This is a genomic window from Streptomyces longisporoflavus (assembly GCF_014649775.1).
In the GTDB taxonomy this organism is placed as follows: Bacteria; Actinomycetota; Actinomycetes; order Streptomycetales; family Streptomycetaceae; genus Streptomyces; species Streptomyces longisporoflavus.
In genome coordinates this window covers 169297-224534 of sequence record NZ_BMTR01000016.1, presented here as the reverse complement: position 1 = coordinate 224534, position 55238 = coordinate 169297, and the positions used below count along the sequence as shown (strand labels likewise).

The following is a 55238-nucleotide window of genomic DNA, read 5'->3' as shown; positions in this document are numbered from 1 at the left end:
CGCGGCCCTGGACTGCATCCCGGGCATGAAGGGCCTCACCAGCCTCCGCGGCCTCGCCAAGGGCATGAAGGGCCTCAAGGCCGGGCTCAAGGGTTTCAAGTCGGCCCGGACTGCGCTAACAAAGGGCGCGAAGGGGGCATTCAATCGACTCAAGGGCAAGATCAAGGGTTGCGGCGACCCAGTGGATGCTGCCACGGGGCAGATGTTCCTGGAGGAGATCGACGTCACTCTGCCCGGTACACTGCCGCTGGTCTTCACCCGTCGTGTCGCCTCCGGTTACCGCACCGGTGGCTGGTTCGGGCCGAGCTGGACCTCCACCATCGATCAGCGCCTGGAGATCGACCAGCAAGGAATCGTGTTCGTCACCGAGGACGGCATGCTTCTCGACTACCCTCACCCGACAGGCCCAGACGCCCCTGTACTACCGGAGTCCGGGCCGCGCTGGCCACTTGAACGTCTGGACGACGGCGCCTACTCCATCACGGATCCGGTGACCGGCCACCGACGTCGTTTCGCTCCCCCCGTCGACGGGGAGGCGCTCCTGGCACGGATATCCGACCGCAACCACAACGCTATAGACATCGACTACGACGCCGCTGGCGTCCCATTGGGGATCCGTCACTGCGGCGGCTATCACCTCAAACTGACCGTCGAGGATGAGCGCGTCATCGTGCTTAGTCTGGCGGGCGCGGGCGAAGGTGGCGTGGATGCAGTAATCAAGCAATACGGCTACACCGACGGCAATCTTACTGACGTCACCAACTCCTCGGGGCTCCCGCTGAAGTTCACGTACGACGAACAACTGCGTATCACCTCGTGGGAGGACACCAACCAAAGCTGCTACGGCTACGTCTATGACGAGCACGACCGGTGCATCGCTCAAGGAGGTACAGCGGGGCACGTGGCCAACACCTTCACTTACGACGTCCGCGATCCCGCTTGGCCCGACTGCCTCGTCACTGAGATCGCTACCTCGGAGGGCGCCACCACCCGCGTAGTCATAGATGAAAACTGTCTGGTCGTAGCCGAAATCGATCCGCTCGGCGGCACGGTCACCACCGCATACGACTCCTACCAGCACGTCGCGGCGCGGACGGATCAGCTCGGGCACACCACAACTCTCGTGAACAATGAGTTGGGGCAACCTGTTGAGGTGATCCAACCAGATGGCGCCGTCGTACGGGTCGCCTACAACGAGTTGAACCTCCCCACGGTCATCGAATTGCCGGATGGCACTTCCTTGCGGCATAGCTATGACGCTCGTGGAAACTGCACCAGCACCATCGATCCCGCCGGAGCGGTTACGTTCAGCACATTTACCACAACAGGACAACCTGCCACGTTCACCAATGAGCTAGGTCACACCACGAGTGTGCGTTGGAATCCGGCGGGATTGCCTCTCGATGCCGTGGACCCCATGAGCCATGCCACAGCCTGGCGGTGGGACGCCTGGGGTCGGCCTGTCGGTCTCACCGATGCCACGGGGCACACGATGCGGCTGATGTGGTCGACTGAAGGGCGACTCCTCAGCCGCATCTCGGCGGACGGAACAACGGAATCATGGACTTACGACGGCGAAGGAAACTGCACAAGTTATACAGATCAGCTGGGCCAGGTATCACGAACCGAGTACACCCATTTCGATCTGGTGGCGGCCCGCACGACAGCGGATGGGGCTCGTCATGAGTTCGCGTACGATGCCTCCCTGAAACTCACGCAGGTGACTAACCCCCTCGGCCTGACCTGGAACTACGGGTATGACATCGCTGGACGCCGGATTTCGGAGACGGACTTCGACGAGCGCACGATCACGTACACACACGATGCCGCAGGGCGCCTCACCTCGTGCACCAATGCTCTCGGTCAAACCATCGCTTACAAGCACGACGCCGTAGGCAGGCTCATTCGTAAGGAAGCGGCTGAAGCGGTCACGACTTACGGCTACGACTTGGTTGGCCGCCTCATGCATGCAACCGGGCCGGACTGCGACATCGTTTTGGTTCGGGATCAATGCGGTCGAGTACTCTCCGAGACTACCGACGGCCGAACGGTCACCTATGGTTTCGACGAAACAGGCCGCCGCATAAGCCGCACAACCCCCACTGGAGCAACCAGTACCCGGAGCTACGATGCGGCCGATCAGCTCACCAGGCTCACCGCTTCCGGCCGCGTCATTGACTTCGACCGCGATCTGACGGGCCGAGAAGTCGTCAGGCGTTTTGGCGCGCACATTGCTCTGGCTCAGGGCTTCGATGAGTTGGGGCGCCTCATCAGCCAGACCGTCACCGCTGAGGAACGCTCCATCCAGCACCGCACCTATACCTACCGTGCCGACGGCAACCTGCTTGGCATGGACGATCAGCTGTCCGGGCCCCGAGGTTACGACCTGGACATGGCAGACCGCGTGACGGCAGTCCACGGAAACGATTGGACGGAGACGTACGCCTACGACGGTGCTGGTAATCAGACTGAGGCTCACTGGCCTTCTCTGCATCCGGGCCACGAAGCCACAGGAACGCGCCACTATGCCGGGACCCGTGTCACCCGTGCAGGACAGGTCCGATACGAGCATGACGAGCTCGGCCGCGTCACTCTGCGCCAGAAGCCTCGGTTGTCCCGCAAGCCGGACACCTGGCGCTACAGCTGGGATGCGGAGGACCGCCTCACATCCGTCACCACTCCAGACGGCACCCGATGGCTCTATCGCTACGATCCCCTTGGCCGGCGCGTGGCCAAGCAACGCTTCGCTCCCGATGGTGAGACAGTCGTCGAACAAACGGTCTTCACCTGGGACGGCACCATTCTGTGCGAACAGACCACCATCGCAGATGAATTGCCGGCACTCGTCACTCTCACATGGGAACACCAGGGATTGACCCCTATCCTCCAGACCGAAAGCATATCCGCGACCGAGGCCCCTCAGGAGGAGATTGATTCCAGATTCTTCTCCATTATCACCGACCTTGTCGGTTCTCCCAGTGAATTGATTGACGAAAACGGCGAAATCGCCTGGCGGGCCCGTAGCTCACTCTGGGGCACAACGGCTTGGGCCGCCAGAAGCATCACGTATACACCGCTGCGTTTCCCAGGCCAGTATTTCGACCCCGAAACGGAGCTACACTACAATTACTTTCGCCACTATGATCCCGAAACCGGTCGCTACGCCAGCCCCGACCCACTCGGACTGGAGCCTGCCCCCAACCCAGTTGCATACGTCAACAACCCGCACATGTGGGTGGACCCGCATGGACTCACTCCCTGCAGGCCGTGGGTTACAGGCAAGGGCGACGACCCTCTCGTCCCAGAGCTCGCGGATGAGATCCACGCACGCTACCCAGGGCACATGAAGGCCCAAGGTGTGGATATCGTGGGAGCCGACGGAAAGCCCCTCACTGACTTCGATATCGTGACCGGAAACGCAGTAATTCAAGTCAAGGACGGATCCGGAAAGGGCGCCCTAAAGCAGGCGCTTAACACCCAGAGCCTTACGGATTATCCAGTCATCGTATATCTACCGAAGGGGCGCGGGTCAGTGATCAAATCGCTAGAGGAGGCAGGCATAATGGTCACCCGGGATAAAGAGACCCTCATGCAGGTGATTGCACCATGAGGGATACGATGATTCTATTCACAGCCTCCTCGGACTGGGATCGATTCCTGAGTCGAATTCAGGAATTGCGAAGACTTGAAGACCTTTCAGACTTTCAACGATTTGAGGTAGGAGGCGGCATTGTTGGACTAGATACGTCAGAGGAAGCTGTTATCGATTTCGAACCCGAGGAACTTTCATCCATCGAAGAAACGATCGGCGAATTCAAGGCTGCGCTGATCGAATACGAGAACGTTTCATGCAGAGACGCCTTCCTTCAGCACACCATCCCCGGCCTCCTGGGTGTCGTGGACACTAACTACGATTCCATCGTCCTGTACTCCGAGATGCTGCAGTGGATTCTCGACCATCCGGGTACCCACTTTCGTGAGCACGTGCAATAGGTTTGTCACCAGGCAGCACAGATCCGGCGATACGCCCGGAGATGCCGTGGATCAGCCGCTGAGCACCCCAGCGGGGTGATGCCAGCGTCCATTTGGCGGTCAAATGTTGAGAGTGCGGCTGAATACGTGACAACCGCCCTATTCTGACGGTATGTCAGACAACCAGTCGGTCGGCCTGTCCGTTGAGCAGTCCGTTCGTCAATCCGGTGACCCGTCGACCGAAGATCCGTCGACCGTACTGCTCGGCTTCGACAACGTCCTCTTCCCCGTCGGTGATCTCGAAGAAGCCGTCAGCTTCTACGAGCGCGCCGGGTTCCCCGTGACGCATCGGATCGACGAGATCGGGCTCGCCATCCTGAAGGTGGGCAAGGAGACGCCCGGGATTCTGCTGCGGGTGGAGGACGGGGTCGAGCACCGGCCGGTGGCGTGGACCGCGCCGCGGGTGTGGCTAGAGGTGGGGGACGCGCGGGCTGCCGGGCGGGCCCTTGAGGCCGCCGGGATCCAGCCGCTCGCGCCCGCCGCCTCCGTGGCCACCGGGTGGACCGTCGAGGTCGCCGATCCGTGGGGGAACGTCATCGGGTTCACCGACTATCGCAAGCGGCCCGAGCTGGCTCGGAGCTAGCCGTCGGCCACGAGGGTCGGCGACACCTCCCTCTCGAAGAACGTCTCCAGCGACACCGTCGCCTGAGTACCGCTCACCCCGTCGATCGCGTACAGCCGCCGCAGCACGTCCTGGAGTTGCTCCGTCGTCCCCGTGCGGACCTTCACCAGGACGCTTGCCGCGCCCGCGATGACGTGCGCCTCCTGGATCTCGGGGATCGCGGCGAAGTCCGCCGCCCGGTCCCCCATCCACGCCGTCGAGTCGACCATGACGAAGGCCAGCACCCCGCGGCCCACCGCCGCCGGGTCCACGTCGATCGTCGTGCGGCGGATCACTCCGCGCTCGCGCAGTTTGCGCACCCGTTCATGAGCCGCGCCCGCCGACAGGCCTACCGCCTTGCCCAGGTTCGCGTACGACTGGGCGGCGTCCTGTTGCAGCAGCGCCAGCAGCTCTCGGTCGGTGTCGTCCATCGGTCGTGCTCCTGTCTTCCGCACCCGATCACTCTTGACGTACACCATATCTCGTACTGCAATATCCTCGTACTACAGAATGTGATTCAGTCATACCCTCACTCCGTCAGACAGGGGTCGTCATGCCTTCCCAGAAAGTCCCGACGTCGTACGAGATCCTGGACGACCGCTTCCGCACCGGACGGTGTGCCAACGGGGACGCCAAACTCGAAGTGCTTTACGACGACTGCCGGTGGGCCGAAGGGCCGCTCTACCTCCCCGCCTGGCGCCAGCTCGTCTGGAGCGACATCCCCAACGACCGGCTGCTGCGCTGGGACGAGACGACCGGCGCCGTCGGCGTCTTCCGCACGCCCGCCGGGTACGTCAACGGCAACACCCTCGACCGCGAGGGGCGCCTGATCTGCTGCGAGCAGGGCAACCGGCGCGTCACCCGCACCGAGCACGACGGCCGCGTCACCGTCCTCGCCGACCGTTTCGAGGGCAAGCGGTTCAACAGCCCGAACGACGCCGTGGTCCGCTCCGACGGTTCGGTGTGGTTCTCCGACCCCGACTTCGGTATCACCAGTGACTACGAGGGTCATCGTGCGGCCGCCGAGATCGGTGGCTGCCACGTCTACCGGATCGATCCCGTCACCGGTGCCGTGCGGATCGTCGCGGACGGCTTCGACGGGCCGAACGGGCTCGTCTTCTCGCCGGACGAGCGGCAGTTGTACGTGTCCGACTCCCGTGCCGCCCGGATCCGCGTCTTCGACGTGCGCGACGACGGGACTCTGTCGGACGGCGTCGTCTTCGCCGAGTCCAAGGACTCCGGCTTCGACAACATCCGCTTCGACGACGGCGGACGGTTGTGGGCCGCCGCCCTTGAGGACGGCGTGCACTGCTACGACCCCGACGGCACCCTCATCGGGCGGATCACGGTCCCCGAGGCCGTCTCCAACATCGCCTTCGGCGGGCCGAAGAACAACCGGCTCTTCATCACGGCGACGACCTCGCTGTACTCCCTGGTGATGGCCGTGACGGGGCTGCCGAGGGTCCGGACCGTCCGGCCCGGACCCACAGGCCAGTCGTCCGCCGGCTAGTTCACCGCGTCCATCTCACCCTGCGCCAGCTCCACGTCGTACACCAGCGGCCCGTCCGCGACCGTGATGTGCCGCGCGCGGGCCTCGTAGCCGGGAGCCGTCGCGGCAAGGAGGTACGCGCCCGCCGACGGAGCCGCGACGATGTACGAGCCGTCCGCGAGGGAAGTGACGCGGTCAAGGCGACTGCCACCCCTGGAGAGGAGGGTCAGGACCGCGCCCTCCACCGGCTCACCCTCCGTCGTACGGATGAAACCGTGCACTACGGAGGCGCCGCCTTCGTCGTGGGACTCCGGCACGCGCGCGTGGGGGACGTATTCCGGCTCCGGGACGGCCGGCTCGGGCTCCCGCGGCTCCACCGCCAGGTGCGGAAGGCGCTTCTCCAGGCCCGCGGGGAGCCACCAGTTGGCGCGGCCGAGCAGATGCATGGCGGCCGGGACCAGGGCCGTGCGCAGGATGAACGCGTCCAGGGCGACCGCCGCCGCGAGGCCGATGCCCGCCATCGCGCCCTCCATGTCGCCGCTCAGGACGAACGCGGAGAAGACGCAGATCATGATCAGGGCCGCGCAGTTGATGACCCTGCTCGTCTCGGCGAGCCCCACCCGTACGGCGCGGGCGTTGTCCTTCGTGTGCACCCATTCCTCGTGCATGCGGCTCACCAGGAACACCTGGTAGTCCATCGAGAGCCCGAAGAGCAGCGACAGCATGATGACGGGCAGGAAGGCGGTGATCGGCCCCTCCTTGCCGACGCCGAGCAGCTCCGTCCCCCAGCCCCACTGGAAGACCGCCACCAGGACACCGAAGGACGCCGCCGCCGCGATCAGGTTCATCAGGGCGGCCGTCAGCGGCACCACGAGGGAGCGGAACGCGATGAGGAGCAGGAGGAAGCCGAGCGCGATGATCGCACCCACGAAGTAGGGCAGCCGGTCGCCCGTCACCGCGGCGAAGTCCTTGAAGACGGCGGTGACGCCGCCTACGTGGGCCTCGACTCCGGCTTCGGGGATCACGTCGTCCCGTAGCCGGTCGATGAGTCGGTCCGTCTCCTCGGACTGGGGGGAAGTGGTCGGGACGACGTTGATGACCGAGATGCCGTCCGCGGGCGGAGCCGCCGCCACCGTGGCGACGCCCTCCGTCTCGCGGATGGTCGCCACCAGGTTTCCGGTGTCGGCCTCTTCGGCCACTACTTGGAGCGGACCGTTGAAGCCCGGACCGAATCCGTCGGCCAGCATGTCGTACGCCTGCCGGGTCGTCGTCGACTCCTGGTGGTTGCCCTGGTCGGTCGCGCCGAGCCGCAGGGAGAGCAGCGGGAGCGCCAGGAAGGCCATCACCACGAAGGCGAGTGCCGCTATCGAGCGAGGTCGCTTCTGGACGTACGAGGACCATCGCGCCGCGAGGCCGCTCGCCTCGGCGGGCTCCGGTCCCGTCACGGCGAGGCGGCGCCGCTGCCTGCGGCTGAGCACCTTGGGGCCGAGGAGGCCGAGGAGCGAGGGCAGCAGGGTGATGGCCGCGAGGACGCTCAGGACCACCGTCAGGGAGGCCGCGATGACCACACCGTCCAGGAAGCGCATGTTCATCACCAGCATTCCGGCGAGCGCGATGCACACCGTGCCGCCCGCGAAGAGCACCGCCCGGCCCGCGGTGTTCAGGGCCTGCACTGCGGACGCCTCGGGCTCCATGCCGCGCAGGATGCCGCGCCGGTGCCGGGTGACGATGAAGAGGGCGTAGTCGATGCCGACGCCGAGGCCGATGAGCGAGCCGAGCAGCGGGGCCACTTCGGGGATGTCCGTGACATGACTGAGCAGCATCGTCGAGAGCATGCCGAGGCCCACTCCGAAGACCGCGATGACGATCGGCAGGAGCATCGCGAAGAGCGAGCCGAAGGCCAGGAAGAGGACGACGGCGGCGGCCGCGATGCCGACCGTCTCGGCGATGCCGGTGGGCGGCTCCTGGATGCGGGTGATCGCCTGGCCGCCCAGTTCGACCTGGAGGCCGGAGCGTTCGGCGCGCTGGGCCGTGTCCACGACGTCCTGGACGAGTTCCTTGGGGACCGAGTTCGCCTCCTCGGCGAAGGTCACGCGCGCGTAGGCGATGCGCCCGTTCTCGCTGATCTGCGCCGCGCCCGCCTCCTTGGACGCGTACGGGCTCACGACCTCGCCGACGCCCTTCATGCCGGCGATCTCCTCTAGCGCGGGGCCGACGCGGGACCGTACGTCCGCGTCACGGGCCGACGCGCCCTCGTCGACGCGCCAGACCACCGTGTCGGTGTCCCCGGAGCTCTCCGGGAAGGCCTTCGTCATCAGGTCGTACGCGCGCTTGGAATCCGTGTCCGGCAGGGAAAACACATTCGAGTAGTCGGTGCCCGCCGAGGTTCCGGCGGCCCCCAGACCGAACAAAGCTCCGACCCACAGCACAAGGACCACCAGGCGGTGCCGATAACACCACCGCGCCAATGCCGCCACGATCCACTCCTCCTTCGCGTCGTCAGGTCCCCCGGGCCCATGCGTTCAGGAGCCTCAGCATCGGCAACGCCGCGCTTCGGCGGCGGGGCGCGCCCATGATTCTCAAGCAACTCCAAGGCACGGCCCGAGACTTCGTACAACGAGCGCGCCGATACTGGGGGCATGAGCCACGCCGAAGGCCAGCAGGGAACAGATGTCGGAGGACCGGGCGCCCCGGGCGCCGCGGCCACCGTCCTGGTCGTCGAGGACGAGCCGAGCATCGCCGACGTGCTCGCCATCGCCCTGCGCTATCACCGCTTCGACGTCATGGTGGCGGGCACCGTGCGCGAGGCCCTCGCGCTCGCCGGACGCACCCGGCCCGATGTGGCGCTCCTCGACGTGATGCTGCCGGACGGCGACGGCCGCGCGCTGGCCGGGGAACTCCGCGACCGGCACCCCGGAACGGCCCTGCTCTTCCTGACCGCGCGGGACGCGCCCGCGGAGGTCGTGGGCGCCCTCGGCCTCGGCGACGACTACATCACCAAGCCGTTCAACATCGACGAGGTCATCGCCCGCGTCGGCGCGGTCCTGCGCCGCACCAGGTCCTTCGACGTGCTGCCGCAGCGCCCGCCGCTGCGCCACGGCGACCTGGAGCTGGACGAGACGACGTACGTGGTGCGCAGGCAGGGCCGCTCCGCGCAGCTCACGCCCACCGAGTACGCCCTGCTGCGCTTCCTGGTCCGCAACGGCGGGCGTGTGGTGCCCAAGGAGCAGCTCCTGCGCCATGTGTGGCAGTACGAACACCCGGCCGAGTCGACCGTCGTGGAGACCTACATCAGCTATCTGCGGCGCAAGCTGAACGCGCTGGGTCCTCCGGTGATCACCACCCGGCGGGGTGTCGGGTACGGCCTGGCATGAGGCGTGCGCGCACCGGCATGAAGCCTGCGCACCGCGGGATGAGTTCGCTGCGCGCCAAGCTGACGTGGGTGAACGTCGTCCTGCTCGCGCTCGGCGTCATCGTGGCGACCGGCGTCAGTGTCATGGGCATGCGCCACTATCTGCTCGACAACGTGGACGCCGAGTTGCAGCAGTCCCGCAGTTCGCTGCTGAGCACCGGGCTCACCATGAAGGACGTCGAGCAGCTCAGCGAGCTCGGCATCGCGCTCGACAAGCTCTCGCCGGGCGGCAGGGAGCGGGCGAGCGCGCTCCCGCGCGGGGACACGCTGTTCGTGGCGGTGGACGAGCGGGGCGACCCCATCGCCATCGGCACACTCGCCCCGACCTCGCGCCAGCGCACCCTGGCCGCCGCCGTGGACGACCCCGAGGCGGTCGCCGCCGGCTCCGAGCCGCAGGACGTCACGCTGGACGGCGACGCGCACCGCATGGTGGGCGCGGAGCTCGCCGACGGTACGACGGTCCTCATGGCGGCCGACACGCAGGACGTGGAGTCGGGCGTCAAGAAGGCGCTCAAGCTCGACGCCGCCTTCGGAGTGGTCCTCCTCGGGCTGCTCGCCGTCCTGACGATGATCTCCGCGCACCACCGGCTCCGCCCCCTGGAGGACATGGTCGAGACCGCGTCGGCCATCGCCGACGGGGATCTGACCAGGCGCGTTCCGTCGAGCCGCGCCCCGGCCACGGAGACCGAGCAGCTGCGCGTCGCCCTCAACTCCATGCTTCATCAGGTCGAGTCCGCCTTCGAGACCCGCGAACGCAGCTCGGCACAGCTGCGCCGCTTCGTCGCCGACGCCTCGCACGAACTGCGTACGCCTTTGTCGGCGATCCGCGGCTATCTCCAGCTGTACGACAAGGGGATGCTCCGCGATCCGGCGGAACGCACGCGCGCGTGGAGCCGCGTCATCGCCGAGACCGACCGGATGGGCCGCCTCGTGGACGAGCTGCTCATCCTGGCCCGCCTGGACCAGCAGCCGGAGCTTCGCTTCCGGAACGTCGACCTGAGCCGTCTCGTACGGGATGCCGCCGACGATCTGCGGGTGCAGGAGCCGGAGCGCCCGCTCGCGGTCCGCGCCGAGGGTGCGGTCCTTGTCCGCGCCGACGAGTCCGGGCTGCGCCAGGTGCTCGGCAATCTCCTTGCCAACGTACGCGTCCACACGCCCGCCGACACCCCGGTCACGCTGGGCGTGGAGCGGCGGGACGGGGTGGTGCGGCTGCGCGTCGCCGACCGGGGTCCGGGCCTCGCCGAGGAGGACGCGGCGCGCGTGTTCGACCGGTTCTTCCGCGCGGGCGGAGGTGCGGGCAGCGGCCTCGGGATGGCGATCGTGCAGGGGGTGGTCGCGGCGCACGGCGGCGAGGTGGGGGTGGAGACGGCGCCGGGGGCGGGGCTTACGGTCACGGTCACTCTGCCCGCGAGGTGATCGGGTGGGCGGGAAGCCCGGTAGTCAGGGGGCGGGGCGCCGGGCTGCTGCGTCGAAAGACCCTCAGACCCTCAGGCCCTCAGGCACTCAGGCACTCAGGCACTCAGACCCTCAGGCCCTGACCAGCGCCCACACCGTCTTCCCGTGCCGCCCCCGCTGCCAGACGCCCCACGCCTCCGCGATGTTGTCCAGCAGGCGCAGGCCGCGGCCGCTCTCCTCCAAGGGGCCCATTTCCCGCAGCTGCGGGCTGGCCGGGCTCTCGTCGGACACCTCTATGAAGCAGTCGCCGTCGGAAAGCACCGTGACGGCGACCTCGAACTCCCGTTCCTGGACGCGCCCGTGGCAGACGGCGTTCGTCACCAGCTCCGACACGAGGAGCACCGCGTCGTCCAGTGCCGCGCTCTCCTCCTTGTGCCCCCAGGCGGCCAGATGGTCGTGCACACGGAGCCGGGCGAGCGAGACGGATGCCGGATGCGGTGGCAGCCGGAAAGCCTGACGTCTCAACAACGTTCCCCCTAGGGCACACCAAAGCGCCAAGAACCGTACACACTTCCGACACTTAATGCTGCGCAGAGGTAGTGCTCGATGTCACACCGTCACCCTCTGGCCCGACTGTATCCAGCCAGGCCCGTGCCCCATCGAACCAATGCGCGATTACGCCTGGCGGGAGGCCAGTTCGACGACCGTGACGTCGGACGGCGCCCCAACCCGCACAGGCGGCCCCCACGCACCGGCGCCCCGCGTGACATACAGCTGCGTATCGCCGTACCGCTCAAGGCCGGCGAGCGTCGGGTTGGCCAGATCGGCGATGAAATTGCCCGGCCACAGCTGCCCGCCGTGGGTGTGCCCGGAGAGCTGGAGGTCAACGCCGTGCTTGACGGCGTCATGGATGACGACCGGCTGATGGGCCAGCAGGACGGAGGCCCGCGAGCGGTCACGGTCGCCGAGCGCCTTGGCGAAGTCGGGCCCGCGCCCCTCGCTCTCGCCCGCCACGTCGTCCACGCCCGCGAGGTCGAAGCCGGGCAGTTCGGTGCGGGCGTTCTCCAGGGGGCGCAGACCCAGTTCGCGTACGTGATCGACCCACTGCGCGGCTCCCGAGAAGTACTCGTGGTTGCCGATGACGAAGTACGTTCCGTGCCGGGCGCGCAGCTGGGCGAGCGGCGCGGCGGCGGGCCCCAGGTCCTCGACGCTGCCGTCGACCAGGTCACCGACGACCGCGATCAGGTCGGGCTGGGTGCCGTTGATCGTGTCGACCACACGCTGGGTGAAGCCGCGCCCCAGGATCGGCCCCAGGTGGATGTCGCTGACCACCGCGATCCGGAACCCGTGCGCACCGCGCGGCAGCTTGGCCAGCGGCACGGTGACGCGCTTCACCCGCGGGCCGCTCAGGACGCCGTACGTTCCGTGGCCCACCGTTCCGACGGCGACGGCCGCGGCGGTACCGCCGACGATCCGGGAGACGAAGAGGCGACGCGAGGGGGCGGGCCCCGGCCGCGCCTCCGCCGGTGCGGGAGCGCCGTCCTGTACGGATTCCGCGGAACCGGCGCTCTCCGTAGAAGCGGGTTTCGAACGGCGGCGCAAGAAGAAGGGCCGTACGAGCTCGCCCACAAGGAGCGCGAGCACGAGGTAGATGGACAGCGCCATCCACATGAAGCCCGGCCAGGCAAGCACCTGCTGGAGCCAGAACGGCGCCCCGGCCCGCTCGCTCGCGACCGCCGCGAACATCAGCAGCGGCCCCGCGACGAAGACCACGATGCCCGCGCGCCGGGCGAACCCCGGCCGTGCCGTGGTGTCCCGCACCAGGCGACGCCACGCGTACCACTGCATTCCGGCAAGGGCCGCGAGCGCGGCGATACCGGCCAACACGAACAGGATGACCACGGAGCGCGCCCCTCGAAGAATGACCGATCAGTTATGACGTACGGCGCAGAGCACGGACTCCGCGCAACCCGATGGCCCCTACCACCGTCCCCAAGACAAAGGAGGCGACGGCGAGCGTCAGGTGGACCCAGAAGTACGCGGTCGGGTCGCCTGCGTCATCGAAGGCGAGCCCACTGCCGTCCTTCCACAGGTTCTTGACGAAAGTGATCCAGATGAACCAGCTCCACACACCGAAGGCGAGCAGGAACCAGGAGACCGGGCGGCTGAGCTTCATGCGTTCAGTATCGCGAGCCTCCATTCCGCGGCGCCGCCGGGGTGGGGAGCCGGGCGGCGCGCCGGACGGGGAGTCCGTGACGCAGCCCACCTTCGCGGCTACCTCGGCGGCGACTTCCACAGCGGCGCCATGTACGTTCTCGTCCGTGCCTGCCGTAAAAAAGACCGCCTTGTTGGTCACTTCCGCCGCATTGCTGACCATGTCGACCACAGCTCCCGCATGGGCGGACGACAAGCCGGGAGGTGAGGACAAGCCCAAGCCGCCCGCGTCGATGTCGACCGTCGGCGGCACCAAGCTCGGCGAGCCCGGCACCCAGGTGAGCCTCAAGGCGGGCGCGCCCGTGCTCCCCAAGGAGCTTTCGGCGCGCTCCTGGATGGTCTCGGACGCCGAGACGGGCGAGGTGCTCGCCTCGCACAACTCGCACTGGCGGCTGGCCCCGGCGAGCACCCTGAAGATGCTCTTCGCGGACACGGTCCTGCCGAAGTTCCCCAAGTCGCAGAAGCACAAGGTCGAGCCATCCGACCTGGCGGGCATCGGCGCGGGCAGCAGCATGGTCGGCGTCAAGGAGAACGAGACGTACACGGTCCACGACCTGTGGCTCGGCGTCTTCCTGCAGTCGGGCAACGACGCCGTGCACGTTCTTTCGGCGATGAACGGCGGCGTCCCGCAGACCGTCAAGGACATGCAGTCGCACGCCGAGGAGTTGCAGGCGCTGGACACGCACGTGGTCAGCCCGGACGGCTACGACGAGAAGGGGCAGGTCTCCTCCGCGTACGACCTGACGCTCTTCGCCCGCTCCGGGCTGCAGAAGGCGGACTTCCGCGAGTACTGCTCGACGGCCACCGCCAAGTTCCCCGGCGAGACCAAGAAGGTCACGAAGGGCAAGGACAAGGGCAAGAAGAAGCGCGGGTCCTTCGCGATCAAGAACACCAACCGACTTCTTACGGGTGACATCGGTCTCGATCCCTACAAGGGCATCGCGGGCGTCAAGAACGGCAGCACCACGAACGCGGGCAACACCTTCACCGGTGTCGCCGAGCGCGACGGCAAGGTGCTCCTGGTGACCGTCATGAACCCCGACTCCGGGGAGCAGCACGCGGTCTACAAGGAGACCGCGCGCCTCCTGGACTGGGGCTTCAAGGCCTCGGGCAAGGTCGAGCCGGTCGGCGAACTGGTCGCCCCGAAGAGTGCGGCCACGGGCAGCGGCAAGGGTGCTCCCGGCGCCGGGAAGAGCGGTTCGGACTCGGCGAAGAACGTGGCGCACGCCTCCGACAAGGAGTCGGGCAGCGGCGTCGGCGTCGCGCTCGGGGTCGTGGGCGGCGTGCTCGCGCTCGTCGCCGCCGGGTGGTTCGTGATCAGCCGCCGGATGCCGCTGCCGGACCTGGTGCGGCGGAAGACCCGCCGCTGACGGAGCCGCTTTCTTCCCGCTTCTCTTCCCGCTTCTGTTCCCGCGGCTCTTCGCCGGTCTGCTCCCGCGGTTCTTCTTCGGTCTGTCCCTGTTTCCGCGTCGCCGTCCAGGCGGCGCAGAACAGCAGGAGCTTTGCCGTGAAGTTGATCCACAGGAGCAGTGCGACGGGCACTCCGAAGGCGCCGTACATGCTTTTCGCCGCGACGCCCTTGATGTAGCCGCCGATCAGCAGCTTGAGCAGCTCGAAACCGGCGGCGCCGATCAGTCCGGCGGTGAACAGGTGGCGGCGCGGCGGCTGGACGTCCGGCAGCAGTGTCAGGACGTAGAGCAGCAGCAGGAAGTCCGCGAAGACGGCGATGGCGAACGCCGCCGCCTGCAACAGCACGCCGCCCCAGCCGCCCTCGGACACCCCGACGAGCTCGGCGCTCCGGCCCACCGCGGTCGACGCGAGGGTGGAGGCGGCGACGGACGCGAGGCCCGCGCCGCCGAGCCCGAAGAGCACCCCGGCGTCCTTGATCTTGCGCATGACGGGGTTCTCTTCGGTGTCCTCCAGCTCCCAGACGGCCCGCAGGCACTCCCGCATCGAGCCGACCCAGCCGATGCCGGTGAAGAGCAGCAGGGCGCCGGCGACGAGACCGACGGTGCCCGCGTTGGCGACCAGGGCGTCGAGGTCCAGCTGGTCGGCGATGCCGGGGACCTGCTGGGAGATGGTGTCCTCCAGCTTGTTCTGCTGGCCCTTGGAGAGCGTCGCGGCGGCGACCGCCGCGGCGACGGTGATCAGCGGGAACAGCGCCAGGAAGCTGATGAACGTCATCGCGGCCGCGAGGCGGGTCCAGTGCACGCTGTCGAGCCGCTCGTACGCGCTCCACGCGTGCGTGCGCATCAGGCGCTCCACCCGGGGGCCGATGCCGGGGAGCTTTTTCAGCCAGTCCATGATGCCTCCCTGCCCGCTGAACGGAAGACCAAGGTCCGGGTGCCCCAGAAACGCAGCACAGTGGCGAGTGCCATACCGACTCCCGCCCCGGAGACAGTGTCGGCGCGCTGCGAGGTGAGGCCCAGGCCATAGTGAGACACGGTGATGCAGAGCAGCTGCACCGCGGCGCCCGCGATATTGACGGCGAAGAAGATCCCGTACTGGCGAAGACGCGAGGCTCGCGACACTCCGGCCCCCTCGCGCTGCCGGTAGGTGCCCAGCGCGTTGCCCGCGTACGCGACCGTGCAGCCGGCCACGAAGGACAGCGCCTTGGCGGTCAGCGGGTCGAGACCGACCGGGCCGCGCAGCCAGATGAAGAGACCGAGGTCGACGGCGTACGCGCAGATCCCGGCGGCCGCGAAGCCGAGCAGTTCGGGGCCCATGGCCCGCAGCCGCTCCCGGAACGCGCTCACCCTGGGGGCCCTCACCAGTCGGCGACCGCGAGGCCGTACATCGCGATCCACACCAGGCCGATGACGGCAAGGGCACGGTCGCGCAGGACGACGTCCTCGGGCTCGCCCGCCGTGCCCCGGTCGGCGAACACGGCGTACCGCAGGACCGCGAGCACGAAGGCGGCCATCGAGAGCTGCCGCCAGGGCAGCGAGCCGCCGGTGGCGGTGCCGCCGCTCTCCATGGCCCACAGGCAGTACGCGAGGACGGCGACCCCGGCGGCCAGCTGCCAGACGAAGCGGAGGTAGCCGGTGGTGTATTCGGTGAGCAACGCGCGCGTGGCGCCCGCTTTCCCGGACATCTGGACGGCTTCGGAGTAGCGCTTGGCGGAGACCATGAAGAGCGCGCCGAAGCCCGTGGTGATCAGGAACCAGCGCGAGAGCGGGATACCGAGGGCCACTCCCCCGATCATGGCGCGCATCAGGAAGCCGGTGGTGACGACGGCGAGATCGACGACGAGGACGTGCTTGAGGCTGACGCAGTAGGCCAGTTGCATCGCCACGTAGGCGGCGAGGAGACCCGCCGTCAGGGGCGTGCAGAGCGCGGCGGCCGCCACCGGCGCGAGTACGGCGAGCAGCCCGCCGACCGTGTAGGCGACCGTCACCGGCACCTGGCCTGCGGCGACCGGCCTGCGGCACTTGGTGGGGTGGGCGCGGTCGGCGTCGGCGTCGCGCGCGTCGTTGATCAGGTACACGGCGGACGCGGCGGCCGTGAACAGCGCGAACACCAGGGCGAGTTGCGTCAGCGAGTGGCGCGAGAAGAGCTCTCCGGCCGCGGCGGGGGCCGCGACCACCAGGACGTTCTTCACCCATTGGCGGGGGCGCGCGGTCTTCAGGAGGCCCAGCGGCAGGGCGAGGGGACTCGTCCCCGGGGGCCGGGGCGGCTGCGGGCGTTCGAGCAGGGCGGTCTCGTCAGCCATGCGTGCGGCCCCCGTTCATCCAGGCGGAGCCCACGCGCGCGGTGACGGCGCCGAGGGCAGCGCCCGCCGCCACGTCGCTCGGGTAGTGGACGCCGACGACCATCCGCGAGACGCACATCGCGGCGGCGAGCGGCGGGACGACGCGGGCTCCGAGCGGGCTCAGCGCGCCGTACGCGACGGTGGCCGCGGCGGCCGAAGTGGCGTGCGAACTGGGGAAGGAGTGCCGACCCGCGGTCCTGACGAGGGGCTCCGCGCCCGTGCCGCCGCCGGGTCGCGGGCGCCGTACGACCCGCTTGACGCCCATGCTGGCCAGGTGTGCCGCGGCGGTAAGCGCCGTGGCACGCAGCCAGGTGCCGCGCCGCTCGCGGTCGACCGCGGCGCCGGCGAGCCCCGCGGCGAGCCAGAGGGCGGCGTGCTCGCCGGCCCGGGACAGGCCCCGTGCGGCGGCGGCCACGCGCGCGTCGGAGCCGCAGTCGCGCAGGGCCGACAGCAGCCGGTGGTCCATGTCGTGCATGTGGCCTCCCTCTACGGGGACTTCGAAAACCTGACCTCCCGACCTTCCTAGGTAACCTCTCAATATTTACGTCAATATAGGACGACACTCTATCAATCACCCATTTCGGTGAGAGCCTAGACGTATATGAGCAAACTGCTCTTAGTCGGGCGATACGGTCACGCCTATGCCTGCCGACTCCGCAACCGCGACGACGCCCGAGGCCGCGCCCATGGCGACGCCCGAGACCGTGTCCGTGTCGGGCTGGGGACGCACCGCGCCCTCCACGGCCCGTCTGATCCGCCCCCGTTCGCCCGAGGAGGCCGTGGCCGCCCTAGAGGCCTGCGGGGAGCGTGGCGGCATCGCCAGGGGCCTCGGGCGGGCCTACGGCGACGCCGCGCAGAACGCGGGCGGCGCGGTCCTCGACATGACCGGCATGGACCGCATCCACGCCATCGACGCGGACGCGGGCACCGTCCTGTGCGACGCCGGGGTCTCCCTGCACCATCTGATGGAAGTCCTGCTCCCGCTCGGCTGGTTCGTGCCCGTCACGCCGGGGACCCGCTATGTGACGGTCGGCGGCGCGATCGGCACGGACATCCACGGCAAGAACCACCACGGGTCCGGGTCCTTCTCGCGCCACGTCATGGCCGTGGAACTGCTCACCGCCGACGGCGAGGTGCGGGCGGTCGAGAGCGGCACCCCCCTCTTCGACGCGACGGCGGGCGGCATGGGTCTGACCGGCGTGATCCTCGCCGCGACGCTGCAACTGCAGCCGGTCGAGACGTCGTTGATGACGGTGGACACGGAGCGCGCCACCGACCTGGACGACCTGATGGCCCGTCTCACCGCCACCGACCACCGCTACCGCTACTCGGTCGCCTGGATCGACCTCCTCGCGCGCGGTGCGTCGATGGGCCGCGCGGTGCTCACCCGCGGCGACCACGCTCCCCTGGACGCCCTGCCGCCACGCGCGCGCAGAGACCCGTTGGCGTTCCGCCCCGGCAGGCTGCCCGCCGCCCCGGACTTCCTGCCCGAAGGGCTGCTCGGCCGGAAGTCGGTGGGCCTCTTCAACGAGCTCTGGTACCGCAAGGCGCCCCGCCTCCGGGTGGGCGAGCTGCAGAAGATGTCGACGTTCTTCCACCCCCTGGACGGCGTCCCGCACTGGAACCGCGTGTACGGCCGCGGTGGCTTCGTGCAGTACCAATTCGTCGTCGGGTACGGCAAGGAGGAGGCCCTGCGGCGCATCGTGCGGCGCATCTCGGACCGCGGCTGCCCGTCGTTCCTCGCCGTACTGAAGCGCTTCGGAGAAGGCGATCCGGGCTGGCTGTCCTTCCCGATGCCCGGCTGGACCCTGGCCCTGGACATCCCGGCGAACCTGCCGGGCCTCGGCGTCTTCCTGGACGAGCTCGACGAGGAGGTCGCCGCGTCGGACGGCCGCGTCTACCTCGCCAAGGACTCCCGCCTGCGGCCCGAGATGCTCGCCGCGATGTATCCGCGGCTCGACGACTTCCGCGCGCTGCGGGCCGACCTCGACCCGCGTGGCCTGTTCCGTTCGGACCTCTCGCGCCGCCTCGCCCTCTAGCAACTCCAGGAGTTGGTCCCATGAAGGACGCCTTCGGCACCCCCCAGTCCCTGCTCGTACTCGGCGGCACCTCCGAGATCGGCCTCGCCACCGCCCGCCGCCTCGTCGCGCGGCGCACCCGTACGGTGTGGCTCGCCGGGCGGCCGTCCCCGGGCCTGGAGAAGGCCGCCGCGGGTCTGCGCGAGCTGGGCGCGGACGTCCGCACCGTCGCCTTCGACGCGCTCGACTCCGAGTCCCACGAGGCCGTGCTCGGCAAGATCTTCGCCGAGGGCGACATCGACATGGTGCTGCTCGCCTTCGGCATCCTCGGCGACCAGGCACGCGACGAGGACGAGCCGCTTTCGGCGGTGCGGGTCGCGCAGACCAACTACACCGGCGCGGTCTCCGCGGGCCTGGTGTGCGCGCGCTCGCTCCAGGCACAGGGGCACGGCGCCCTGGTGGTGCTCTCGTCGGTCGCGGGCGAGCGGGCCCGCCGCACGAACTTCATCTACGGGTCGAGCAAGGCGGGCCTCGACGCCTTCGCCCAGGGCCTGGGCGACGCGCTGCACGGCACTGGGGTGCACGTGATGGTGGTCCGCCCCGGCTTCGTACGCTCCAAGATGACGGCGGGCCTGGAGGAGGCGCCGATGGCGACCACTCCGGAGGCGGTCGCGGAGGCCATCGAGACGGGCCTGCGGCGGCGCTCGGAGACGGTGTGGGTGCCCGGCGCGCTGCGGGTGGTCATGTCGGCGCTGCGGCACGTGCCGCGGGCGGTGTTCCGGCGCCTTCCGGTCTAGGGCGCCGGGCCGGCTCAGCGGGCGGGCAGCGTGCTGTGCTCGACCGGGGCCATGGCCTGCGGAGGCACCACCGGGCCGCCACCGCCGAAGGCGAACTCGCGCAGCTTGCGCCACACCCCGTCGGAGCCCTGCTCGTACAGCGCGAAGCCGGTGCACGGCCACTCGGCCGTGTAGTCCGAAAGCTCCTCGTATGCCCGGTCCATGGCTTCTTCGGAGATGCCGTGCGCCACCGTGACGTGCGGGTGGTACGGGAACTGCAGCTCGCGCGCGATGGGCCCGGAGGCGTCCCGCACCCGCTCCTGGAGCCAGCCGCAGGCCGCGCCGCCCGCCACCACCTGGACGAAGACGACGGGCGACAGCGGACGGAACGTGCCCGTTCCGGAGAGCCGCATCGGGAAGGGGCGCCCGGCCGCCGCGACGGCCCCCAGGTGCGCCTCGACCGCGGGCAGCGCCGAGGCGTCCACCTCGGTCGGCGGCAGCAGCGTGACGTGGGTGGGGATGCCGTGTGCCGCGGGGTCACCGAAGCCCGCGCGCCGCTCCTGGAGCAGGCTGCCGTGAGGCTCCGGAACCGCGATCGACACACCGATCGTTACGGTCCCCACGTCGTACTCCTGTCGTCGGATGGCGGGCAGAGGGCGCTGCTGTATCGGGCTTGTCGCAGAGGGCTGCGTGGCTCAGTGCTTGGCGGGCAGAAGACCGACCGCGTCGTACGCACGGGCGAGGGTCTCCGCGGCGACGGCGCGCGCCTTCTCCGCGCCCTTGGCCAGGATCGAGTCGAGCGTCTCCGGGTCGTCCAGGTACGCCTGGGTGCGGTCCCGGAAGGGAGTCACGAAGTCGACCATGACCTCGGCGAGGTCCGTCTTCAGCGCACCGTAGCCCTTGCCGGCGTACTTCTGCTCCAGTTCCGGGATACCGGTGCCGGTGAGCGTGGAGTAGATCGTGAGGAGGTTGCTGACACCGGGCTTCTCCGCGGTGTCGTAGCGCACCACGGTGTCCGTGTCGGTGACCGCGCTCTTGACCTTCTTCGCGGTGGCCTTGGGCTCGTCGAGGAGGTTGATCAGACCCTTGGGGGTGGACGCCGACTTGCTCATCTTGATCGACGGGTCCTGGAGATCGAAGATCTTCGCGGTCTCCTTGAGGATGTACGCCGCCGGGACGGTGAACGTCTCGCCGAGGCGGCCGTTGAAGCGCTCCGCGAGGTCGCGGGTCAGCTCGATGTGCTGGCGCTGGTCCTCGCCCACCGGGACCTGATTGGCCTGGTAGAGCAGGATGTCCGCGACCTGGAGGATGGGGTACGTGAAGAGGCCGACGGAGGCCCGGTCCGCACCCTGCTTGGCCGCCTTGTCCTTGAACTGGGTCATGCGCGACGCCTCGCCGAAGCCCGTGAGGCAGTTCATGATCCAGGCGAGCTGCGCGTGCTCGGGGACGTGGCTCTGGACGAAGAGCGTGCACCGCTCCGGGTCGAGCCCCGCGGCCAGGAGCTGGGCGGCGGCGAGCCGGGTGTTGGCACGCAGGTCGGCCGGGTCCTGCGGGATCGTGATCGCGTGCAGGTCCACCACCATGTAGAACGCGTCGTGGGACTCCTGCAACGCCACCCACTGGCGAACCGCGCCGAGGTAGTTGCCGAGGTGGAACGAGCCTGCGGTGGGCTGGATTCCGGAGAGCACGCGAGGACGATCAATGGCCATAGGGCTCATTCTCTCAGGTGTCTCTCATTGCTCGGAAACAGCCGTGTGACGGGTGTGCCGCGATCTTGTGGTCCACCGGCAGTTCGGGGTCACCGATGAGACGAGGAACACAGGCCGCCGGAGGGTCCCGGGCAGCCGCCCCGGTCATGGCGCAGAGCGACCGGGGCGGCCGTGCGGTCCCGGTGATCGGTCGATCAGCCGGGTCGGCGGGTCAGTGGCCCGGCAGGCCCGGGGCCGGGTGGGTGGTCATCAGGGCGGTGACCTCTGAGCGGATCTTCGTCAGGGCGTCCTCGTCACCGGCCCGGGCCGCGGCGACGCCTCGGTCGATCAAGTCGGCCACGGTCGGCATGTGCTGCGTGCCGAGACCGCGGGAGGTGAGCGAGGGGGTGCCGATGCGGATGCCGGAGGGGTCGAAGGGCTTCCTCGGGTCGTAGGGGACGGTGTTGTGGTTGACGACGATTCCGGCCCGGTCGAGGGCCTTGGCGGCGATCTTGCCGGGGACGTCCTTGGGGGTGAGGTCCATCAGGATCAGGTGGTTGTCGGTGCCGCCGGAGACCAGGTCGAAGCCGCGGGCGAGCAGGGCTTCGGCGAGGGCGCGGGCGTTGGCGACGACCGCGTGGGCGTAGTCGCGGAAGGAGGGCTGCGACGCCTCGTGCAGGGCGACCGCGATGGCCGCGGTGGTCTGGTTGTGCGGGCCGCCCTGCAGGCCGGGGAAGACCGCCTTGTCGATGGCCTTGGCGTGCTCCTCGCGGGACATCAGCATCGCGCCGCGCGGGCCGCGCAGGGTCTTGTGGGTGGTCGTGGAGATCACGTCCGCGTGCGGCACCGGCGAGGGGTGGGCGCCGCCCGCGATCAGCCCCGCGATGTGCGCGATGTCGGCGACGAGGACGGCCCCCGCCTCGTGGGCGATCTCCGCGAAGGCGGCGAAGTCGATGGTGCGAGGGAGGGCGGTACCGCCGCAGAAGATCAGCTTCGGGCGTTCCTTGAGGGCCAGGTCGCGGACCTCGTCGAAGTCGATGCGGCCCGTGTCGTGACGGACGCCGTACTGGACGCCGCGGAACCACTTGCCCGTGGCGGAGACGCCCCAGCCGTGGGTGAGGTGGCCGCCCATGGGCAGGGCCATGCCCATCACGGTGTCGCCGGGCTCGGCGAAGGCGAGGTAGACGGCGAGGTTGGCCGGGGAACCGGAGTAGGGCTGGACGTTGGCGTGCTCGACGCCGAAGACGGACTTGGCGCGGGCGACGGCGAGGCGCTCGACGGGGTCGATGTTCTGCTGGCCCTCGTAGTAGCGGCGGCCCGGGTAGCCCTCGCTGTACTTGTTCTGCAGGACCGTGCCGGAGGCTTCGAGGACGGCGGCGGAGACGTAGTTCTCGCTGGGGATCAGCCGCAGGGTGTCGGCCTGGAGCTGCTCCTCGGCGGCGACGAGGGCGGCGAGGTCGGGGTCCTCGGCGGTGAGCGCGGGGTGGCTGAGGATGTTCGGCGAATCCGCGGGATTCGGGGAAACGGGAGAAGCGGGAGAAGCGGGGTGAGTCATGGCGTCCTCCGGGGCGAGCGGTGTGTGTCCGGTCGTGGTCCCGGGGTGCCCAGGCGGGCGGCACCTCGAAGGTTCTGCCTTGCACGGCTTCCTCGGGGTCCGTTCCCCGTACGCCAGTCGCCGTGCTGTAGATACGAGCCTAGCGGGCACGCCGGGTCGGCGGGTTTCCTCGTCCACGATCCGAGCGACGATAGAAATGGGCGCCACACCCGCCCCCCGCCGCAGGACGAACGGAGACCCCGTGTCGACTACCGAAAAGTTCATCACCTCGGCCGAAGCGCACAGCGCGCACAACTACCACCCCCTGCCCATCGTGGTCGCGTCGGCGGAGGGTGCCTGGATGACGGACGTCGAGGGGCGCCGCTACCTCGACATGCTCGCCGGATACTCCGCGCTGAATTTCGGCCACGGCAACCGCCGGCTGATCGACGCGGCCAAGGCGCAGTTGGAGCGGGTGACGCTGACCTCGCGGGCCTTCCACCACGACCGCTTCGCCGAGTTCTGTACGCGGCTCGCCGAGCTCTGCGGCAAGGAGATGGTCCTGCCGATGAACACCGGGGCGGAGGCCGTGGAGACGGCCGTGAAGACCGCCAGGAAGTGGGGGTACCAGGTCAAGGGCGTGCCCGACGGGCGGGCGAAGATCGTGGTCGCGCGCGACAACTTCCACGGCCGGACCACGACCATCGTCAGCTTCTCGACGGACGCCGAGGCGCGCGCGGACTTCGGCCCGTACACGCCGGGTTTCGAGATCGTTCCGTACGGCGATCTGACGGCGATGCGGGCCGCCGTCACGGAGAACACCGTGGCCGTGCTCCTGGAGCCGATCCAGGGAGAGGCCGGAGTGCTGGTGCCGCCGGCCGGATATCTCGCGGGCGTACGGGAGCTGACGCGCGAGCGGAACGTCCTGTTCATGGCGGACGAGATCCAGTCGGGGTTCGGCAGGACGGGGAAGACGTTCGCCTGCGAGCACGAGGGTGTGGTGCCCGATGTGTACGTCCTGGGCAAGGCGCTCGGCGGGGGTGTCGTGCCGGTGTCGGCGGTGGTGGCGGACGCGGATGTGCTCGGCGTGTTCAAGCCGGGTGAGCACGGCTCGACGTTCGGCGGCAACCCGCTGGCGTGCGCGGTGGGCCTTGAGGTCGTCGCCATGCTGAGCACGGGCGAGTACCAGCAGCGGGCCACCGAGCTCGGCGAGCACCTGCACGCCGAGCTGGGGCTGCTCGCCGGCACGGGCACGGTCACGCAGGTGCGGGGGCGCGGGCTGTGGGCGGGCGTCGACATCGACCCGTCGTACGGCACGGGCCGCGAGATCTCCGAGAAGCTGATGGACCGGGGCGTCCTGGTCAAGGACACCCACGGTTCGACCATCCGGATCGCACCGCCACTAGTGATCAGCAAGGAGGACCTGGACTGGGGGCTCGATCAGCTGCGGGCTGTGCTGGCCTAGTCCGCTATCCCTTCGGTGCCGGCCTCGTTCGCGGCGCCGGGGGTTCAGCGCTTGACGCCGACCCCGCCGAACATGGCCACGTCCTCGACGCCCGCCGCATCTTCCTCCGTACGCCAGCGGTTGCACGAGACCACGCCGGGGTCGAGCAGCTCCAGGCCCTCGAAGAAGCCGGTGACCTGCTCGGGGGTGCGCTGCGTGAGCTTGGGAGTGCCGTTCTCGTTCCAGAACGCCACCGCCTCGTCCACGTCGGGCATCTCCGGGCTGGTGATCGTGTGCGAGAGGACCAGGTGGCTGCCGGCCGGCAGCGCGTCGAGCAGCCGGCGCACGATGCCGTACGCCTCGGAGTCGTCGCCGATGAAGATGACGACTCCGAGCAGGATCAGCCCGATCGGCCGGTCGAAGTCCAGGGTCTTCGCCGCGTGTTCGAGGATCGCGTCGACGTTGCGCAGGTCCTCGTCGAGGTAGTCCGTCCTGCCCTCGGGGGTGCTGGTGAGCAGGGCGCGGGCGTGGGTGAGGACCAGCGGATCGTTGTCCACGTAGACGACACGCGACTCGGGGGCGATCCGCTGGGCGACCTCGTGCGTGTTGTCGGCGGTCGGCAGGCCCGTGCCGATGTCGAGGAACTGCCGGATGCCGCACTCGGTCACGAGGTGGCTCACCGCGCGCCCGAGGAACTGCCGGTCGGCGAGGGCGTAGTCCCCGATACCGGGGTGCAGGGCGCGGATCTGGTCCCCGGCGGCCTGGTCGACGGCGTAGTTGTCCTTGCCGCCGAGCCAGTAGTTCCAGATCCGGGCCGTGTGAGGCTGCGTGGTGTTGATCCTGCTGTCGGACATGTTCGCTTCGCCTCCGAGTGCGTCATATCGATCAACCGGCAGCGTACTAGGGGCATTTGACCCGGCCACCCAGCCGCCCGGCCGCCCAGCCGCCCATCTGTACGTCAGAGGATCACGTGCGGCAGGAACCTCGCGTACTCGTCCGTGATCAGACCCGACGACTCCCGGATGCCGAGCCCGGCCGCCTCGTCCTCGACGACCCACGCACCGAGCACCACGCGGTTGCCGTCGAAGTCGGGCAGCGGTGCAAGCTCCTGGTAGCAGCAGGCCTCTTCGCGTACGACGGGCTCTGTGCCCGGCGGATGGATCGTCACCCCGGCGCCCTCCCGGCCCAGGAGCGGCTTGGCGACGTAACCCGGGCCGGAAGCCAGCTCGCGCGGGCCGTCCAGGTAGGCGGGGAGGAGGTTGGGGTGGCCGGGGTACAGCTCCCAGAGGATCGCGAGCAGCGCCTTGTTGGACAGGAGCATCTTCCAGGCGGGCTCGATCCAGAGGGTGGAGCCGGTGCCGCCGCCGTTGTCCAGGGTCTCCAGGACATGCGGGGCGAAGCGGTCGGTGGTCAGCCACTCCCACGGGTAGAGCTTGAAGCAGCTGCGGATGAACCCGAGCTTCTTGTCGACGAAGCGCCGCGAGAGACGGTCCCAGCCGATGTCCTCCATGGAGATCGCCTCGGTGTCGAGCCCGGCCTGCTGCGCGGTCTCGCGCAGATACGCGACCGTCATCAGGTCCTCGCCGAGCTCGTCGCCCGCCGAGTGCGCGAAGTACAGGGGGCCGCCCGGCGGCAGCAGCGGTGCCTGCTTCTTCCAGGCGTCGACGAGGCGTTCGTGGAGGGAGTTCCACTGGTCGGCGCCGGGGAAGCACTCCTCCATCCAGAACCATTGGGGGCTCGCGGCCTCGACCAGGGAGGTGGGGGTGTCGGCGTTGTACTCCAGCATCTTGGCCGGGCCGCTCTTGCCGTCGTAGTGCAGGTCGAACCTGCCGTAGAGCGAGGGGAGTTCGGCCTTGCGGCGCCAGGCCTCGGTGACCGCTTCGGCCACCCGGGGGTCGGTGATGCCGAGGTCGGCCAGGCGGTCGTGCTCGACGATGTGCCCGGCTGCCGCGAGGCACATCGCGTGCAGTTCCTCGACGACCTCTTCGAGGGCCTCGACCTCGGGCAGCGAGAAGACGTAGCAGGCGGACTCGTCCCAGTAGGGGCGCAGCGAGTCGTCGGGGTAGCGGGTGAGGGGGTAGATGAGCCCCTGGTCCTCGACGGTCTGCTGCCAGCCGGGGCGGGGGGTGACGGTGCGGCGTTCCATGGCCTCGGGTTCCGGTTCTCGGGTCGGATCTCGGGTTCCGGGTCTCGGATCTCGGGTCTCGGGTTCCGGGTCTCGGTCTCTGTACTGGCCGGCTCAGCCGCCGCCGCTGCCCGAGCAGCCGAAGCCGTCGCGGTCGACCGCCTCACTGCGGCTGAAGGTGCCGTAGTCGGCGCGGCGGCCGTCGATGTCGGCGTCGTAGTACCAGTCGGCGTCCATACGACCGGACTTGCCGGTTCCGTACGAACTGCCGCCGCTCTTGCGTGCCTTGCCGGCGGAGGAGCTTGACGAGCCCGAGGAGCCCGAGCCGCTCTTGCAGTTCTTGTCCGCGACGATCTTGTAGCCGGTGAGGTAGTCGTAGCTGTCGCGGTCCACGCATCGCTTGTCGGGTTCCGACCCGCACGAGGTCAGGGCCGCCGCGAGGACGCCCATTCCGCCGAGTACGACCGTGCTGGAGCGCAGCCTGCGCCGCCGCGCCTTCTGTCCCTGGCCCGGCTCCGGCTGTCCCTGGCCCGGCTCCGGCTGTCCCTGGCCCGGCTTCTGCTGCGTCTTCTGTCCTTGCTCCGCTGCCATTCCTCTGCTGCTCCCCCGTTGGCGTGTACGTGTTCATCGAGCAGTGATCAGCGTAGGGAAACGTCCGTGCATCGCGCCAACCGGCTCCGCGAAAACCCGCTCCTCCACCGTCACTTCGTGTCTCTTGGGCTGGTTTGAGACCAAGAACCACCGCCACCAAGCCTTACGGCAGCACCCCGCACAACGCCTCCAGCGCCCCCGCCCACGCGTGATCCGGCGGCGTCCCGTACCCCACCACCAGGGCGTCCCGCTCCGGGAGATCCGTCGCCGCCGGGTGTCGGAAGCTCGCGAGGCCCTGTACCGCGAGGCGTTGCCAGCTTGCCGCCTGGATCACCGAGCGCTCCGTTCCCGGCGGCAGTTCGAGCACCGCGTGCAGGCCCGCCGCGATACCGGAGGCCCGCACATCCGGCGCCCGTGTCGCGAGGGCCGCGACCAGTTGGTCCCGTCGACGCCGGTAACGCAGCCGCGCGCCCCGCACATGACGGTCGTACGCGCCCGACGTGATGAACTCGGCAAGGGTCAGCTGGTCCAGCGCCCCGCAGGCCCATTCCGCGCCGCCCTTCGCCTCGACGACCTCGGCGGCGATCGGCGCAGGCAGGACCATCCAGCCGAGCCGGAGGCCGGGGGCGAGGGACTTGCTCGCCGTGCCGAGGTAGACCACGCGGTCGGGGTCGAGGCCCTGGAGCGCGCCCACCGGCTGCCGGTCGTAGCGGAACTCGCCGTCGTAGTCGTCCTCCAGGATCAGTCCGCCCTCGCGCCGCGCCCAGTCCACGGCGGCCGCACGCCGGTCGGGGTGCAGCGGGACCCCCATCGGGAACTGGTGCGCGGGCGTCAGAAGCGCCACCTTCGGCGTACCGGAAGCCACGTCCGACCCAGATCCCGACCCAGATCCCGGCCCAGATCCCGGCCCCCCGCTCAACTCCGCCGTGGAAGTGCCCAGTTCGTCGAACGGCAGCGGCCTCGTCCGCAATCCCGCTCGCTTCAGCAGATTCCAGTGCACGTCGAGTCCGTACGACTCGACCGCCACCTCGCGCAGACCCCGGCCCCGCAGCACCCCGCCGAGCAGGCTCAGGCCCTGCGCGAACCCGGCGCAGACGACGATGCGGTCCGGGTCCGTGTGCACGCCCCGCGCGCGGGCGAGGTAGTCGGCGAGGGCGGTGCGCAGTTCGACGCGGCCGCGCGGGTCGCCGTACCCGAGCGCGTCGTTCGGCGCGGCGGCCATGGCCCGGCGGGCGGCCTTGAGCCAGGCGGCGCGGGGGAAGGACGCGAGGTCGGGGGTGCCCGGCTGGAGGTTGTACGTCGGGCCGCCCGCGGCCCTGTGGCGCGGGGCGGGATCGGCGGGGCGTGACACGGCGCGGTCGGTGACGCGGGTGCCGGAGCCCTGGCGGGCGGTGAGCCAGCCCTCGGCGACGAGATCCCCGTAGGCGTCGGCGACCGTGTTGCGGGCGATGCCCAGGTCCGCGGCGAGGCTGCGGGACGAGGGGAGGCGGGTGCCGGGGGCGAGCCTGCCGCCGCGCACCGCCTCGCGCAGGGCGTCCGTCAGGCCCTTGCGCACGCCTGTGTGCGTCGCATCGCCGGCACGCGCGCCCGTGCGTGACGCCACGCCGACCGTGTCCAGGTGGAGGTCGACGCCCAAAGTGGCCCACGATTCTTCCATGGGAATGGACCATACCTGTGGGCTATTCCGGTCGTACGGTCGACGGCATGACGACGAACGAGAACACCGCGGCCACGGAACAGAACACCGAGTACCTCCACGAGCACACCCCCCGCCTCGACTGGCACCAGCTCGCGCCCGACGTCTTCAAGGCGATGGTCCGGCTCGACGCGGCAGCCCGTAAGGGCGTCGACCCGGTGATCCTCGAACTCGTCAAGATCCGCGCCTCGCAGATCAACCACTGCGCGCTCTGCCTCGACATGCACAGCAAGGACGCCCTGGCGGCGGGCGAGAGCGTCGAGCGGATCATCCAGCTCAGCGCCTGGGAGGAGTCGCGGCACTTCTACACGGCGCGGGAGATCGCCGCCATCGAGCTGACGGAGGCGATCACCGTCCTGACGGACGGCTTCGTGCCGGACGAGGTGTACGAGCGGGCCGCCGCCCTCTTCAAGGAGGAGGAGCTGACGCAGCTGATCGCCGCGATCACGGTGATCAACGCGTGGAACCGTTTCGGCGTCGCGACGCGCCAGGCGCCCGGCCACTACACGGCCGGAGACCACAAGTGAGCGCCCGGACCACCCACCTCGACAAGGGCTTCGCCACCGCGCTGTCCGCGCTGAGCGCCGCCGCGAAGAAGGGGCTCGGCGACCCGGCGCTCGCCGAGCTCGTGATGATGCGGGGCTCGCAGATCAACGCGTGCGCGTTCTGCCTCGACATGCATGTGGACATCGCCGTGCGGAACGGCGAGACGGCGAAGCGCATCGCACTGCTCAACGCCTGGGCCGAGGCGGGTGACCTCTACAGCGAGCGCGAGCGTGCCGCCCTCGCGCTGACCGAGGCGGTCACCGTCCTGACGGACGGGTTCGTCCCCGACGCGACGTACGAGGCGGCGGCCAAGCACTTCGACGAGGCCGGACTCGCCCATCTCATCGGGGTGATCACCGTCATCAACAGCTGGAACCGGGTGATGGTCAGCCGCCGCACCGAGCCGGGAGGGTACGCGCCGTGAGCCTCGTGGACGACTTCCGCTCGCTGCACCACGGGCGGGCGCCGGGTGATCCGCTGGTCCTGCCGGGGCCGTGGGACGCGGTCAGCGCGCGGGTCTTCGCGGACGCCGGGTTCCCGGCCCTGGCGACGCCGAGCGCGGGGGTCGCGGCGTCGCTCGGGTACGCGGACGGTGCGGTGCCGCCGGACGAGATGTTCGCCGCCGTACGCCGAGTGGCGCGGTCCGTGTCCGTGCCGGTGTCCGCGGACGTCGAGGACGGCTACGGCCTGCCGCCGGAGGAACTGGTGGAGCGGCTCCTGGAGACGGGCGCGGTCGGCTGCAACCTGGAAGACTCCTCGGGCGGGGCCTTGAAGGATCCGCGCGAGCAGGCGGAGTGGCTCGCGGAGGTACGTTCCGTGGCGGGCGACCGGTTGTTCGTGAACGCCCGGGTGGACACCTTCGTACACGGCGACGGTGATCCGGAGCAGGCGATCGAGCGGGCACGGCTGTACGTCGAGGCGGGCGCGGACTGCGTCTATCCGATCCTCGCGCCGCCCGGGGTGCTGCCGCGGCTGCGGGCGGGCATCGAGGGCCCCGTCAACGTGGCGGCGAAGCCCGACGGGCCGTCCCTGCGGGAGCTGGGCGAACGGGGCGCCACGCGCATCACGTTCGGTCCCGGCCTGCTGCTCCGCGCGACGCAGGCGCTGCGGGAGATCGCCGGGAGCCTGAAGTAGCGGGAAGCAGAGGAACCGCGGGAAGCGCACGGAAGCGGACGTGACGGTGCCGGGGGTGTCCATCGCGAAGGACACCCCCGGCACCGTCATCGTCACACCGCCGCGCTCGGCGACAACATCACTTCTTCGGGATCCACTTCTCCCACGTCGCCTTGTTGTCCTTGATCCACTTCTCGGCCGCTGCCTCGCCGGACATCTTGTCCTTGGCGATCGACATGGCGACCTCGTTCTGCTCCTCGGTCGTCCACTTGAAGTTCTTCAGGAACTCCGCGGCGTCGCCGCCGTCCTTGGCGAAGTCGGCGTTGAAGTACTTCTGCAGCGGGGTGTTGGCGTAGCCGCACTTGGTCTTCGTCTCGGGCTCGTTGCAGCCCTCCTCGAACGGCGGCAGCTTCACCTCGACCATGTCCATGTCGGCGTTGGCCCACAGGGGCTCCCACCAGTAGCTGATGAACGGCTCCTTGGCGGCGTACTTGCGCTGGATCTCCTTGATCTGCGCGGCCTCGTTGCCGGTGTCCTTGATCTTGAAGTTCAGCTTGTGGTTCTTGATCAGGAACTCGTCGTACGTGGTGTACGAGGGCGCCGCGCCGATGAACTCGCCCTTGTCGCCGCTGCGGTTGCTCTTGAAGTCCTTGGCGAACTTGTTGAGGTTCTTGTAGTCCAGGATCTCCGGGTGCTTGTCCGCGTAGTACTTCGGCACGTACCAGCCGATGTGCCCGGTGACGCCCAGGTCGCCGCCCTTGACGACCGTCTTCTTGTCGTCGATGTAGAGCTTCTGCTTCTTGGGCTGGCCGTCCCAGTCCTCCAGGATCGCGTCGGCCTTGCCGTTGTTCAGGGCGTCCCAGGCGATCGGCTCGTCGAGCTGCTGGAGTTCGACCTTCTTGACGCCGACCTCGTCCTCGAGGAGCTTCTTGGCGACCTCGGCGTTGGCGCGTGCGCCGACCCACGAGGGGACCGTGATGGTGACCTCGTCGGCGCTGCCGGAGGACTTCGTGTCGGCGGCACTGCAGGCGCTGAGCGCCACCATGGACGCGGCGCCGAGACCGGCGATGACGGCTGTGCGTATCCGCTTGTTGTGGTTCACGAGATTGTTCCCTTAGGTAGCAGGAGAGCAGCTGGAGAGCGAAATTCCGCGGGGCGGACGTACGTCAGCGCAGTGCGCGTTCCTTGACGTCGGCGCCGGGCTGGGAGATGCGGTCGAGCAGCAGGCCGAGGCAGACGATCGCGATACCGGCCGTCAGGCCGAGACCGAGGTCGCCCTTGGTGAGGCCCCTGACCACGTCCACGCCGAGCGCGCCGCCGCCGATCATGCCGCCGATGACGACCATGGACAGGACGAGGACGACGCCCTGGTTGAGGGCGACGAGCAGCGCGGGCCTGGCCAGCGGCAGCTGGACCTGCCGGAGCTGCTGGCCGGTGGAGGCGCCCAGCGAACGGGCCGCCTCCAGGGCGGAGGGGTCGATCTGGCGGATGCCCTGGGCGGTGATGCGGATGACGGCGGGCAGCGCGTAGATGACCGAGGCCACCGCCGCGGCCGCGGGGTTGGAGCCGAACAGCGCGATCATCGGGATGAGGTAGATGAACGCCGGCAGGGTCTGCATGGTGTCGAGCACCGGCCGGATGCCGCGCTCCACCCAGGCCACGCGGGCCGCGAGCACGCCGATGGCGAAGCCCAGGATCAGCGTGACCACCAGGGCGGCGATGACCTGCGAGAGCGTGTCCATCGAGCGGCTCCACAGCCCCATCGCGCCGATCGCGGCGAGCGCGAGCACGACGGTGATCGCCGCACGCCAGCGGCCCGCGAGATAGCCGAGGACGCCGGCCACCAGGAGCACCGCCCACCACGGGGTGGCGAGCAGGGCGTCGAACAGCGGGTTGATGCCGTAGTCGATGAAGCCGTTCGCCCAGGTGAGCGTGCCGCCGATGACCGGGATGCCGGAGCCGAGCTCGCGCTCGATCCAGCCGACGACCTCGTTGATCGGCTGGGAGATGTCGATGACCCAGTTCTCCGGCCACTCGGTGCGGCCGAGCGCCTGGCCGAGTACGGCGGCGCCCGCGATCACCGCGGCCATGGCGGCCCACACGACGCGGGTCGCGAAGGCGCTGCGCGCGGGTGCCGCGTCGTCGACGCGTTCGCCGAACCCGGCGGTCGTACGGTCCAGCCAGACGGCGATGAGCACGATCGCGATACCGGCGGGCGCCGCGAGGCCCACGTCGAGGGTGGAGATCGCCGTGAAGATCGGATCACCCAGACCGCCCGCGCCGACCACCGTGGCGAGGACGACCATCGAGAGACACATCATGATCGTCTGGTTGAGGCCGAGCAGCATCGGCTTGCGGGCGAGCGGAAGCCGCGCCGTCCACAGCCGCTGCCAGGCGCTGGCGCCGAGCGACCGGGAGGCCTCAAGAGCCGCCGCGTCGGCGCCGCGCAGGCCGAGCGAGGTGAGCCGGGCCATCGGCGGAGCGGCGTAGATGACGGTCGCCATGAAGACGGCCGGGGTGCCGACGTCGAACATCAGGACGAAGGGCAGCAGATACGAGAAGGCCGGAAGCACCTGCATGGTGTCGAAGACCGGCCGCAGGATGCGCTCGGCCCGGTCCGAGAGCCCGGCGGCGAGACCGAGCAGGACGCCGACGAGACCCGCGACGGCCACGCAGACGACCATCAGGGCGAGGGTCTCCATCGCCTCTTCCCACACGTCGAGCACGCCGATCACCGCGAAGGTGCCGAAGGCGATGCCCGCGAGGGCCAGCGCGCGGCGGCGCAGGTTCGCCCCGCCCGCGTACCAGGAGACGAGCACGGCGGCGACGGTCACACCGATGAAGCCGAGGCCCTCCAGAGCGCCGAGCACACCGTCTACCGCGGACTCCGAGGTGTTGCTGATGTGCAGCAGGAAGTACAGGAAGACCGGGTGGGTGTCGCGGTTCTGCGCCATCCAGGTGTTGATGTCGTCGAGCGGCGAGCGCACGTCGAAGGTCAGGTCGGCGGGCCAGGCGCCGTTCGCGGTGACGAGCGCCGAGACGACCGCGACCAGGAGGGCGGCGACCAGCGCCATCGCCTTGGGGTTGCGCAGGAGCGCGGCCAGCGGTCCGGGGGCGTCGGAGGAAGGCGGGCCCGGCGGGGACACGCCGTCCTTCTTCTCCAGTACGGAGGCGGGGGCGGCACTCATACGGCAGCCACCGCCTTGTCCCGCGGATCCGTGTCGAGACCCGCGACCACCGCGAGGAGCTGCTCGTGGTCGACGACGCCGAGGGTGCGGCCGTTGTCCACGACGCGGCAGTGCTCGCCGCTGCGCGCGACGGCCTCGATCGCGTCGACGACCAGCGTGTCGGGGCCGATCGCGGCACCGGACTCGGCCTCGTCGCCCAGGGCGGGACGCATGGCACGCCGTACGGAGATGACCTGCTCGCGCGAGACGTCCTGGACGAAGTCGCGGACGTAGTCGTCGGCGGGGTTGGCGACGATCTCCTCGGGGGTGCCGAGCTGCACGATGGCGCCGTCCCGCATCAGCATGATGCGGTCGCCCAGGCGCAGGGCCTCGCTCAGGTCGTGGGTGATGAAGACCATCGTGCGGCCCTCCTCACGGTGCAGGCGGATGACCTCTTCCTGCATGTCCCGCCTGATCAGCGGGTCGAGCGCGCTGAACGGCTCGTCGAAGAGCAGTACTTCGGGGTCGACGGCGAGGGCGCGGGCCAGGCCGACGCGCTGCTGCTGGCCGCCGGAGAGCTGGGTGGGGCGGCGCTCCTCAAGGCCTTCGAGGCCGACCTTGGCGACGACCTCCATGGCCTTGGCCCGGCGCTCCGCCTTGGAGACACCCTGGATCTCCAGGCCGTAGCCGACGTTGTCCAGGACCGAACGGTGCGGAAGGAGGCCGAAGTTCTGGAAGACCATGGCGGCCTTGTGCCGGCGCAGGTCGCGCAGCTGGTTCTTGTCCATGCCGAGCACGTCCTGGCCGTCCATGGTTATGGATCCGCTGGTCGGCTCTATGAGCCGGGTCAGGGTCCGCACCAGCGTGGACTTGCCGGAGCCGGAGAGGCCCATGACGACGAAGACCTCGCCGCGTTGCACGTCGAAGCTGACGTCCCGCACGGCCGCCGTGCAACCGGTGCGCTCGCGCAGCTCGGCCGTGGAGAGTCCCGCGTACTCCTCGTTGCCGGGGATGCGCTGCGCCTTGGGGCCGAAGACCTTCCACAGGTCACGTACGGCGAAGACGGGGGCCGCCGGCTCCGCGGCGGGCGTCTTGTCAGTGGTGGTGGTCATCGGACATCACTCCCGGTCAGCAGTTCCGCGCACTTTTCCCCGACCATGAGTACTCCGATCATCGGGTTCACGGCAGGCATCGTCGGGAAGACGGATGCGTCCGCGATTCGGATTCCGTCGAGTCCCCGAATCCTCAGCTCCGGGTCGACTACGGCAAGTTCATCAGTGGAAGCGCCCATTCGGCAGGTTCCGGCCGGGTGGTACACGGTGTGGGCGGCCTTGCGCACCAGCTCGCTGATCTCGGCGTCGTCGGTGACGTCGGGGCCGGGGAAGACCTCACGCTTGAGCCACTTGGCGAAGGGCTCGGCCTGCGCGACCTTACGGGCCAGCTTGATGCCGTCGACGAGCGTCTGCCCGTCGTAGTCACCATCGTCCTCGAAGTACTTGAAGTCGAGAGCGGGCTTGACTTCCGGGTCGGCCGACGTCAGATAGACGCGGCCGCGCGCACGGGACTTGGGGATGTTCGGCGTCATCGACACGCCGTGCTCCGGGCGTTCGTAGCCCAGGCGCTCCGGGTTGTCCGTGAAGGGGATCTGGTAGAAGTGGAACATCAGGTCAGGGCCCTTGTGGTCCGGGTCCCGCTTCACGAAGAGGCCCGCGTCGGAGTCCATCGCGGAGTTGTCGGGCAGCGGCCCGTTGGTCTCCCAGACGATGACCGACTCGGGGTGGTCGAGGAGGTTCTCGCCGACGCCCGGCAGATCGTGCACCACGGGGATGCCGAGGGCCCGAAGGTCCTTGGCGGGACCGATGCCCGAGTGCATCAGCAGGCGCGGGGTGTCGACGGCGCCCGCGCAGACGAGCACCTCGCGGCGGGCGGTGAGCAGTTGCTCCGCGCCGTCCTTCGTACGGATGTGGACACCGCGCGCGGTCGTGCCCTCAAGCTCCAGCTTGGTGGCCCAGGTCTCCAGGAACAGGTGGAGGTTCGGGCGGTCGCCGGCCTCCATGTGGGGGTGGAGGTAGGCGACGGAGGCGGAGGAACGCTTGTTGTTCTCCGGGTGGTAGGAGAGGTCGAAGAAGCCGACGCCCTCGTCGAAGGGCTTGTCGTTGAAGCCGATGACCTCGGGGACGCCGAGGGCGGTCTTCGTCGCCTCGACCCAGTCCGTGGCGATCTGGTTCTGGTCCTTCTTGGCGACGCGCACGATGTTGTTGCGCAGCTTGCCGAAGAAGGGGTCCATCGCCTTGGCGCCCCAGCCGGTGGCGCCCGCTTCTTCCCACTCGTCCCAGTCGGAGGGCAGCGGCTTGAAGGAGATCAGGGTGTTGTGCGACGAGCAGCCGCCGAGGACCTTGGCGCGGCTGTGCAGGATGTGCGAGTTGCCGCGCGGCTGCTCGGTGGTCGTGTACCCGTAGTCGAGATCGCCGCCGAGGAGGCCGAGCCAGCGGCGCAGCGTGAGGACGTCCTCGCGGTCGATGTCGCTGGGGCCGCCCTCGATGACGGCGACGGTGACGCCGGGGTCCTCGGTGAGGCGGGACGCGATCACCGACCCTGCGGTACCGCCGCCGACGATGACGTAGTCGTACTCGGTGGTCTCAGCCATGCGTGCTGCTCCTCTTCCTGCGAGGTGTGGTGCCAAGGTGCTTGCGCGTATAGAGCGGGGGGTGCTCGGACGTACGGACATACACGCGTGCGCGGGGGCGGGACTGCCGCCCCCGCGCACGCATCGTGAAGTCGGGCCTCAGCCCGCGAACCAGCGGACCGGCCGCGGTGCGAGGTTCTGGTAGATGTGCTTGGACTCGCGGTACTCGGCGAGCCCTGCGGGTCCGAGCTCGCGCCCGACGCCGCTCTTGCCGAAGCCGCCCCACTCCGCCTGCGGCAGGTAGGGGTGGAAGTCGTTGATCCAGACCGTGCCGTGGCGCAGGCGCCGCGCCATGCGGCGGCCGAGGCCCGCGTCGTTGGTCCAGACGGCGCCCGCGAGGCCGTACTCGGTGTCGTTGGCGAGCGCCACGGCCTCGTCCTCGGTGCGGAAGGTCTCGACGGTCAGGACCGGGCCGAAGACCTCCTCGCGCACGACGCGCATCTCGCGGTGGCACTGGTCGAGCACGGTCGGCTCGTAGAAGTAGCCGGTCGCGGGGCGCACTTCGCTGGGCTCGGGGCGCTTGCCGCCGCAGCGCAGGACCGCGCCCTCCTCCAGGGCGGACGCGACGTACGCCTCGGTCTTCTCGCGCTGCTGCTGCGAGACGAGCGGGCCGCACTCGACGCCGTCCTCGGTGCCGCGGCCGAGTTTGATCTTCGTGGCCCTGCGGGCGAGTTCGGCGACGAAGCGCTCGCGCACCGACTCCTCGATGATGAGACGGCCGCCGGCGGAGCAGACCTGCCCGCTGTGGATGAAGGCGGCGTTCAGCGCCTGGTCGACGGCGGTGTCGAAGCCCTCTTCGGTGGCGCAGGCGTCGGCGAAGACGACGTTCGGGTTCTTGCCGCCGAGTTCGAGGGCGACCTTCTTGACGCCGAGGGCAGCGGCCTGCGCGACCTTGGTGCCGGAGACGAGGCCGCCGGTGAAGGAGACCAGGTCGACGTCGGGGTGGTCGGAGAGGCGGGCGCCGACGGTGTGGCCGGGGCCGGTCACGATGTTGGCGACTCCGGCGGGCAGGCCCGCCTCGACGAGCAGCTCGATCAGCGCGACCGTCGTCAGCGGAGTGACCTCACTCGGCTTGATGACGAAGGTGTTGCCCGCGGCGAGCGCGGGGGCGATCTTCCAGCTGGCCTGGAGCAGGGGGTAGTTCCAGGGCGTGATCATCGTGCAGACGCCGACCGGCTCGTGCACGACGACGCTGTGGATCTCGTCGGAGCCCGCGTCGACGACACGGCCCGCGCCCTCGCCGATCACCAGGTCGGCGAAGTACCGGAAGGCGTCGGCGACGCAGTCGACGTCGACGCGGCCCTCCTCGACGGTCTTGCCCGCGTCGCGGCTCTCCAGGAGCCCGATCTTCTCGCGGTCGCGTACGAGGAGGTCGGCCACACGGCGCAGCAGCGCGGCCCGTTCGGCGACGGGCGTGGCCGGCCACGGTCCGTGATCGAATGCCTCACGTGCGGCGGCGATGGCCGCGTCGGTGTCCTCGGTACCGCCCTCGGCGATCAGTGCGAACGGCTTGGCATCAGCCGGGTCGAGGATCTCGCGCGTGGCGCCGGAGAGGGCATTTCGCCACTCTCCGCCCACATGGATGGTCTGTTGTGCGGACACGTCCCGTTTGCCTTCCGTTCCTGTCATACGCCCCGCCTGTCACTCGCGGTAGCCGGGAGCATCTGCCCTAAGGCAGAGAAACCATGCGCATTACATAACCGAAAGTGCTCTGTGTCACTGCGCGTGCAGGCACTTGGGGCGAAACGTACGCGGAAGACGGGTTTGTGCGCCCTACTTGTCGGCGGCGTGAACGGCCTCGGAGTCGAAGTCGAGGTCCGCGGGCTCGTCCTGGACCGCGAGACCCGCCACCCACAGTGGCATCAGCCAGTGCACGACGAACGCGGTGAAGAGCGCCGGGAAGAGCAGGCCGTGCGTGCTCCATCCCTGCTGCGCGGCGATGCCCGCACCGGCCGCGGCGGCGAGGAGCAGCCACAGCATGATCTGCCGGGCGCGTGCCGCGACGCGGAACCGCTCCGCGCGCTGGCGCTCGTCGAGGGCGCGTTCGCGCAGTTCGAAGAGGCCCCGGGTGGAGGCGTTGATGACGCCGGTGGCCAGGCACCACGGCAGGAGGAGCCCGAGCATCGTCCACATCGCCCAGCGCTGGTCGGCGACGACCGTGAGCAGCCAGGTCGTGACGCTCGCCGCCGTCAGCGCGATGTGGGCGCAGACCGCGACGCGCCTGCGCGTGGCGGTGGCGTACATCGACGCTCCCTCGCTCCGGTTCATGAGCGCAAGCATCCGCCGGTCGTACCCCGTCATTTCCTGCGTCATCCCTGACTCCTCCCGTAGACCTCGTCCGTGAGCGGGCGGAACGGCCGGAGGGAGAACAGCGCCTCCACCGGCAGTCCGAAGAACCCCGCGATCTTCAGCGCCAGGTCGAGGCTGGGGTTGTACTGCCCGCGCTCGATGTAGCCGATGGTCTGGTAGTGGACCCCCACCGCCTCGGCCAGGCTCTGGCGCGACACTTTCCGCTCCGCGCGCACCATCGCCAACCTGTTGTGCACTTGCTCGCTCATGTATAAGAAGTACTACATTGCTGAGCAGATACGCAACGGCAAGCTGCGTACAGCCGTGTCAGTGCGTGCCAGGCTCGGGGCAGATCTCCTCCGGCGGGCAGAACCACGAGAGCGCGGTGCTCAGGAACTCCTCCTCGTCGCCCCTGCCGTCCGCGTCGGAGCCGTACACCGCGAGGGCGTACAGCTTCCCGTCCACCGCCTCGAAGCGATGGTCGATGACGTGCCAGGTGCCGATGTCCGGCTCCCCCTTGAACCGGTCGGCCGTGTAGTCCAGCCGCGCCGCGGGGCGGCCCCCGTCGTCCGTGCGCTCCAGCGGGGCGAGTTGGTCGAAGCCGCCGGGCTTGCCTTCCGCGTCCAGCCAGATCCGCAGCGATTCGTACGGTGACGGCTCCGCCACCCGGTACACCTGCAACCGCCGGTCGCTCTGCGGGCTGCGGTAATTGACGACGGTGGAGTCCTCGCCCGCGACCGCGTCACGGATCCAGCCGCGCGGGACGGCGAGGCGGTAGCCCTCCTGGTCGGACACCTCTTCGTACGGAGCGGGGGGCACGCCCGCCGGGGTGGGCGCCGCGGTGTCCCCGCCCTCGGCGTCCGTGCCCGTGTCGGCGCCGGGCACGGGCTCGTGCACCGTCAGATACCCCGTCGGCCCCGGCTCGTCCTTCCAGCCGAGCGCCCAGACGGCGAAGGCAAGGCCGCACAGCGCGAGGACGGTAACGACACCGCGCATGGCCTTGCCCTGGTGCACCGCGTCCCGGTCGTGGAGCGCGGCGATCCGCTGCTCCTGCTCGTGGCCGACCCACTCCTGGCGGTCGTCGTCGAAGATGCGCACCGCTCGTCACTCAGCCCGTGATCTGGGCGATCGCCTGCAGAACGGCCGTCACGGACGCGGCTGTCGCGGCGGCGGCGCCGTACTGCTCAAGGCGCGTACGGAGCCTGCCGAGCAGTCCGCTGCCGCCGTGCCCCACGCGGCCGATCTCCCGCTCCACCTCGCCCAGTTCGGCGTCGAGGGCCTCGTCGGCGGCCGTGAGCTCGTCCGCCCGGCTCAACTCGCCGCGCAGCGCCCTGACCCGGCCGAGCAGCTCCTGCTGCTTCGGGTCGGACACCACCACCGTGTGGTTGGTGGACTCGGCCTTGCCGTGCGCGCCGAAGGCCTGCGAGCCGCCGGTGATCGAACCGATCTGGACGTGCGCACCGCCGCCGCTGTCCTCGTCGCCGCTCATGCCGTGCTCCTCTCGGTGGTGTGTGTGGCCTGGCCGTGCGAGCCGGTGGCGATGGCGCCGCCGGACATCTCCGTGATGTAGACCCCGCTGTTGTTGATCTGCGTGATGTTCTGTTCGAGCCGGTCCGTGCGGAAGCCGCCGGCCCGCAGCGCGTCGCGTACGCCCTCGCCGATGCGGTCCTGGAGGGTACGGACGTAGCGAGCGACGTCCATCTCCTGGAAGAGCGAGAGTTCGTCGGTGCTCGCCAGCTCCCGCAGGCTGATCAGCGGGGCGTCCGGCGGCGGTGGCGCGGGGCGGCCGATGCCGAGCCGCGTGCACAGGGACCGCAGGGCGCGCGCGGGCGCCGGCCCGCCGGGCGCGGCTTCGGGCTGGGCCAGCCAGAGCCGGAACGAGGGCAGCAGCGAGGGCAGTGCGCGCAGGGCGGCGATGCCGACCGCCACGCCCACCGCGGGGCCGTCGACGCAGGCCCGCAGGGCGTCACGGACCGGGCCCTCCGGCTCGCCGGCCACGATGGTGTCGACCTCGCGGAACTCGGGGACGATCGGCCCGAGCACGTGCGGCACCACTTCGAGGACCAGCATGCCGCCCTGGGTGTGCACTCTGACCAGGAGCGAGACGACGACCTGTTCGTTCCACGCGCCGACCCGGATGCGCAGGAAGTGCCGCCGCGCCTCGCCGCCCTCGCCCGCCGCCCGTTCGAGATGCCGGGCGGTCTGCCCGGCGTCGTAGAGCCCCGCGGTCTCGTACCCGTGCCCGGTGTAGAGCTGCTCGTCGCGGCCCGCGCCCGCGGGGAGATAGACGAACTCCTCGATTTCCAGGTCCCGGAGCCGGTCCACGCTGGTCGCGGCGGCGGACCGGCGCAGATCCTTCAGGCGCGGCTCGATCATCTTGATGACCTCGCGCGCGGCAAGCGGTTCGTACGCGCGCTGAGAGGGCACCCCGCCGTCCTGGTCCGTGTCGGCGCGCTGGAGTTCGAGGACGACCGACCACGGCTTGCGGGGCTTTCCCGCGCCGACGAAGGGGCGGTTCGCGTCGTACAGCGTGAGAGGCGCGTTCTGTTCGCGGTGGATGCAGTCGACGATGCGGGAGAACCGCCGCGGGATGCCGGGCTGCGGCCTCTCGGCGAAGGCCTGGCGGGCCAGCTGCGTGCGCAGGGTCCGCTTGCGCAGGAACTGATGGCGCCAGACCACTGCCGCGACGAGCAGCGGGAAGATCACGGGGTACGGGGTGTCCCTGATCACGGTGATCGCGGAGAAGGCGTACGACGCGGCGCACCACCACACGAAGGCGGTCACCAGCCAGCCGATCCTGCGCCGCAGCCAGGCCAGCGGCGCGGGCAGCTCCATCCGCCGCAGCGTCCCGCCGTCCGTCCCCCGGCCCGAGACGACCCTGGCGAACCAGAGAAGCAGGACCACCACGGCGTACGCGATCGCCCACCCGCCCGGCACGAAGGCACCGAACGTGCCGTCGGGCCCCGAGTCGGCGAGATCGTCCGGGTCGAAGGCAAGGAGCGCGAGATCCGCGCCGGATACGCCCGACTCACCGCCCCTGGAGTCTTCGAGGGAGTCCCAGGTCATCACCGCGTCGGTGGCGAGGAACCCGATCCATACGGCCGCCAGGAGCAGCGCGGTGAACAGTTCCTCGCGGCGGGCGCGCAGCGCGTGTGCGAGCACCGGAAGCACGTCGGCGCCGAGCGGCGGCGCCACGGGGCGCTCCGCGTGGCCCACGAGTTCTGAGACGACCCGCCTGCGGAACACCGCGTCCAGATGGACGCCGGCGCACAGCAGTCTGGTGGCCTCGGTATTTCCTGCCATGGCCAACTCCGTCTGCACAAAGAGGAATTGGAGAGTAACGGAGGGTGCGTGCGGTGGCCACACAAAGGTGCCTATGCCCCTCGAATAAGTGAATGCCCGGCGCTCGGACGAGTGACGATCACCGCTCGGCGGGCGCGCCGAGCACCTCCCGCACACACCCGCGCAGCCACGCGTGAGCCGGATCCGCGTCGTGGCGCGGGTGCCAGGCGATGCCCAGCGGAAGCACCGGCAGGTCAAGGGGGACGTCGAAGGTGACGAGGCCGAGGGTGTCCGTCAGGGGCCGCGCCCAGGAGACGGCGAGGCCCACCAGATCCGTGCGCAGCAGCAGGAAGAACGACGAGGGGTAGGACCCCATGCTGCCCACCACCCGCCGCGTGAGGCCCCGTTCGGCGAGGACGGTGTCCAGCGGCCCGTGCAGTCTGCCCTTCCGCGAGACCGTGACGTGGTCGGCGGCGGCGAACCGCTCGGGGGTCAGCCTGCCCCGCAGCAGCGGATGCCCGGGCCGCACGACACCCAGCATCCGGTCGTCGCGCAGCCGCTCCACCCGCACCTCGGGCGCGGTCGTGTCGATCACGCCGAGTTCCAGGTCGGCGGTGCCGTCGCGCAGCAGGGGCGCGTCCACATGACTCTCGCCGAGGAAGCGGATGCGTACGCCGGGCGCCTCTTGCGCGGCGCGGGCGAACAGCGCGGGACCGTAGGCGGCGGCGATCGCGTCGTGCCCGAGGACGGTGAGGGTGCGGGAGACGGTGCGCAGGTCGCTCGCGCCGGGCCCGGCGAACAGGGCCCGCGCCCGCTCCACCACCGCGCTCACCTCGGCCCGGACGGCGAGCGCGTGCGGGGTCGGCACCATCTGCCGGCCCGCCCGTACGAGGACGGGGTCGCCCAGGGCCTTGCGGATGCGGCCCAGGGTGCGGCTCATCGCGGGTTCGGACAGATGGAGGCGGCGGGCGGCGCCCGACACGCTCTCCTCGTCGAGCAGCACGTCGAGGGCGAGCAGGAGATTGAGGTCGAGGCCCCTGCCGGGATCGCTCAGCTCGGATTGCGTCACGCGCATATATCCCTTGCAAAGGTTGCACTGGAGATCAGGTGAGTGCCGAGCCTACGGTGACAGAGCCCGCCGGGCCCTCACGACGGGGCCTCCGGCATCCCGACGGGGACCCGCCGGGCCTCCCACACCCCTTCACGACGCTCCTTGGAGGAGCCTTGCCCTCCCCTGCCCGAAAGCCCGCTCCGAAGCCCGACCGGGGTCAGCTCTCACGCTCGGCCGAACTCGCCCTCTGCGCCTGCGTGCTGGTCGCGCAGAGCATGGTCGCCGCCATCAACCTCCTCATCCCCCAGCTGAGTTCGTCCTCCGTGCGCCTCTCGGCGAGCGGGCTGCTGTGGACGGTCGACGCGTACGTCATCGTCTTCGCGGGGCTGCTCATCCCGGCCGGCGCCCTCGGCGACCGCTACGGACGCAAGGGTGCGCTGCTCTGCGGGCTCGGCCTGTTCGCCGCGGGCGCCGTGGTCAGCGCGCTCGCCGCCGGGCCCGCCCAGCTGATCGCCGGGCGCGGTGTCTCCGGCGCGGGGGCCGCGCTGATCATGCCCGCGACCATGTCGATCCTGGTGCGCACCGCGTCGCCGGGGCAGCGGCCGCGGGTCGTCGCGTCCTGGGCGCTCGCCGCCGGGCTCGGCGGCTTCGCGGGCAACGCGGTCGGCGGTCTGATCGGCCAGTATCTGCCGTGGCGCGCCCTGTTCTGGCTGATGGTGCCGCTCGCCGCGCTCCTCGCCCTGGCGGTGGCGCGCACGGCTCCCCGTACCCGGACGTCGGCCGGGGCCTCCGTCGATCCGCTCGGCGCGGTCCTCCTCACCGGCGGCCTGTTCGCGGTGCTCTTCGGGATCATCGAGAGCCCCATGTACGGCTGGACGTCCGCGCGCATCCTCGCCGCCTTCGCGGTCGGCGCCGCGCTCGTCGGGGCGTTCACCGCACACGCCCTGCGCTCGCGCACACCGCTCCTCGATCCGCGGGTCTTCCGGTCGCGACGGCTGCGCGCCGCATCCCTCGGCACGGCCGCGTCCTTCTTCGGCCTCTTCTCGCTCTTCTTCGTCAACTCGCAGTACCTGCAGTACGTGAAGGGGTACGGCGCCGCCCGGGCGGGCCTTGCCATCATCCCGCTCACCGTCGGCATGGTCCTCGTGCCCAAGCTCGCCGCACGCTGGTCGGCGTCGCCGCGGCCGCTGGTGGGCGGCGGACTGCTCCTGATCGGGCTCGGCCTGCTCGGCGCGTCCACGGCGGACGCGGGCACGCCCTACGCGGCGTACACCTGCTGGCTGCTCGTCATCTCGACGGGCACGGGCCTGTCGATGCCCGCGCTCACCCTCGGCGTCGTCTCGTCTCTGCCGCCGCACCAGGCGGGGCTCGGCTCGGGGCTCGGGACGTCGGCCCGCGAGGTCGGGGCCGCGCTCGGGGTGGCCGTCACGGGGACGGTCCTGGCCGCTCACCAGGACTTCGGCTCCGGGATGGCGGCGGCGCTGCGGATCGTGGGGCTCGCGGTGGTGGCCGCGGCTGCGCTCGTCACCGCCGGATACGGGGCCGGACGCACATCGCCCCCGGCTGCCGATCGAGTGGCCGCCGGGGGCGAAGAGAACGAACGCGCGTACGAGCAGAGCCGTACGTGAGGAGGACGTGGCGGGCTTGCTGGAGGAAGCCCGCCAGTCCTGCCAGGCCTGCCAGACCTGCCAGACCTGCTAGATGAGGCCGAGGCCGCGGACCGCCTCGCGCTCCTCGGTGAGCTCCTGGACGGACGCGTCGATGCGCGTGCGCGAGAACTCGTTGATCTCCAGACCCTGGACGATCTCGTACTTGCCGTCCTTGGTGGTGACGGGGAAGGAGGAGATGAGGCCCTCCGGAACGCCGTACGAACCGTCGGACGGGATACCCATGGAGGTCCAGTCACCGGCAGCCGTGCCGTTCACCCACGTGTGGACGTGGTCGATGGCGGCGTTGGCGGCGGAGGCGGCCGAGGACGCGCCACGGGCCTCGATGATCGCGGCGCCGCGCTTGGCGACGGTCGGGATGAAGTCGTCGGCGAGCCAGGACTGGTCGCTCACGACGTCCGCGGCGTTCTTGCCGGCGATCTCCGCGTGGAAGATGTCGGGGTACTGGGTGGCGGAGTGGTTGCCCCAGATGGTCAGGCGCTTGATGTCCGAGACCGAGCTGCCCGTCTTCTTCGCGAGCTGCGACAGCGCGCGGTTGTGGTCCAGGCGGGTCATCGCGGTGAAGCGCTCGGCCGGTACGTCCGGGGCGGCGGCCTGCGCGATGAGCGCGTTGGTGTTGGCCGGGTTGCCCACGACGAGGACCTTGATGTCGTCCGCGGCGTTGTCGTTGATGGCCTTGCCCTGCGGCTTGAAGATGCCGCCGTTGGCCTCCAGGAGGTCGCCGCGCTCCATGCCCTTGGTGCGGGGGCGGGCGCCGACGAGGAGGGCGACGTTGGCGCCGTCGAAGGCGACGTTCGGGTCGTCGCTGATCTCGATCGAGTTAAGCAGCGGGAAGGCGCAGTCGTCGAGCTCCATGGCGGTGCCCTCGGCGGCCTTCAGGGCCGGCGTGATCTCGAGCAGTCGCAGATTGACCGGCACGTCCGCGCCGAGCAGGTGGCCGGAGGCGATGCGGAAGAGCAGCGCGTAGCCGATCTGGCCGGCCGCGCCGGTGACGGTGACGTTCACGGGAGTGCGGGTCATGGCGATCTCCGTAAGAAAGCTGGCGGTGGGGGGCCCTGCCCCTCGGGCTGGATCCCCTGCCGACGCCCTCGTCGATCGCCTCTCGATGATCGATCTCTTGGCATCAAGAGAGATCCGCCGCCAGGCTATCGCGCCCCGCCGACCCCCGAACCCCGGGAGGGTGTGGCCCACCCCACAGAGATCCGTTCGCGCCGCCCGAAGGCGGCCCCGGGGCGGCCCGGAAGCGGCCCGTAGACCCCGTTCAGGTCCCGCGAAAAAATCTGTGGAAGAGACAGGCATGTCTTTTCAAAGTGCGGGCACACGCACCAATACCCCCACGGGAGTGGTCACACCCCCGGGCGGCCACCACGCTCCCCCCCTGTGGTGGCCGCCACCTCCCGCCGGCGGGGCCACCCCTGAAGCCCGGTCCGGGCAGCCGCCCGCGCGGCTGCTCCGTCTACTTCGTGCAGCCCGTCTGACCCGCCTTGAGCGTGGCGCACGCCTCCGCGGTCGCACCGTCCTTGACGGCCACCATCGGGGTGTACGCGTCGAAGTCCGCGTTCACGGTGCCGTTCTGCTTGGCCGCGCCCTCGCCGGTGATCGTGACCTTGTCGCCCGGCGCCGCCTGCGTGATGCGCGCCCAGGCCGCACCGCACGTCTTGCTGTAGCGGACCTCGACCAGGGCCTTGCCGACCGTCGCGCGCGTCGTCGTCGTGGCCAACTCGCCGCCGCAGCCCATGGACTCGGGGTCCTTGCCGGTGCAGCTCTTGCCGCTGCACTCGACGCCCTCGGGCAGGTCCTTGTCGGTGGTGCTCGGCGACGCCGGCGGCTTGGCGCTCTCGTCGCCCTTGTCGTCCTTGCCGAAGTCCGTCAGGAAGACGGCGGCGGCTATGACGACGAGCGCGCCGACGACACCCGCGAGGAACATCGTCAGCTTCCTGCGCCGGCGCTGCCGGTCGGGAGAGTCCGCGCCGCGGCCGGGCCCCTGCGCGCCGGGCGGCGCCATGACGACACCCGGGTCGCCGCCGCCCGCGGGTCCGTACCCGGGCGCCTGCGGCGTGGCCGTGGGCGGAGGGCCCGCGACGCCGGTGACGCTGCCGCCCGCACGGCCGGGCCGGTCGGCGGAACCGACGCCGGCACCGGACCCGGCCCCCGCTCCCGCGCCGGGCGCGCCGTTGCGTGCCGTGCCGCCGCTCCCCTTGCCCTTGGTCTTGGGCGGGTTGGTCTTGGGCGGGTTCGACCCCAGCTCGCCGAGCGCGGCCCGCGCCTGGGAGATCCGGATCGCCTGCATCGTCATGTCGTGCCGCATCTCGGAGCGGCTCCACGCGCGCTCGGCGAGCTCCCACATGGTGATGAGGTGAACGGGGTTGGTGTCCGTCACCTCGGCGAGCGCGACGATCGCACCCTTCGGGGCGAGCAGCCGCCCGTTCAGATAGCGCTCCCACGACGTCTTGCTGTACCCGGTGCGGTCGGACACCGCTGCGATGCTCAGGCCACTTCGGTCGACGAGCCTGCGCAGCTGACTGGCGAACTCCCTGACCTGCGGGTCGAGCTCGTCCGGTAGCGCCTTCCAACGAGGCATTACTCCCCCTATTCCCCCCGTACGTGCCAACTTGCCCCCGCGCGCGGTTCCTCCCGCTCTGCCCGTGAGGCAGCCCCCGTCGCTCCCTGTCATGGGCTACCCAGAGGGATGCCGGAAGCCAGGATGTCAGTTCCCGGGCCGGGGGCGCACGGGAGCGTTCGGGCCACTGGCGTGCACCGTCGCACTTCTTGCGGTCCGGCGTCCAGTGTCCCATCGCCGTCCCGGTCCACGATGCGGAACCCCAGGCAGCAGCCCGGGACGTCCCACGGCGTCCCGAATGCACGTGTTGACCCTTTTGCGAAGCGCCGCCGCGCGCAAGCATCGGAGACGACAACGCAGCACCTAGGGGGAACACATGCACACCAGTATGGCCAGGCACAAGCGGCTGCTCGGCTCGGCGGTCGCCGTGACGGCGGGGGCGGCCATCGCACTCGGCGGCACCGCGTCGCTCGCACAGGCGAGCGGCCCGCACGTCGTCGACGGCAAGGGCGCCGCGCACAACGACTGGGGCGACGAGGGCACCCTGTCCCGGCACAGCCACGCGAACAGCAACGCCACGCGCCTGTGGCAGACGGTCCTGTACGCGGACGGGGCCAAGTGGAAGGACGGCAACGGCAACCGGCACACGTTCAAGAAGACGGACATCGACGGCAACTTCGGCCGCAAGACCGAGTCGGCCACGAAGTGGTGGCAGCACAACGAGGACCTGGAGGACGTCGACGGCATCGTCGGCAAGGAGACGTTCGGCGTCGCCGACGACTTCCTCGACGGCCCCCGTGGCGGCGGCCACGTGACGTACAGCGGCTACAAGCACGACACCGGCTTCAAGCGCCTCTCCGGCACGTACTACGTGAAGATCGACGGGCACTGGAAGAAGGCGGCGTACAACTGGCGCGGCTGACAGCCGCCCCCGGGGGCCGTCACTCCGTGGCGGCCCCGCTACCGGGCCAGAATCCATAGCAGCACGGCAAGCAGGAGTACGACGACGAAGAGCGCGGCGCAGGCCACGAACCGCCAGGGCGGGGGCGCCGGTCGCCACAGCCGCAGCCGCGGTCTCCGGGATCGCGGCTGCGGCTGTCGCACGGGCAGCTCCCACCAGGGCAGGGTCTCCTCGTCGCCGGAGAGCCCGGCGCGTGAGGGTTCGAGGCGTGAGAGTTCGGCGCGTGGGAGCCCGGCGTGTGAGAGGCCGGGGCGTGGGAGTTCGGCATGCGAGAGCCCGGCGCGTGCGGAGTCCGCGTCGAAGGCCCCATCGCCGGACGACCCCGCCCCGCTCCGTACGACGGCGAGCTCCTCCGCAGGCGCCCCCCGCGGCCAGGCCAGCACCGCGAGCTCCCAGCGGGCGCCGAACCGTTCGGGGTCCGCCCCCGCCACCCGGCACAGGGCCACGACCGCCTGCCGGGGCGGCGGCTGCTGCGCGTTGAGGTAACGCTGCCAGGAGGACTTGCTGTAGGCCGTCTGTCTGCCGAGCGCGATCAGGCTCAGGCCGGTGCGGTCCTTGAGCAGCCGCAGCTGTTCGACGAAATGCCGCACCTCCGGCGGAAGCGTCCGCGGAAGCGGCTGCCAGGCAGCACTCATGCTTCACCCCCAGCATGTGCCCGGTTGGTGCCCGGTTCGTCCCTCATGACGGCGGGACGGCCCGAAGTGGTTCCCTCCGCGAAGATGACCATCAGGGCGGCCACTTGTTGCGGGCCGGGCACACCGTGGCGGAATGGTCACCTCCGTGCCACAGGAGCAAGGCAGCCCTTGTATGGAATTCGTAAGAACGTGACGCTGGATCTCGTTGGAACGGCCTCCCCACCAACCGGCGGCGCCCGTCCTCCCACGGGGGAGAGGACGGGCGCCGTCTCCGTTCCGCCGGGCGGCTCGCCGCGTTCAGCGACCGCCGCCGCCCGGTGTGACGAGGCCCGTCTCGTACGCCACCACCACCGCCTGCGCCCTGCTGTCCAGGTCGAGTTTGGTCATCGTGCGGTTCAGGTGGGTCTTCACGGTGGCCTCGCTGATGTAGAGGCGCTCGGCGATGTCCGCGTTCGACATGCCGGTGGCGATCAGCTTCAGGACCTCGACCTCGCGCAGGGTCAACGACCGCAGATCGGGCGGGGGTTCCGCGGAGTCCCCGGCGCCCGGCCCCGCCCCCGCCTGCCGTGCGAAGGCCTCGACGAGGCGGCAGGTGACGCTGGGCGCGAAGAGCGCGTCGCCGCCGCCGACGGCGGCCACGGCGGCGAGCAGGCGCTCGGGCCCGGAGTCCTTGAGCAGGAAGCCCGACGCTCCGGCCCGCAGCGCCCCGTACACGTACTCGTCGAGGTCGAACGTGGTGAGGACCAGGACGCGCGGCGGCGGTTCGGGGGCCTCGGCGAGGATCTTCTCGGTGGCCACGATGCCACTCATGCCGGGCATGCGGATGTCCATCAGGATCACGTCGGGCCGGGTCGACGCGGCGAGCGCGACGGCTTCGACCCCGTCACCCGCCTCACCGACGACCTCGATGCCGGGCGCGGCACGCAGCAGCCCCACCAATCCGGCCCGGATGAGGAACTGGTCGTCGACCACGAGCACCCTGGTCATTTAAGTCGCGCCGTCCCCCTGCGATGCGGCCCGCGCGGAGGTCGGCAGGGTCAGGCGCACGGCGAACCCTCCCTCGCTCAGCGGGCCGATGCTGATCGTCCCGCCGTAGAGCTTGGCCCGCTCCCGCATCCCAATCAACCCATGGCCGCTTCCTGTGACCACTCTGTCCGGAATCACCCCCTCCCCGTCATTGGTGACGGAGACCGTCACATGCTGCGGCTCATAGCGCAGTTCGACCGCCGCGCCGGCCCCTCGCGCATGCTTCAGTACGTTGGTCAGGGCCTCCTGGACCACGCGGTACGCGCAGAGCTCGACGCCGGGCGCGAGCTGCCGCGGTGTCCCCTCGACGCGCAGCTCGACGGCCACTCCCCCGGCCCGTACGCGCTCGACCATCTCGCCGAGCCGCGCGAGCCCCGGCATCGGGGCGTCGGGCGGGCCGTCGCCGTCCTCCCCCGCGCGCAGCACCCGCAGCATGCGGCGCAGCTCCTCCAACGCCTCGCCGCTGGTGCCGGAGATGGTGGAGAGCGCGGCGTGGGCAGTGGCCGGATCCGAGCTGAAGACGAACTTCGCGAGACCCGCCTGCACGGATATCACGGACATGTGGTGCGCGACGACGTCGTGCAACTCCCTTGCTATGCGCCCGCGTTCCTCGGCCACCTCGCGCCGCGCCCGTTCGTCCTGCTCGCGCTTCAGCTGCCGGGCCAGCTCGGCGGACCGGCGGGCGAGGTACCCGAACCGCCAGATGACCAGCGGAAACCCGATGGCCTGCCCGACCACGGACGCCATCGACGCCCCCTCGCTCACCACGCCCGCGTAGATCCAGACGGCGCTCATCAGCACGGCGCAGGGGACGGAGACACGGGCGGGCCGCAGGGCGGTGACGGTGTAGACGGCGAGCATGGGCGCGAAGGTGTTCACCACGGGCCAGTAGCCGGCGGTGACGTACCCGGCCCACACCAGATGCACCAGGAGCAGTACGGCGAGCGGCGCCCTGGAGCGGAAGACGATCGGCACATTGGCCAGCGCCACCAACGCGTATCCCGGCGCGTCGAGTGCGGGCCATCCCTGCCGCGCCGACTCCTGTCCGAGGAGCAGGGCGACCGTGGTCAGGGCGACCGCGATCGCCGTGTCGGCGACGAGGGGGCGGATCCGCATCGCCGCAGCGTAGCCCCGGTGCAGGCGGCGATACGTCAAACTTCGGCGGTACCGCGGAAGTTGCAGGAACCGCGGGCGTACTCCGTGGGGAGTACTCGAAACTCCACCCGGCACAGGACGACTCCCGGGCCCTTGCCGTCTTAACTGCTTGCACCGGCGCGCTCGGCCTCCGCGGGGGAGGGGACGAGCGGGCCGGTGCGGGTGCTAGCTGCTGATCGTGAAGTGCAGGATGCCGTCCAGGAACGGGACCTGAAGGCCGTCCGGCTGCGCCATCAGCGCGAGCAGGACGATGACGGCGCCGAGACCGCCGTACGTGACCATGTCCGTGAAGCGCGAGCGCACCGCCAGCATGCCGACGCCGGGCAGCGCCCACCGCAGGACAGCGCCGCCGATCAGCGCGAGGCCGACCAGGATCGTGCCCGCGCGGAATACGTCGAAGGCCGTGAGCAGCAGCCCGAGCCCCACCATCAGGAGCACGCTGAGCAGCGGCCACTGCCGGGCGGGCGCGGGGGCGTCGCCGCCCGCGGCCCGGCCGCCGCCCTCGGGGCGCGCGGTGTCACGGGTCAGGAGCGGGAAACGCCGGGTGGTCTTCTTCGGCCCATCGGGACCGGGGGCGCTGACGGCACCCTTGGCCTCGGTGTCCGTCACCTCCTCGGCCTCCGTCACGTCGGCCGGCGATGCCCCTTGCTCGGGTTCTGCGCTCATGGGCACACCCTTTCCCGTTTCAGCTCGCGGCGGCGGACGCGGCGCGCTCGGCCGCCTCGACTACGTTGACGAGCAGCTGTGCGCGGGTCATCGGGCCGACGCCGCCGGGGTTCGGCGAGATCCAGCCCGCGACCTCGCGGACACCAGGGTGCACGTCGCCGACGATCTTGCCGGTCTCGTCGCGCGAGACGCCGACGTCCAGGACCGCGGCGCCCTGCTTCACGTCCTCGGGCTTGATCAGGTGCGGGACGCCCGCGGCGGCCACGATGATGTCGGCCTGCTTGAGGTGCGCGGACAGGTCGCGCGTACCGGTGTGGCACTGCGTCACCGTCGCGTTCTCCGAGCGGCGGGTGAGCAGGAGCGGCATCGAGCGGCCGATCGTCACACCGCGGCCGACGACCACGACCTCGGCGCCACCCAGCTCCACGCCGTACTGACGCAGGAGCGTGATGATGCCGAACGGCGTGCAGGGCAGCGGGGCGGGCTCGTTCAGGACGAGGCGGCCGAGGTTCATCGGGTGCAGGCCGTCGGCGTCCTTGGCCGGGTCCATGAGTTCGAGGACGCGGTTCTCGTCGATGCCCTTGGGCAGCGGGAGCTGCACGATGTAGCCGGTGCAGGCGGGGTCGTCGTTGAGCTCGCGGACGACGGCCTCGATCTCGTCCTGCGTCGCGGTGGCGGGCAGTTCGCGCTGGATGGAGGCGATGCCGACCTGCGCGCAGTCGCGGTGCTTGCCGGCGACGTACTTCTGGCTGCCCGGGTCGTCACCGACCAGAACAGTCCCGAGGCCGGGCGTCAGGCCCCGCTCCTTCAGGGCCGCCACGCGGGCGGTCAGTTCGGACTTGATCGCGGCTGCGGTGGCCTTGCCATCGAGAATCTGGGCGGTCATGACTCCATCTTCCCGGATGAGGCCTGCCCGGTACCAATCAGGGCGATGCCGCGAGCCGACTGTGTCCCAGCTGTGTCCCGGGAGCTGACCAGCTCTGTTGCACTTGCACAACACATAGGGAATGCGGCTGGACAAATAAGCCTGGCCTAAAGAACGATATGCGTCACAGTGCCGCGGGCAGTGTCGGGGGGACGGACCGCATCTGTAGAACTTTCCTCCGTGATGTGCCGCGTCGTCCCCGCACTACCCGACGGAGGAAGACCGCCATGAGTTACGGCGACCCGAACAACCCTTACGGGCAGCCGCCCCAGCAGCCCCCGGCCGCTCCCGGTTATGGCTACCCCCAGGCCCCTCCCGGCGTCCCGCCGCAGCAGGGCTACGGCTACCCGCAGCAGCCGCCGGCCTACCCCGGCTACCCGGGCGGCAACATGATGCAGCAGTCGATGCCGGGTCTCCTGGTTACCGCGCGCGTCTTCCTTTTCCTGATCTCCGCGGTGCAGATCCTCTTCGCGATCATCTACCTCTACGTGGGTGCGATCGCCAGCGACGCCGGTGACAGCGGCGAGGACCTGGGCCTCACCGGCATGGGCGAGGCCGGGGACGCCGTGGCCGGTATCGCGATCGTCGGCGCTCTCATCGCGGGCGGGCTCGCGGTCCTCTCCATCATGCTGGGCGTGAAGTTCAGCCGCGGTGGCCAAGGTGTCCGGATCACCACCGTCGTCTACGGCGCGCTCGGCGGCATCGTCGGCCTGATCATGCTGTTCATCGGTCTCGACTCCGGTCTCGCGACCGCCATCATCGGCCCGCTGATCTGGGTCACCTTCGCCGTCATCATCACGATCGCCCCGGTCGTGCCCAGCGGCACCGCGTGGTTCAACCGCCCTCGCTACTGAGCCGAGAGCGAAGCAACGGTGGCCGCGCCCTCGGGAAGGGCGCGGCCACCGCTCTGTTCGGGACTTGCTCAGTGGAAGAAGTGACGTCAGTAGAACAAGTGGCGTCAGTGGAAGAAGTGGCGCGTGCCCGTGAAGTACATCGTCACGCCCGCCTTCTTCGCGGCCTCGACGACCAGCTCGTCACGGACCGAACCGCCGGGCTGCACCACGGCCTTGACGCCCGCGGCGGTCAGGATCTCCAGGCCGTCGGGGAACGGGAAGAACGCGTCCGAGGCGGCGTAGGCGCCGTGCGCGCGCTCCTCGCCGGCCCGCTCGACGGCGAGCTTCGCGGAGTCGACGCGGTTGACCTGCCCCATGCCGACGCCGACCGAGGCGCCGTCCTTGGCGAGCAGGATCGCGTTGGACTTGACCGCGCGTGACGCCTTCCAGGCGAAGGCCAGTTCGGCGAGCTCGCCCGCGTTCAGGGCGTCGCCCGTGGCGAGCGTCCAGTTGGCGGGGTTGTCGCCGTCGGCCTGGAGGCGGTCGGTGACCTGGAGCAGCGCGCCGCCGTCGATCTGCTTGACCTCTACCGCGTTGGACGGCGCCTGGTGGCAGCGCAGGACACGGATGTTCTTCTTCTTGGTGAGGGCTTCGAGGGCGCCGTCCTCGTACTCCGGCGCGACGATGACCTCGGTGAAGATGTCGGCGACCTGCTCCGCCATCTCCTTGGAGACCGGGCGGTTGACGGCGATCACGCCGCCGAACGCGGAGAGCGGGTCGCAGGCGTGCGCCTTGCGGTGCGCCTCGGCGACGTTCGAACCGATCGCGATGCCGCAGGGGTTGGCGTGCTTGATGATCGCGACGCAGGGGTCGTCGTGGTCGTACGCGGCACGGCGCGCGGCGTCCGTGTCCGTGTAGTTGTTGTACGACATCTCCTTGCCGTGCAGCTGCTCGGCCTCCGCGAGGCCGCCGTTGCCGTCGACGTAGAGAGCGGCGCCCTGGTGCGGGTTCTCGCCGTAGCGCAGGACGTTCTTGCGCGTGTACGCGCTGCCGATGAACTCGGGGAAGTCCGAGCTGTCGGCGGCGTAGTCATCGGCGAACCAGGAGGCGACCGCGAGGTCGTACTCGGCGGTGTGGCGGAACGCTTCGGCAGCCAGGCGCTTGCGCGCGGGCAGGTCGAAACCGCCGGTGCGGGCGGCGGCGAGCACGTCGGCATACCGGTCGGGGCTCGTGATGACCGACACCGAGGGGTGGTTCTTGGCGGCGGCGCGGACCATCGAGGGGCCGCCGATGTCGATCTGCTCCACGCACTCGTCGGGCGTGGCACCCGAAGCGACGGTCGCCTTGAAGGGGTAGAGGTTCACGACGACCAGCTGGAACGGCTCGATGCCGAGGTCGGCGAGCTGGCGCTGGTGGTCGTCGAGGCGCAGGTCGGCGAGGATCCCGGCGTGCACGCGCGGGTGCAGCGTCTTGACCCGGCCGTCCAGGCACTCGGGGAATTCGGTGAGCTCCTCGACCTTGGTGACGGGCACCCCGGCGGCGGCGATCTTCGCGGCGGTCGAACCGGTCGAGACGAGCTCGACGCCGGCCTCGTGAAGACCGCGCGCGAGCTCCTCGAGCCCGGTCTTGTCATAGACGCTGATGAGCGCGCGCTTGATGGGGCGCTGCGAACCCTGCGTACCTTCGGCGGTCACGGGATAAGTACCTTTCGTCCCTCAATGCGGTAGCCGTTGCGGGCCAGACGCCCCACGACATCGACGAGCAGCCTTCGCTCGACTTCCTTGATGCGCTCGTGCAGAGCGCTCTCGTCGTCCTCATCCCCGACCGGGACCACGCCCTGGGCGATGATCGGGCCGGTGTCGACGCCGTCGTCGACGAAGTGGACGGTGCATCCCGTGACCTTCGCGCCG

At 70.0% G+C, this 55238-nt stretch carries 52 protein-coding genes and 1 riboswitch (1 of these 53 running past the window's edge); of the genes, 16 read left to right on the top strand and 36 right to left on the bottom strand.

Annotation, left to right across the window (positions count from 1 at the left end; all coding sequences use genetic code 11):
• The first annotated feature begins 25 nt into the window (after nucleotides 1–25).
• From IE226_RS30030 to IE226_RS30020, 3 genes are all read left to right on the top strand, one after another.
• Nucleotides 26–3610, top strand: a complete 3585-nt coding sequence (locus tag IE226_RS30030; protein WP_190084536.1) for a DUF6531 domain-containing protein — start codon at nucleotides 26–28, stop codon at nucleotides 3608–3610.
• On the top strand, nucleotides 3607–3993 hold the full coding sequence (locus IE226_RS30025) for a hypothetical protein (RefSeq protein WP_190084535.1): 387 nt from the start codon (nucleotides 3607–3609) through the stop codon (nucleotides 3991–3993). The genes IE226_RS30030 and IE226_RS30025 overlap by 4 nt, the downstream gene beginning before the upstream one ends.
• Before the next feature lie 151 nt (nucleotides 3994–4144).
• Nucleotides 4145–4615 (top strand): VOC family protein, encoded by a 471-nt coding sequence (locus IE226_RS30020; protein WP_229871616.1) that lies wholly within the window; start codon nucleotides 4145–4147, stop codon nucleotides 4613–4615.
• Here IE226_RS30020 and IE226_RS30015 read toward each other — a convergent pair.
• Nucleotides 4612–5064 (bottom strand): Lrp/AsnC family transcriptional regulator, encoded by a 453-nt coding sequence (locus IE226_RS30015; RefSeq protein WP_190084534.1) that lies wholly within the window; start codon nucleotides 5062–5064, stop codon nucleotides 4612–4614. The genes IE226_RS30020 and IE226_RS30015 overlap by 4 nt on opposite strands.
• 122 nt (nucleotides 5065–5186) lie before the next feature.
• Here IE226_RS30015 and IE226_RS30010 point away from each other — a divergent pair, with 122 nt between their 5' ends.
• Nucleotides 5187–6143, top strand: a complete 957-nt coding sequence (locus IE226_RS30010; RefSeq protein WP_190084533.1) for an SMP-30/gluconolactonase/LRE family protein — start codon at nucleotides 5187–5189, stop codon at nucleotides 6141–6143.
• On the opposite strand, the gene IE226_RS30005 is transcribed toward IE226_RS30010, so the two are convergent.
• Nucleotides 6140–8590: an MMPL family transporter gene (locus IE226_RS30005; RefSeq protein WP_190084558.1), complete on the bottom strand. Its 2451-nt coding sequence runs from the start codon at nucleotides 8588–8590 to the stop codon at nucleotides 6140–6142. The genes IE226_RS30010 and IE226_RS30005 overlap by 4 nt on opposite strands.
• 171 nt (nucleotides 8591–8761) lie before the next feature.
• Between IE226_RS30005 and IE226_RS30000 the strand changes: the two genes are divergently transcribed.
• Both IE226_RS30000 and IE226_RS29995 read left to right on the top strand, forming a co-directional pair.
• Nucleotides 8762–9496 (top strand): response regulator transcription factor, encoded by a 735-nt coding sequence (locus tag IE226_RS30000; RefSeq protein ID WP_190084532.1) that lies wholly within the window; start codon nucleotides 8762–8764, stop codon nucleotides 9494–9496.
• Between the two features lie 38 nt (nucleotides 9497–9534).
• Nucleotides 9535–10950 carry a sensor histidine kinase gene (locus IE226_RS29995; protein ID WP_229871615.1) on the top strand — a complete coding sequence of 472 codons (1416 nt, stop codon included), beginning with the start codon at nucleotides 9535–9537 and terminating at the stop codon, nucleotides 10948–10950.
• Nucleotides 10951–11061: 111 nt separating this feature from the next.
• Here the strand turns inward: IE226_RS29995 and IE226_RS29990 are convergent, their stop codons facing one another.
• From IE226_RS29990 to IE226_RS44265, 3 genes are all read right to left on the bottom strand, one after another.
• Nucleotides 11062–11457 carry an ATP-binding protein gene (locus tag IE226_RS29990; RefSeq protein WP_190084530.1) on the bottom strand — a complete coding sequence of 132 codons (396 nt, stop codon included), beginning with the start codon at nucleotides 11455–11457 and terminating at the stop codon, nucleotides 11062–11064.
• A 147-nt stretch (nucleotides 11458–11604) separates the two neighbouring features.
• The gene (locus IE226_RS29985; protein ID WP_190084529.1) at nucleotides 11605–12831 is read right to left on the bottom strand and encodes a metallophosphoesterase; all 1227 of its coding nucleotides are present in this window, start codon (nucleotides 12829–12831) and stop codon (nucleotides 11605–11607) included.
• Between the two features lie 31 nt (nucleotides 12832–12862).
• Nucleotides 12863–13105: an SCO4848 family membrane protein gene (locus tag IE226_RS44265; protein WP_160506782.1), complete on the bottom strand. Its 243-nt coding sequence runs from the start codon at nucleotides 13103–13105 to the stop codon at nucleotides 12863–12865.
• 145 nt (nucleotides 13106–13250) lie between these two features.
• Between IE226_RS44265 and IE226_RS29980 the strand changes: the two genes are divergently transcribed.
• On the top strand, nucleotides 13251–14513 hold the full coding sequence (locus tag IE226_RS29980) for a D-alanyl-D-alanine carboxypeptidase family protein (RefSeq protein ID WP_373307059.1): 1263 nt from the start codon (nucleotides 13251–13253) through the stop codon (nucleotides 14511–14513).
• On the opposite strand, the gene IE226_RS29975 is transcribed toward IE226_RS29980, so the two are convergent.
• From IE226_RS29975 to IE226_RS29960, 4 genes are read right to left on the bottom strand one after another with little or no spacing between them, the layout of a single operon-like run.
• Nucleotides 14461–15447 carry a YihY/virulence factor BrkB family protein gene (locus tag IE226_RS29975; RefSeq protein ID WP_190084527.1) on the bottom strand — a complete coding sequence of 329 codons (987 nt, stop codon included), beginning with the start codon at nucleotides 15445–15447 and terminating at the stop codon, nucleotides 14461–14463. The two genes, IE226_RS29980 and IE226_RS29975, sit on opposite strands and share 53 nt — an antisense overlap.
• Nucleotides 15435–15869: a GtrA family protein gene (locus IE226_RS29970; RefSeq protein ID WP_190084557.1), complete on the bottom strand. Its 435-nt coding sequence runs from the start codon at nucleotides 15867–15869 to the stop codon at nucleotides 15435–15437. Before IE226_RS29970 ends, IE226_RS29975 begins: the two co-directional genes overlap by 13 nt.
• 41 nt (nucleotides 15870–15910) lie before the next feature.
• Nucleotides 15911–16855, bottom strand: coding sequence for a decaprenyl-phosphate phosphoribosyltransferase (locus IE226_RS29965; protein WP_190084526.1), 945 nt, complete (start codon nucleotides 16853–16855; stop codon nucleotides 15911–15913).
• Entirely contained in the window at nucleotides 16848–17369 is a 522-nt protein-coding gene (locus tag IE226_RS29960) for a phosphatase PAP2 family protein (RefSeq protein ID WP_190084525.1), read from the bottom strand. Before IE226_RS29960 ends, IE226_RS29965 begins: the two co-directional genes overlap by 8 nt.
• 166 nt (nucleotides 17370–17535) lie before the next feature.
• Between IE226_RS29960 and dprE1 the strand changes: the two genes are divergently transcribed.
• Together dprE1 and dprE2 are read left to right on the top strand one after the other, a co-directional pair.
• On the top strand, nucleotides 17536–18933 hold the full coding sequence (gene dprE1, locus IE226_RS29955; protein ID WP_190084524.1) for a decaprenylphosphoryl-beta-D-ribose oxidase: 1398 nt from the start codon (nucleotides 17536–17538) through the stop codon (nucleotides 18931–18933).
• Nucleotides 18934–18953: 20 nt separating this feature from the next.
• Entirely contained in the window at nucleotides 18954–19709 is a 756-nt protein-coding gene (gene dprE2 / locus IE226_RS29950; RefSeq protein WP_190084523.1) for a decaprenylphospho-beta-D-erythro-pentofuranosid-2-ulose 2-reductase, read from the top strand.
• A 14-nt stretch (nucleotides 19710–19723) separates the two neighbouring features.
• Here dprE2 and IE226_RS29945 read toward each other — a convergent pair whose 3' ends face one another.
• From IE226_RS29945 to glyA, 3 genes are all read right to left on the bottom strand, one after another.
• Nucleotides 19724–20311 carry a 2'-5' RNA ligase family protein gene (locus IE226_RS29945; protein WP_190084522.1) on the bottom strand — a complete coding sequence of 196 codons (588 nt, stop codon included), beginning with the start codon at nucleotides 20309–20311 and terminating at the stop codon, nucleotides 19724–19726.
• A 72-nt stretch (nucleotides 20312–20383) separates the two neighbouring features.
• Nucleotides 20384–21397 carry a tryptophan--tRNA ligase gene (gene trpS / locus IE226_RS29940; protein ID WP_190084521.1) on the bottom strand — a complete coding sequence of 338 codons (1014 nt, stop codon included), beginning with the start codon at nucleotides 21395–21397 and terminating at the stop codon, nucleotides 20384–20386.
• Nucleotides 21398–21608: 211 nt separating this feature from the next.
• Nucleotides 21609–22931: a serine hydroxymethyltransferase gene (gene glyA, locus IE226_RS29935; RefSeq protein ID WP_229871613.1), complete on the bottom strand. Its 1323-nt coding sequence runs from the start codon at nucleotides 22929–22931 to the stop codon at nucleotides 21609–21611.
• Nucleotides 22932–22971: 40 nt separating this feature from the next.
• Nucleotides 22972–23062, bottom strand: a riboswitch (ZMP/ZTP riboswitch).
• Between the two features lie 110 nt (nucleotides 23063–23172).
• Here glyA and rocD point away from each other — a divergent pair.
• On the top strand, nucleotides 23173–24375 hold the full coding sequence (rocD, locus tag IE226_RS29930) for an ornithine--oxo-acid transaminase (protein ID WP_190084520.1): 1203 nt from the start codon (nucleotides 23173–23175) through the stop codon (nucleotides 24373–24375).
• Nucleotides 24376–24419: 44 nt separating this feature from the next.
• On the opposite strand, the gene IE226_RS29925 is transcribed toward rocD, so the two are convergent.
• The 4 genes from IE226_RS29925 to pdxR form a co-directional block, all read right to left on the bottom strand.
• Complete coding sequence (locus tag IE226_RS29925; protein ID WP_190084519.1) at nucleotides 24420–25208, bottom strand: SAM-dependent methyltransferase; 789 nt, start codon at nucleotides 25206–25208, stop codon at nucleotides 24420–24422.
• A 104-nt stretch (nucleotides 25209–25312) separates the two neighbouring features.
• Nucleotides 25313–26500, bottom strand: coding sequence for a glutathionylspermidine synthase family protein (locus IE226_RS29920; protein ID WP_190084518.1), 1188 nt, complete (start codon nucleotides 26498–26500; stop codon nucleotides 25313–25315).
• 93 nt (nucleotides 26501–26593) lie between these two features.
• Nucleotides 26594–26929 (bottom strand): hypothetical protein, encoded by a 336-nt coding sequence (locus IE226_RS29915; RefSeq protein WP_190084555.1) that lies wholly within the window; start codon nucleotides 26927–26929, stop codon nucleotides 26594–26596.
• Nucleotides 26930–27233: 304 nt separating this feature from the next.
• Complete coding sequence (gene pdxR / locus IE226_RS29910; protein ID WP_190084517.1) at nucleotides 27234–28727, bottom strand: MocR-like pyridoxine biosynthesis transcription factor PdxR; 1494 nt, start codon at nucleotides 28725–28727, stop codon at nucleotides 27234–27236.
• A 47-nt stretch (nucleotides 28728–28774) separates the two neighbouring features.
• Here pdxR and IE226_RS29905 point away from each other — a divergent pair, with 47 nt between their 5' ends.
• From IE226_RS29905 to IE226_RS29895, 3 genes are read left to right on the top strand one after another with little or no spacing between them, the layout of a single operon-like run.
• Nucleotides 28775–29293 carry a carboxymuconolactone decarboxylase family protein gene (locus tag IE226_RS29905; RefSeq protein ID WP_190084516.1) on the top strand — a complete coding sequence of 173 codons (519 nt, stop codon included), beginning with the start codon at nucleotides 28775–28777 and terminating at the stop codon, nucleotides 29291–29293.
• Nucleotides 29290–29736 (top strand): carboxymuconolactone decarboxylase family protein, encoded by a 447-nt coding sequence (locus tag IE226_RS29900; protein ID WP_190084515.1) that lies wholly within the window; start codon nucleotides 29290–29292, stop codon nucleotides 29734–29736. Before IE226_RS29905 ends, IE226_RS29900 begins: the two co-directional genes overlap by 4 nt.
• Nucleotides 29733–30446 (top strand): isocitrate lyase/PEP mutase family protein, encoded by a 714-nt coding sequence (locus IE226_RS29895; protein WP_190084514.1) that lies wholly within the window; start codon nucleotides 29733–29735, stop codon nucleotides 30444–30446. Before IE226_RS29900 ends, IE226_RS29895 begins: the two co-directional genes overlap by 4 nt.
• Nucleotides 30447–30564: 118 nt before the next feature.
• Here the strand turns inward: IE226_RS29895 and IE226_RS29890 are convergent, their stop codons facing one another.
• The 11 genes from IE226_RS29890 to IE226_RS29840 form a co-directional block, all read right to left on the bottom strand.
• Nucleotides 30565–31527, bottom strand: a complete 963-nt coding sequence (locus IE226_RS29890) for a glycine betaine ABC transporter substrate-binding protein (protein ID WP_229871612.1) — start codon at nucleotides 31525–31527, stop codon at nucleotides 30565–30567.
• Nucleotides 31528–31591: 64 nt separating this feature from the next.
• Nucleotides 31592–33613 (bottom strand): ABC transporter permease, encoded by a 2022-nt coding sequence (locus IE226_RS29885; protein ID WP_190084513.1) that lies wholly within the window; start codon nucleotides 33611–33613, stop codon nucleotides 31592–31594.
• Nucleotides 33610–34704, bottom strand: coding sequence for a quaternary amine ABC transporter ATP-binding protein (locus tag IE226_RS29880; protein ID WP_190084512.1), 1095 nt, complete (start codon nucleotides 34702–34704; stop codon nucleotides 33610–33612). Before IE226_RS29880 ends, IE226_RS29885 begins: the two co-directional genes overlap by 4 nt.
• Nucleotides 34701–36239 (bottom strand): GMC family oxidoreductase, encoded by a 1539-nt coding sequence (locus IE226_RS29875; RefSeq protein ID WP_190084511.1) that lies wholly within the window; start codon nucleotides 36237–36239, stop codon nucleotides 34701–34703. The genes IE226_RS29880 and IE226_RS29875 overlap by 4 nt, the downstream gene beginning before the upstream one ends.
• A 138-nt stretch (nucleotides 36240–36377) precedes the next feature.
• Nucleotides 36378–37907, bottom strand: a complete 1530-nt coding sequence (locus IE226_RS29870; protein ID WP_190084510.1) for an aldehyde dehydrogenase family protein — start codon at nucleotides 37905–37907, stop codon at nucleotides 36378–36380.
• A 144-nt stretch (nucleotides 37908–38051) separates the two neighbouring features.
• A complete protein-coding gene (locus IE226_RS29865) occupies nucleotides 38052–38591 on the bottom strand; it encodes a hypothetical protein (protein ID WP_190084509.1) in 540 nt (179 codons plus the stop codon).
• Nucleotides 38588–38836, bottom strand: coding sequence for a helix-turn-helix transcriptional regulator (locus IE226_RS29860; RefSeq protein WP_190084508.1), 249 nt, complete (start codon nucleotides 38834–38836; stop codon nucleotides 38588–38590). The genes IE226_RS29865 and IE226_RS29860 overlap by 4 nt, the downstream gene beginning before the upstream one ends.
• Nucleotides 38837–38894: 58 nt before the next feature.
• Entirely contained in the window at nucleotides 38895–39665 is a 771-nt protein-coding gene (locus IE226_RS29855; protein ID WP_190084507.1) for a serine/threonine kinase C-terminal domain-containing protein, read from the bottom strand.
• A gap of 10 nt (nucleotides 39666–39675) precedes the next feature.
• Nucleotides 39676–40056, bottom strand: a complete 381-nt coding sequence (locus tag IE226_RS29850; protein WP_190084506.1) for a hypothetical protein — start codon at nucleotides 40054–40056, stop codon at nucleotides 39676–39678.
• Nucleotides 40053–41870: an AbeC-like domain-containing protein gene (locus tag IE226_RS29845; RefSeq protein ID WP_190084505.1), complete on the bottom strand. Its 1818-nt coding sequence runs from the start codon at nucleotides 41868–41870 to the stop codon at nucleotides 40053–40055. The genes IE226_RS29850 and IE226_RS29845 overlap by 4 nt, the downstream gene beginning before the upstream one ends.
• A 118-nt stretch (nucleotides 41871–41988) precedes the next feature.
• Nucleotides 41989–42924 (bottom strand): LysR family transcriptional regulator, encoded by a 936-nt coding sequence (locus IE226_RS29840; protein ID WP_190084504.1) that lies wholly within the window; start codon nucleotides 42922–42924, stop codon nucleotides 41989–41991.
• Between the two features lie 149 nt (nucleotides 42925–43073).
• Between IE226_RS29840 and IE226_RS29835 the strand changes: the two genes are divergently transcribed.
• A complete protein-coding gene (locus tag IE226_RS29835) occupies nucleotides 43074–44528 on the top strand; it encodes an MFS transporter (RefSeq protein ID WP_373307057.1) in 1455 nt (484 codons plus the stop codon).
• A gap of 69 nt (nucleotides 44529–44597) precedes the next feature.
• On the opposite strand, the gene IE226_RS29830 is transcribed toward IE226_RS29835, so the two are convergent.
• Complete coding sequence (locus IE226_RS29830) at nucleotides 44598–45587, bottom strand: malate dehydrogenase (RefSeq protein WP_190084503.1); 990 nt, start codon at nucleotides 45585–45587, stop codon at nucleotides 44598–44600.
• A gap of 436 nt (nucleotides 45588–46023) precedes the next feature.
• Entirely contained in the window at nucleotides 46024–47148 is a 1125-nt protein-coding gene (locus IE226_RS29825) for an XRE family transcriptional regulator (RefSeq protein WP_190084502.1), read from the bottom strand.
• A 355-nt stretch (nucleotides 47149–47503) separates the two neighbouring features.
• Between IE226_RS29825 and IE226_RS29820 the strand changes: the two genes are divergently transcribed.
• On the top strand, nucleotides 47504–48049 hold the full coding sequence (locus IE226_RS29820; protein ID WP_229871611.1) for a peptidoglycan-binding domain-containing protein: 546 nt from the start codon (nucleotides 47504–47506) through the stop codon (nucleotides 48047–48049).
• A gap of 38 nt (nucleotides 48050–48087) precedes the next feature.
• Here IE226_RS29820 and IE226_RS29815 read toward each other — a convergent pair whose 3' ends face one another.
• From IE226_RS29815 to IE226_RS29795, 5 genes are all read right to left on the bottom strand, one after another.
• Nucleotides 48088–48723 (bottom strand): helix-turn-helix domain-containing protein, encoded by a 636-nt coding sequence (locus IE226_RS29815; protein WP_190084501.1) that lies wholly within the window; start codon nucleotides 48721–48723, stop codon nucleotides 48088–48090.
• Between the two features lie 297 nt (nucleotides 48724–49020).
• Nucleotides 49021–49710 (bottom strand): response regulator, encoded by a 690-nt coding sequence (locus IE226_RS29810; RefSeq protein WP_190084500.1) that lies wholly within the window; start codon nucleotides 49708–49710, stop codon nucleotides 49021–49023.
• Nucleotides 49711–50865 carry a sensor histidine kinase gene (locus tag IE226_RS29805; protein WP_190084499.1) on the bottom strand — a complete coding sequence of 385 codons (1155 nt, stop codon included), beginning with the start codon at nucleotides 50863–50865 and terminating at the stop codon, nucleotides 49711–49713.
• A gap of 204 nt (nucleotides 50866–51069) precedes the next feature.
• Nucleotides 51070–51570, bottom strand: a complete 501-nt coding sequence (locus tag IE226_RS29800; RefSeq protein ID WP_190084498.1) for a DUF3017 domain-containing protein — start codon at nucleotides 51568–51570, stop codon at nucleotides 51070–51072.
• Between the two features lie 19 nt (nucleotides 51571–51589).
• The gene (locus IE226_RS29795; protein ID WP_190084497.1) at nucleotides 51590–52456 is read right to left on the bottom strand and encodes a bifunctional methylenetetrahydrofolate dehydrogenase/methenyltetrahydrofolate cyclohydrolase; all 867 of its coding nucleotides are present in this window, start codon (nucleotides 52454–52456) and stop codon (nucleotides 51590–51592) included.
• Between the two features lie 266 nt (nucleotides 52457–52722).
• On the opposite strand from IE226_RS29795, the gene IE226_RS44925 reads away from it, so the two are divergent.
• Entirely contained in the window at nucleotides 52723–53349 is a 627-nt protein-coding gene (locus IE226_RS44925) for a hypothetical protein (RefSeq protein WP_190084496.1), read from the top strand.
• A 104-nt stretch (nucleotides 53350–53453) separates the two neighbouring features.
• On the opposite strand, the gene purH is transcribed toward IE226_RS44925, so the two are convergent.
• Nucleotides 53454–55022, bottom strand: a complete 1569-nt coding sequence (gene purH / locus IE226_RS29785) for a bifunctional phosphoribosylaminoimidazolecarboxamide formyltransferase/IMP cyclohydrolase (RefSeq protein WP_190084495.1) — start codon at nucleotides 55020–55022, stop codon at nucleotides 53454–53456.
• On the bottom strand, nucleotides 55019–55238 hold the final stretch of the coding sequence (purN, locus tag IE226_RS29780; protein ID WP_190084494.1) for a phosphoribosylglycinamide formyltransferase. Its footprint extends 410 nt past the window's final position; 220 of the gene's 630 nt are visible here — the last part of the coding sequence; its start codon lies beyond the right edge, outside the window — the gene reads right to left on this strand; its stop codon occupies nucleotides 55019–55021. The genes purH and purN overlap by 4 nt, the downstream gene beginning before the upstream one ends.

Excerpts from the sequence above, each read along its gene's own strand:
- IE226_RS30015 (WP_190084534.1), bottom strand. The coding sequence starts at position 5,064 with ATGGACGACACCGACCGAGAGCTGCTGGCGCTGCTGCAACAGGACGCC.
- IE226_RS29800 (WP_190084498.1), bottom strand. The coding sequence starts at position 51,570 with ATGAGCGCAGAACCCGAGCAAGGGGCATCGCCGGCCGACGTGACGGAG.
- IE226_RS29840 (WP_190084504.1), bottom strand. The coding sequence starts at position 42,924 with ATGCGCGTGACGCAATCCGAGCTGAGCGATCCCGGCAGGGGCCTCGAC.
- IE226_RS29970 (WP_190084557.1), bottom strand. The coding sequence starts at position 15,869 with ATGGGCCCCGAACTGCTCGGCTTCGCGGCCGCCGGGATCTGCGCGTAC.
- IE226_RS29885 (WP_190084513.1), bottom strand. The coding sequence starts at position 33,613 with ATGAGTGCCGCCCCCGCCTCCGTACTGGAGAAGAAGGACGGCGTGTCC.
- IE226_RS29865 (WP_190084509.1), bottom strand. The coding sequence starts at position 38,591 with ATGACGCAGGAAATGACGGGGTACGACCGGCGGATGCTTGCGCTCATG.
- IE226_RS29795 (WP_190084497.1), bottom strand. The coding sequence starts at position 52,456 with ATGACCGCCCAGATTCTCGATGGCAAGGCCACCGCAGCCGCGATCAAG.
- IE226_RS29975 (WP_190084527.1), bottom strand. The coding sequence starts at position 15,447 with ATGGACTGGCTGAAAAAGCTCCCCGGCATCGGCCCCCGGGTGGAGCGC.
- IE226_RS29915 (WP_190084555.1), bottom strand. The coding sequence starts at position 26,929 with ATGGGCGTCCTCGCGGCGGCCCTGACCTCGTGCGGGTCGGAACCCGAC.
- IE226_RS29850 (WP_190084506.1), bottom strand. The coding sequence starts at position 40,056 with ATGAGCGGCGACGAGGACAGCGGCGGCGGTGCGCACGTCCAGATCGGT.
- pdxR (WP_190084517.1), bottom strand. The coding sequence starts at position 28,727 with ATGGAAGAATCGTGGGCCACTTTGGGCGTCGACCTCCACCTGGACACG.
- IE226_RS29920 (WP_190084518.1), bottom strand. The coding sequence starts at position 26,500 with ATGGAACGCCGCACCGTCACCCCCCGCCCCGGCTGGCAGCAGACCGTC.
- IE226_RS29870 (WP_190084510.1), bottom strand. The coding sequence starts at position 37,907 with ATGACAGGAACGGAAGGCAAACGGGACGTGTCCGCACAACAGACCATC.
- glyA (WP_229871613.1), bottom strand. The coding sequence starts at position 22,931 with ATGACTCACCCCGCTTCTCCCGCTTCTCCCGTTTCCCCGAATCCCGCG.
- IE226_RS29830 (WP_190084503.1), bottom strand. The coding sequence starts at position 45,587 with ATGACCCGCACTCCCGTGAACGTCACCGTCACCGGCGCGGCCGGCCAG.
- dprE2 (WP_190084523.1), top strand. The coding sequence starts at position 18,954 with ATGAAGGACGCCTTCGGCACCCCCCAGTCCCTGCTCGTACTCGGCGGC.
- IE226_RS30030 (WP_190084536.1), top strand. The coding sequence starts at position 26 with ATGAAGGGCCTCACCAGCCTCCGCGGCCTCGCCAAGGGCATGAAGGGC.
- IE226_RS30000 (WP_190084532.1), top strand. The coding sequence starts at position 8,762 with ATGAGCCACGCCGAAGGCCAGCAGGGAACAGATGTCGGAGGACCGGGC.
- IE226_RS29905 (WP_190084516.1), top strand. The coding sequence starts at position 28,775 with ATGACGACGAACGAGAACACCGCGGCCACGGAACAGAACACCGAGTAC.
- IE226_RS29820 (WP_229871611.1), top strand. The coding sequence starts at position 47,504 with ATGCACACCAGTATGGCCAGGCACAAGCGGCTGCTCGGCTCGGCGGTC.
- IE226_RS29995 (WP_229871615.1), top strand. The coding sequence starts at position 9,535 with ATGAGTTCGCTGCGCGCCAAGCTGACGTGGGTGAACGTCGTCCTGCTC.
- IE226_RS30020 (WP_229871616.1), top strand. The coding sequence starts at position 4,145 with ATGTCAGACAACCAGTCGGTCGGCCTGTCCGTTGAGCAGTCCGTTCGT.
- dprE1 (WP_190084524.1), top strand. The coding sequence starts at position 17,536 with ATGCCTGCCGACTCCGCAACCGCGACGACGCCCGAGGCCGCGCCCATG.
- IE226_RS29845 (WP_190084505.1), bottom strand. The coding sequence starts at position 41,870 with ATGGCAGGAAATACCGAGGCCACCAGACTGCTGTGCGCCGGCGTCCAT.
- IE226_RS44265 (WP_160506782.1), bottom strand. The coding sequence starts at position 13,105 with ATGAAGCTCAGCCGCCCGGTCTCCTGGTTCCTGCTCGCCTTCGGTGTG.
- IE226_RS29875 (WP_190084511.1), bottom strand. The coding sequence starts at position 36,239 with ATGGCTGAGACCACCGAGTACGACTACGTCATCGTCGGCGGCGGTACC.
- IE226_RS29960 (WP_190084525.1), bottom strand. The coding sequence starts at position 17,369 with ATGCACGACATGGACCACCGGCTGCTGTCGGCCCTGCGCGACTGCGGC.
- IE226_RS29825 (WP_190084502.1), bottom strand. The coding sequence starts at position 47,148 with ATGCCTCGTTGGAAGGCGCTACCGGACGAGCTCGACCCGCAGGTCAGG.
- IE226_RS30025 (WP_190084535.1), top strand. The coding sequence starts at position 3,607 with ATGAGGGATACGATGATTCTATTCACAGCCTCCTCGGACTGGGATCGA.
- IE226_RS29815 (WP_190084501.1), bottom strand. The coding sequence starts at position 48,723 with ATGAGTGCTGCCTGGCAGCCGCTTCCGCGGACGCTTCCGCCGGAGGTG.
- trpS (WP_190084521.1), bottom strand. The coding sequence starts at position 21,397 with ATGGCCATTGATCGTCCTCGCGTGCTCTCCGGAATCCAGCCCACCGCA.
- IE226_RS29805 (WP_190084499.1), bottom strand. The coding sequence starts at position 50,865 with ATGCGGATCCGCCCCCTCGTCGCCGACACGGCGATCGCGGTCGCCCTG.
- IE226_RS30010 (WP_190084533.1), top strand. The coding sequence starts at position 5,187 with ATGCCTTCCCAGAAAGTCCCGACGTCGTACGAGATCCTGGACGACCGC.
- IE226_RS29810 (WP_190084500.1), bottom strand. The coding sequence starts at position 49,710 with ATGACCAGGGTGCTCGTGGTCGACGACCAGTTCCTCATCCGGGCCGGA.
- IE226_RS29965 (WP_190084526.1), bottom strand. The coding sequence starts at position 16,855 with ATGGCTGACGAGACCGCCCTGCTCGAACGCCCGCAGCCGCCCCGGCCC.
- IE226_RS29925 (WP_190084519.1), bottom strand. The coding sequence starts at position 25,208 with ATGTCCGACAGCAGGATCAACACCACGCAGCCTCACACGGCCCGGATC.
- IE226_RS29860 (WP_190084508.1), bottom strand. The coding sequence starts at position 38,836 with ATGAGCGAGCAAGTGCACAACAGGTTGGCGATGGTGCGCGCGGAGCGG.
- IE226_RS29880 (WP_190084512.1), bottom strand. The coding sequence starts at position 34,704 with ATGACCACCACCACTGACAAGACGCCCGCCGCGGAGCCGGCGGCCCCC.
- IE226_RS44925 (WP_190084496.1), top strand. The coding sequence starts at position 52,723 with ATGAGTTACGGCGACCCGAACAACCCTTACGGGCAGCCGCCCCAGCAG.